53 protein-coding genes and 1 pseudogene (2 of these 54 only partly in view) are annotated in these 57,671 nt (G+C 41.0%); 20 read left to right on the plus strand and 34 right to left on the minus strand.

Annotated features, from left to right (window positions below; translation table 11 throughout):
* Window positions 1–699 carry the 3' portion of an RNA polymerase sigma factor RpoD gene (gene rpoD, locus P3L56_RS16970; protein ID WP_225833198.1) on the plus strand. The gene continues 1,230 nt to the left of window position 1, outside the view, so the window shows 699 of its 1,929 coding nt (coding positions 1,231–1,929); the start codon falls outside the window, past its left edge; the stop codon is at window positions 697–699.
* 60 nt (window positions 700–759) lie between these two features.
* Here rpoD and P3L56_RS16975 read toward each other — a convergent pair whose 3' ends face one another.
* The 3 genes from P3L56_RS16975 to P3L56_RS16985 form a co-directional block, all read right to left on the minus strand.
* Window positions 760–2,220, minus strand: a complete 1,461-nt coding sequence (locus P3L56_RS16975; RefSeq protein ID WP_210831326.1) for an MFS transporter — start codon at window positions 2,218–2,220, stop codon at window positions 760–762.
* Between the two features lie 154 nt (window positions 2,221–2,374).
* Window positions 2,375–2,767 carry a hypothetical protein gene (locus P3L56_RS16980; protein ID WP_048606243.1) on the minus strand — a complete coding sequence of 131 codons (393 nt, stop codon included), beginning with the start codon at window positions 2,765–2,767 and terminating at the stop codon, window positions 2,375–2,377.
* A complete protein-coding gene (locus tag P3L56_RS16985) occupies window positions 2,768–4,099 on the minus strand; it encodes an MFS transporter (RefSeq protein ID WP_166685104.1) in 1,332 nt (443 codons plus the stop codon).
* A 99-nt stretch (window positions 4,100–4,198) separates the two neighbouring features.
* Between P3L56_RS16985 and P3L56_RS16990 the strand changes: the two genes are divergently transcribed.
* The gene (locus P3L56_RS16990) at window positions 4,199–5,098 is read left to right on the plus strand and encodes a LysR family transcriptional regulator (RefSeq protein WP_048606242.1); all 900 of its coding nucleotides are present in this window, start codon (window positions 4,199–4,201) and stop codon (window positions 5,096–5,098) included.
* 116 nt (window positions 5,099–5,214) lie between these two features.
* Here the strand turns inward: P3L56_RS16990 and P3L56_RS16995 are convergent, their stop codons facing one another.
* From P3L56_RS16995 to P3L56_RS17030, 8 genes are all read right to left on the minus strand, one after another.
* Window positions 5,215–5,514 carry an HdeA/HdeB family chaperone gene (locus tag P3L56_RS16995; protein WP_042846068.1) on the minus strand — a complete coding sequence of 100 codons (300 nt, stop codon included), beginning with the start codon at window positions 5,512–5,514 and terminating at the stop codon, window positions 5,215–5,217.
* 419 nt (window positions 5,515–5,933) lie between these two features.
* Window positions 5,934–7,034: an ABC transporter substrate-binding protein gene (locus P3L56_RS17000; protein ID WP_042846076.1), complete on the minus strand. Its 1,101-nt coding sequence runs from the start codon at window positions 7,032–7,034 to the stop codon at window positions 5,934–5,936.
* Window positions 7,035–7,109: 75 nt separating this feature from the next.
* The gene (locus P3L56_RS17005) at window positions 7,110–9,311 is read right to left on the minus strand and encodes a TonB-dependent siderophore receptor (protein WP_210831324.1); all 2,202 of its coding nucleotides are present in this window, start codon (window positions 9,309–9,311) and stop codon (window positions 7,110–7,112) included.
* A gap of 228 nt (window positions 9,312–9,539) precedes the next feature.
* The gene (locus P3L56_RS17010) at window positions 9,540–10,310 is read right to left on the minus strand and encodes a class I SAM-dependent methyltransferase (RefSeq protein ID WP_166685107.1); all 771 of its coding nucleotides are present in this window, start codon (window positions 10,308–10,310) and stop codon (window positions 9,540–9,542) included.
* A gap of 13 nt (window positions 10,311–10,323) precedes the next feature.
* Complete coding sequence (locus tag P3L56_RS17015) at window positions 10,324–10,674, minus strand: cupin domain-containing protein (protein WP_198860905.1); 351 nt, start codon at window positions 10,672–10,674, stop codon at window positions 10,324–10,326.
* A gap of 47 nt (window positions 10,675–10,721) precedes the next feature.
* Window positions 10,722–11,462 (minus strand): ABC transporter ATP-binding protein, encoded by a 741-nt coding sequence (locus tag P3L56_RS17020; RefSeq protein WP_042846084.1) that lies wholly within the window; start codon window positions 11,460–11,462, stop codon window positions 10,722–10,724.
* On the minus strand, window positions 11,459–12,478 hold the full coding sequence (locus tag P3L56_RS17025) for a FecCD family ABC transporter permease (RefSeq protein ID WP_105880882.1): 1,020 nt from the start codon (window positions 12,476–12,478) through the stop codon (window positions 11,459–11,461). The genes P3L56_RS17020 and P3L56_RS17025 overlap by 4 nt, the downstream gene beginning before the upstream one ends.
* On the minus strand, window positions 12,471–13,559 hold the full coding sequence (locus P3L56_RS17030; protein WP_187549829.1) for an ABC transporter substrate-binding protein: 1,089 nt from the start codon (window positions 13,557–13,559) through the stop codon (window positions 12,471–12,473). The genes P3L56_RS17025 and P3L56_RS17030 overlap by 8 nt, the downstream gene beginning before the upstream one ends.
* A gap of 95 nt (window positions 13,560–13,654) precedes the next feature.
* Between P3L56_RS17030 and P3L56_RS17035 the strand changes: the two genes are divergently transcribed.
* Window positions 13,655–14,371: a Crp/Fnr family transcriptional regulator gene (locus P3L56_RS17035; protein WP_071548590.1), complete on the plus strand. Its 717-nt coding sequence runs from the start codon at window positions 13,655–13,657 to the stop codon at window positions 14,369–14,371.
* Window positions 14,372–14,410: 39 nt separating this feature from the next.
* On the opposite strand, the gene P3L56_RS17040 is transcribed toward P3L56_RS17035, so the two are convergent.
* Window positions 14,411–16,471 (minus strand): TonB-dependent receptor family protein, encoded by a 2,061-nt coding sequence (locus tag P3L56_RS17040; RefSeq protein WP_272686147.1) that lies wholly within the window; start codon window positions 16,469–16,471, stop codon window positions 14,411–14,413.
* Window positions 16,472–16,710: 239 nt separating this feature from the next.
* On the opposite strand from P3L56_RS17040, the gene P3L56_RS17045 reads away from it, so the two are divergent.
* Entirely contained in the window at window positions 16,711–18,273 is a 1,563-nt protein-coding gene (locus tag P3L56_RS17045) for a S8 family serine peptidase (protein ID WP_198860906.1), read from the plus strand.
* Window positions 18,274–18,277: 4 nt separating this feature from the next.
* Here the strand turns inward: P3L56_RS17045 and P3L56_RS17050 are convergent, their stop codons facing one another.
* The 6 genes from P3L56_RS17050 to P3L56_RS17075 all read right to left on the minus strand — a co-directional run bounded on the left by P3L56_RS17050 (window position 18,278) and on the right by P3L56_RS17075 (window position 24,129).
* Entirely contained in the window at window positions 18,278–18,898 is a 621-nt protein-coding gene (locus tag P3L56_RS17050) for an ATP-binding cassette domain-containing protein (protein ID WP_048606227.1), read from the minus strand.
* A complete protein-coding gene (locus tag P3L56_RS17055) occupies window positions 18,895–19,671 on the minus strand; it encodes an ATP-binding cassette domain-containing protein (protein WP_042846095.1) in 777 nt (258 codons plus the stop codon). Before P3L56_RS17055 ends, P3L56_RS17050 begins: the two co-directional genes overlap by 4 nt.
* Window positions 19,665–20,477 (minus strand): ABC transporter permease, encoded by an 813-nt coding sequence (locus tag P3L56_RS17060; RefSeq protein ID WP_042846098.1) that lies wholly within the window; start codon window positions 20,475–20,477, stop codon window positions 19,665–19,667. The genes P3L56_RS17055 and P3L56_RS17060 overlap by 7 nt, the downstream gene beginning before the upstream one ends.
* On the minus strand, window positions 20,474–21,457 hold the full coding sequence (locus P3L56_RS17065; RefSeq protein ID WP_410480075.1) for an ABC transporter permease: 984 nt from the start codon (window positions 21,455–21,457) through the stop codon (window positions 20,474–20,476). The genes P3L56_RS17060 and P3L56_RS17065 overlap by 4 nt, the downstream gene beginning before the upstream one ends.
* Window positions 21,442–23,019: an ABC transporter substrate-binding protein gene (locus P3L56_RS17070; protein ID WP_210831598.1), complete on the minus strand. Its 1,578-nt coding sequence runs from the start codon at window positions 23,017–23,019 to the stop codon at window positions 21,442–21,444. The genes P3L56_RS17065 and P3L56_RS17070 overlap by 16 nt, the downstream gene beginning before the upstream one ends.
* Window positions 23,020–23,238: 219 nt before the next feature.
* Entirely contained in the window at window positions 23,239–24,129 is an 891-nt protein-coding gene (locus P3L56_RS17075; protein WP_042846103.1) for a helix-turn-helix transcriptional regulator, read from the minus strand.
* Window positions 24,130–24,693: 564 nt separating this feature from the next.
* Here P3L56_RS17075 and P3L56_RS17080 point away from each other — a divergent pair.
* Genes P3L56_RS17080 through ureG form a run of 7 tightly spaced genes read left to right on the plus strand, consistent with a single transcriptional unit; the run spans window position 24,694 to window position 29,715 of the window.
* Entirely contained in the window at window positions 24,694–25,530 is an 837-nt protein-coding gene (locus P3L56_RS17080; RefSeq protein WP_042846104.1) for an urease accessory protein UreD, read from the plus strand.
* A 21-nt stretch (window positions 25,531–25,551) separates the two neighbouring features.
* On the plus strand, window positions 25,552–25,854 hold the full coding sequence (locus P3L56_RS17085; RefSeq protein WP_042846107.1) for an urease subunit gamma: 303 nt from the start codon (window positions 25,552–25,554) through the stop codon (window positions 25,852–25,854).
* Between the two features lie 8 nt (window positions 25,855–25,862).
* Entirely contained in the window at window positions 25,863–26,186 is a 324-nt protein-coding gene (locus tag P3L56_RS17090) for an urease subunit beta (RefSeq protein ID WP_042846109.1), read from the plus strand.
* Between the two features lie 2 nt (window positions 26,187–26,188).
* Window positions 26,189–27,892: an urease subunit alpha gene (gene ureC, locus P3L56_RS17095; protein WP_048606220.1), complete on the plus strand. Its 1,704-nt coding sequence runs from the start codon at window positions 26,189–26,191 to the stop codon at window positions 27,890–27,892.
* A gap of 22 nt (window positions 27,893–27,914) precedes the next feature.
* Window positions 27,915–28,400, plus strand: coding sequence for an urease accessory protein UreE (gene ureE, locus P3L56_RS17100; RefSeq protein ID WP_042846112.1), 486 nt, complete (start codon window positions 27,915–27,917; stop codon window positions 28,398–28,400).
* A 21-nt stretch (window positions 28,401–28,421) separates the two neighbouring features.
* Complete coding sequence (locus tag P3L56_RS17105) at window positions 28,422–29,087, plus strand: urease accessory protein UreF (RefSeq protein ID WP_042846114.1); 666 nt, start codon at window positions 28,422–28,424, stop codon at window positions 29,085–29,087.
* 10 nt (window positions 29,088–29,097) lie between these two features.
* Window positions 29,098–29,715 (plus strand): urease accessory protein UreG, encoded by a 618-nt coding sequence (gene ureG, locus P3L56_RS17110; RefSeq protein ID WP_042846115.1) that lies wholly within the window; start codon window positions 29,098–29,100, stop codon window positions 29,713–29,715.
* A 43-nt stretch (window positions 29,716–29,758) separates the two neighbouring features.
* On the opposite strand, the gene hypE is transcribed toward ureG, so the two are convergent.
* From hypE to hypF, 12 genes are all read right to left on the minus strand, one after another.
* Window positions 29,759–30,784, minus strand: a complete 1,026-nt coding sequence (gene hypE / locus P3L56_RS17115; protein ID WP_210831597.1) for a hydrogenase expression/formation protein HypE — start codon at window positions 30,782–30,784, stop codon at window positions 29,759–29,761.
* Complete coding sequence (gene hypD, locus P3L56_RS17120; RefSeq protein ID WP_166685114.1) at window positions 30,785–31,897, minus strand: hydrogenase formation protein HypD; 1,113 nt, start codon at window positions 31,895–31,897, stop codon at window positions 30,785–30,787.
* A complete protein-coding gene (gene hybG, locus P3L56_RS17125; protein WP_042846117.1) occupies window positions 31,881–32,177 on the minus strand; it encodes a hydrogenase maturation factor HybG in 297 nt (98 codons plus the stop codon). The genes hypD and hybG overlap by 17 nt, the downstream gene beginning before the upstream one ends.
* On the minus strand, window positions 32,168–33,220 hold the full coding sequence (hypB, locus tag P3L56_RS17130; protein WP_042846118.1) for a hydrogenase nickel incorporation protein HypB: 1,053 nt from the start codon (window positions 33,218–33,220) through the stop codon (window positions 32,168–32,170). Before hypB ends, hybG begins: the two co-directional genes overlap by 10 nt.
* A 90-nt stretch (window positions 33,221–33,310) precedes the next feature.
* Window positions 33,311–33,652 carry a hydrogenase maturation nickel metallochaperone HypA gene (gene hypA, locus P3L56_RS17135; protein WP_042846119.1) on the minus strand — a complete coding sequence of 114 codons (342 nt, stop codon included), beginning with the start codon at window positions 33,650–33,652 and terminating at the stop codon, window positions 33,311–33,313.
* The gene (gene hybE / locus P3L56_RS17140; RefSeq protein ID WP_048606210.1) at window positions 33,652–34,137 is read right to left on the minus strand and encodes a hydrogenase-2 assembly chaperone; all 486 of its coding nucleotides are present in this window, start codon (window positions 34,135–34,137) and stop codon (window positions 33,652–33,654) included. The genes hypA and hybE overlap by 1 nt, the downstream gene beginning before the upstream one ends.
* A complete protein-coding gene (locus P3L56_RS17145) occupies window positions 34,130–34,624 on the minus strand; it encodes a HyaD/HybD family hydrogenase maturation endopeptidase (protein WP_042846121.1) in 495 nt (164 codons plus the stop codon). Before P3L56_RS17145 ends, hybE begins: the two co-directional genes overlap by 8 nt.
* Complete coding sequence (gene hybC, locus P3L56_RS17150; RefSeq protein WP_042846122.1) at window positions 34,624–36,327, minus strand: hydrogenase 2 large subunit; 1,704 nt, start codon at window positions 36,325–36,327, stop codon at window positions 34,624–34,626. Before hybC ends, P3L56_RS17145 begins: the two co-directional genes overlap by 1 nt.
* A complete protein-coding gene (gene hybB, locus P3L56_RS17155; RefSeq protein WP_166685116.1) occupies window positions 36,324–37,511 on the minus strand; it encodes a Ni/Fe-hydrogenase cytochrome b subunit in 1,188 nt (395 codons plus the stop codon). The genes hybC and hybB overlap by 4 nt, the downstream gene beginning before the upstream one ends.
* Window positions 37,495–38,481, minus strand: a complete 987-nt coding sequence (hybA, locus tag P3L56_RS17160; RefSeq protein WP_048606208.1) for a hydrogenase 2 operon protein HybA — start codon at window positions 38,479–38,481, stop codon at window positions 37,495–37,497. The genes hybB and hybA overlap by 17 nt, the downstream gene beginning before the upstream one ends.
* Window positions 38,482–38,483: 2 nt before the next feature.
* Window positions 38,484–39,602 (minus strand): hydrogenase 2 small subunit, encoded by a 1,119-nt coding sequence (gene hybO / locus P3L56_RS17165; protein WP_210831596.1) that lies wholly within the window; start codon window positions 39,600–39,602, stop codon window positions 38,484–38,486.
* 605 nt (window positions 39,603–40,207) lie between these two features.
* Window positions 40,208–42,484 (minus strand): carbamoyltransferase HypF, encoded by a 2,277-nt coding sequence (gene hypF / locus P3L56_RS17170; protein WP_198860910.1) that lies wholly within the window; start codon window positions 42,482–42,484, stop codon window positions 40,208–40,210.
* Between the two features lie 425 nt (window positions 42,485–42,909).
* Here hypF and P3L56_RS17175 point away from each other — a divergent pair, with 425 nt between their 5' ends.
* Window positions 42,910–43,926 (plus strand): linear amide C-N hydrolase, encoded by a 1,017-nt coding sequence (locus P3L56_RS17175; RefSeq protein WP_042846142.1) that lies wholly within the window; start codon window positions 42,910–42,912, stop codon window positions 43,924–43,926.
* Between the two features lie 55 nt (window positions 43,927–43,981).
* Here the strand turns inward: P3L56_RS17175 and P3L56_RS17180 are convergent, their stop codons facing one another.
* Genes P3L56_RS17180 through P3L56_RS17195 form a run of 4 tightly spaced genes read right to left on the minus strand, consistent with a single transcriptional unit; the run spans window position 43,982 to window position 48,664 of the window.
* Window positions 43,982–45,463: a TolC family protein gene (locus tag P3L56_RS17180; protein WP_042846143.1), complete on the minus strand. Its 1,482-nt coding sequence runs from the start codon at window positions 45,461–45,463 to the stop codon at window positions 43,982–43,984.
* A 2-nt stretch (window positions 45,464–45,465) separates the two neighbouring features.
* Complete coding sequence (locus P3L56_RS17185) at window positions 45,466–47,334, minus strand: FUSC family protein (RefSeq protein WP_166685118.1); 1,869 nt, start codon at window positions 47,332–47,334, stop codon at window positions 45,466–45,468.
* A complete protein-coding gene (gene mdtN / locus P3L56_RS17190; protein ID WP_042846146.1) occupies window positions 47,321–48,361 on the minus strand; it encodes a multidrug transporter subunit MdtN in 1,041 nt (346 codons plus the stop codon). Before mdtN ends, P3L56_RS17185 begins: the two co-directional genes overlap by 14 nt.
* A 3-nt stretch (window positions 48,362–48,364) precedes the next feature.
* Complete coding sequence (locus P3L56_RS17195) at window positions 48,365–48,664, minus strand: YtcA family lipoprotein (protein ID WP_208291984.1); 300 nt, start codon at window positions 48,662–48,664, stop codon at window positions 48,365–48,367.
* Between the two features lie 529 nt (window positions 48,665–49,193).
* On the opposite strand from P3L56_RS17195, the pseudogene P3L56_RS17200 reads away from it, so the two are divergent.
* The 8 genes and pseudogenes from P3L56_RS17200 to P3L56_RS17235 all read left to right on the plus strand — a co-directional run.
* Window positions 49,194–49,337, plus strand: a pseudogene (locus tag P3L56_RS17200) (transposase); the annotation flags it as partial.
* A 762-nt stretch (window positions 49,338–50,099) separates the two neighbouring features.
* Window positions 50,100–52,826 carry a DUF2345 domain-containing protein gene (locus P3L56_RS17205; protein ID WP_210831721.1) on the plus strand — a complete coding sequence of 909 codons (2,727 nt, stop codon included), beginning with the start codon at window positions 50,100–50,102 and terminating at the stop codon, window positions 52,824–52,826.
* 2 nt (window positions 52,827–52,828) lie between these two features.
* Window positions 52,829–53,383, plus strand: coding sequence for a phospholipase D-like domain-containing protein (locus tag P3L56_RS17210; RefSeq protein WP_272686148.1), 555 nt, complete (start codon window positions 52,829–52,831; stop codon window positions 53,381–53,383).
* A gap of 170 nt (window positions 53,384–53,553) precedes the next feature.
* Window positions 53,554–54,627, plus strand: coding sequence for a phospholipase D-like domain-containing protein (locus P3L56_RS17215; RefSeq protein ID WP_272686149.1), 1,074 nt, complete (start codon window positions 53,554–53,556; stop codon window positions 54,625–54,627).
* Window positions 54,628–54,629: 2 nt separating this feature from the next.
* Window positions 54,630–55,571 (plus strand): DUF6396 domain-containing protein, encoded by a 942-nt coding sequence (locus P3L56_RS17220; RefSeq protein WP_042846153.1) that lies wholly within the window; start codon window positions 54,630–54,632, stop codon window positions 55,569–55,571.
* Between the two features lie 5 nt (window positions 55,572–55,576).
* Complete coding sequence (locus P3L56_RS17225; protein WP_247605624.1) at window positions 55,577–56,578, plus strand: DUF6396 domain-containing protein; 1,002 nt, start codon at window positions 55,577–55,579, stop codon at window positions 56,576–56,578.
* A gap of 74 nt (window positions 56,579–56,652) precedes the next feature.
* Window positions 56,653–57,573, plus strand: a complete 921-nt coding sequence (locus tag P3L56_RS17230; protein ID WP_210831724.1) for a DUF6396 domain-containing protein — start codon at window positions 56,653–56,655, stop codon at window positions 57,571–57,573.
* Between the two features lie 12 nt (window positions 57,574–57,585).
* Window positions 57,586–57,671, plus strand: partial view of a PAAR domain-containing protein gene (locus P3L56_RS17235; RefSeq protein ID WP_131680186.1) — the 5' portion only. 178 nt of this gene lie beyond the right edge of the window; 86 of the gene's 264 nt are visible here — the first part of the coding sequence; the start codon lies at window positions 57,586–57,588; its stop codon lies beyond the right edge, outside the window.

Below are 57,671 nucleotides of genomic sequence, written 5' to 3' on the forward strand. Positions count from 1 at the left end.
GCGAACTTGCGTTTGGTTATTTCTATCGCGAAGAAATATACCAACCGTGGCTTGCAGTTCCTTGACCTCATTCAAGAAGGTAACATCGGTCTGATGAAAGCCGTTGATAAGTTTGAATATCGCCGTGGTTATAAGTTCTCAACTTATGCAACTTGGTGGATACGTCAGGCTATCACGCGTTCAATCGCTGACCAAGCACGTACTATCCGTATCCCGGTTCATATGATTGAAACTATCAATAAACTGAACCGTATCTCTCGTCAAATGCTGCAAGAAATGGGCCGTGAGCCATCGCCAGAAGAACTGGCAGAACGCATGCTAATGCCGGAAGATAAAATTCGTAAAGTCCTGAAGATTGCTAAAGAGCCAATCTCAATGGAAACGCCTATCGGTGATGATGAAGATTCACATTTAGGTGATTTTATTGAAGATACCACTTTAGAACTGCCTTTAGACTCTGCGACATCGGAAAGCTTACGCTCTGCAACTCATGAAGTATTAGCAGGTTTAACTGCTCGTGAAGCGAAAGTTCTACGTATGCGTTTTGGTATCGATATGAATACCGATCACACCCTTGAGGAAGTCGGTAAACAGTTTGACGTTACCCGTGAGCGTATTCGTCAGATTGAAGCAAAAGCATTACGTAAATTACGTCATCCAAGCCGCTCAGAAGTGCTACGCAGCTTCCTTGATGAATAATTTATTATTTAACACCTGCTTCGGCAGGTGTTTTTTTATGCATACTAATTCACCATAAAACTATTTAGCCCACCTCACTTTTACCATTAGGCATAATGTTGCCAGAATAGCCATTGCTCCGCCTAACATCGCCAAATTAAAACCGGACACAAAGGCTGACCGAGTAATTTGCTCAATAAACAAAGATGGAACGCGAGAGGAAGTTTGAATCAACTGTTCGATTTCCTGTACCGATAGGATACCAACTAGCCTGTCATCATGGCGTAATTTACCAATGGCATGCTGGGTCATTAATGTCCCTAACAAAGCAATTCCTAACGTCATACCAGTTTGCCGCAATGCATTCATAACCGCGGATGCAATTCCCGAATAGGCTTTTTCAACACTAGCCATCACTAATGCACCAATTGCAGGCGTCGACATTCCCATCCCTGCACCTAATATAAATAATATCACCGCAATCGGAGGATAGGCTGTTTCAGAATTAACACGCGTGAATAATAAGGAAGCGAAAGCAATAAAAATAAAGCCTAGGATCATCAGATTTCTGACGCTCATATAGCGCGAGAGTTTACTAAATGAGAATGAAAAAATAGCCATAGCAATAAACTCTGGCGCCATTCTTATCCCCGCATCAAACGCTCCCCACCCCTGTCCTTTTTGTAAAAATAGGGCGATAAAAAATACATTGCTATAAGTCGCAAAACCGAGCGCAAAAGACGCCATATTATATTGAAAGAAAAAAGGGTTCTGTTTGAATAGAAAAATCGGCAATAATGGCCTCTCTATGCGACGTTCAACATAGATAAACCCGATACTCGCTATTACTGAGATAATTAATCCGCTAAGTGTTATATAATTTCCCCAGCCTTGCTCACCAGCTTCTATCAAAGCAAAAGTTAATCCACCTAAAGCCACAATGCTCAAACTTTGCCCTATTGGGTCTAATGCAGCTTTGTCAGGGTCAGCACTTTCTTGAATACCTAACCAGCCTAATAATAATGTCAGCAACCCGATTGGAATATTGATCCAAAAGATCGTTGTCCAATTGAAGCTATCAACTAAAAAACCACCTAAAATTGGGCCAATGATCAGAGACAGTGCACTCACTGCTGACCAAATGCCAATAATTCTTATCCGTTCAATATCATTGGTAAATGCTTGGGAAATTATAGAAAGAGCCCCGGGAATTAACGCAGCGGCTGCTATCCCTTGTATTGCCCTACCTGTAATCAATATTTCAGGGGATGTTGACAATGCACAGATAGCCGAGCCTAAAGTAAAAATGACAATGCCTATTAACCATACTTTCTTTCGCCCATAACGATCACTTATTGGCCCTACAGAAAGAAGTAATGCCGATAAACATAGTGCATAAGCATCAATAACCCATTGTAGCATCGACATGCTCACGTTTAATTCACGCCCAATAGCTGGTAATGCAATATTCACGATACTGATATCTAGCGTTGCCATAAAGGTGCCTAAACAAACTGCTAAGATCAAAAAAAGCCGTCTCATTTTATTTTCCTCGTCCCGATCATGGCAACATGATAATACCTGACCGACCGACGGTCAATCAAAGTGAGAACAAATATCATTTGAATGTTTTTATCTTTTTTACTTATAAAAAAACGACCTTAAGGTCGTTTGATGTGAACATGAGTTTTAATCTTTATGCTACTGGTGTTTCATGAAGATAAACCCAATAGCATTTCTCTGCTTCAACTCTAATACATGCAGTTGAAATTCTTAATGTTTCAACCCCATCATTAAGCTGTTTTTCTTGATATTGCACCCAGCAATACTGGTTATCTTCGTGTAACGGAAGCATATTAAGGCACCTTGTACTAAATGAAGTTTTGTTGCCTATATTACTGCTAAATAATGTGTTCACTTTATCAAGCCCAATACTTTGTCCTTGAATTGTGACCATTTTAAAGTTGTCATCAAAACTGGCTAATAGAGGGGCTAAACTTTTATCGTCATCACGGCCAGTAAATACATTTTCAATTAAAGTATGCAGGTCAACCACGCTTTGCAGCGCTTTTTTCATTGTTTCGCTCATTTATTTTTCCTTTATGACTGAAATTAACGAGAATAGCCCAAGTATTGAAGCAATTAAAAATGTATATTGGTAACGTAGTAAATCACTAGAAAAAGTAGTTAAACTAAATATAGAAATTAATACCACCGCCCCAACACTAAACGCCACTTGGCGATTAATATTCCATAACACACTGCCTTGTAGTAAATCTTTATCTTTAAAGTCCATCAATGAGCTAATTTGTGCGGTATTCGTGCATAAACCTCCACCTGTTCCCATTAATAGATAAGCAATAACAAGTAAGCTTAATTGATCTAAATTCGATACCCAGTAGAGAAAAAATATTCCCAAATTGTGTAGTAAAATTCCAATAACAAATAACTGCTTTTTCCCGATACGCTGATACAGTTTCCCGCCACTAGTCATTGAAACTAAAGCGCCTACAGCATACAGCACCATAAATAGCCCTGTCTGCCCCGCACTAAACCCAAGGTTCACTTGTAAGTTAAATATATTCAGTAAATTTACGCCTGTAAAAACCCCCGGTACTGCATAATAAACAATAAAAGCAGTACGTAGGTTCGCATTCTTTAATAACTGAAAATTTAGAATAGGTTCACGGCATTTCTTTGCGTATTGTAGGTAAAAAATAAATACTAATACTGAAACCGTAAAGCTCAATATGGCTAATGAAATACTGTGATAATCGTTGTAGAACGAAAATGACAATAATAAACATAATAAACTGATACTCACCATTAATAGACCTAAAATATCAGGTTTTTCTCTGGTTTTCTTACTCTCATTTTTTACCCATATCCAAGCAAGAAATGCAGTTAATAATGAAAAAGGAAGATTCGAATAAAAAATCCAATTCCACGATAAAGAATCAATAATTAAGCCACCTATTGCAGGTGAAAATGCAGGTGCTATTAACGCAACCGTCATTATCAAGGTAGAGATCCGTTGGCGATCATTATTTGGAAATAATGCAAAAACTAATGCCTGACCGACCGGTATTAATAATCCCCCTGCCATTCCTTGCGTAAAACGCCAAAAAATTAATTGATAAATTGATCCACTCGCCCCACTTAACCACACAGCTAAAGAAAAAAGCAGCATTGAATAACACAATAATTTTCGGTGACCTAGCCTACCCGCAAGCCACAAACTCATTGGCATCACCAAAACGAGTCCTAAAATATAAGCATTTGCTACCCAAGCCACCTGAGATTGGCTGGCTGAAAATGAAAATGCGATATCAGGTAAGGCAATAGCCGACATAAAAATGTTAATACAATCAATAAAGAAACCAAGTAAAAAGACTGTCGCTATTTTGTATCGATAAGTCATACACTTCCTCCGGTGGCAAAGAATAGAGTTAGGGTCTTTCTTTGTCGATGCAAAGGAAGTAAAATCATTGTTTAATAAAAACAAACAATCGACTCTATTATGCAAAAAAATTTCAAGCAGATTATTAGCTTTCTACAAGTGGTTGATTCCGGTTCATTCACTAAAGCCGCAGATATTTTAGGGCTAAGCCGTTCTATGGTTAGTGTCGATATCAAGCAATTAGAAGCTCAGCTTAATGTCAGCTTGTTAACACGAAATACACGAAATATTGCATTAACAGAGGTGGGAAAACATTTTTATGACGACTTTAAACGTATTCAAAGCCAAATAGATGAAGCTTTCGAAAGAAGCCAAAATTTAGGCACTAATATTGCGGGTCTACTGCGTTTTTCATCAACGAGTGAATTTGGCCAACGTTTTATTTTACCGCTACTCCCTGAGTTTTGCCGTCTTTATCCTAAACTAAGGTTACAATATTCATTTAACTCATCCTTAGACGACCTCATCACAGAAAAACTCGATTTATCCATTCGATTAGGTAATTTAAAAAACTCATCCCTTAAAATGAAAAAATTAGGTGAATATGAGATTTTCTTAGTCGCCACCTCTGAATTTCTAAAAAAATATCCGATCAAACAACTTACGGATTTAGCCAATGTTCCATGGATTAACCATGCATTATTAAACTGGCAAGATCCTCAATATTTTTTACAGAATTCAAAAAATGAAAAATATTACTTACCTTTAATTAAAAATCAGTATGAGTCTAATTCTGCAGCTGTTATTCACCATATGGTGTTAGCTTCTTTAGGTATCGCAATATGCCCTGCTTGGATGGTTGATGATGACTTACAGCATGGTCGTTTAGTCCATGTATTACCCGAATACCGCTTACCGAAACAAAATATTCAATTACTTTATCCAAATACTTTTGTTTTACCTGCTAAGACACGGGCATTTATCGATTTTTTAGCCGATAAATTAGCCGTAAATAAATAAAAGTATAAAGATCGATTCGATATTTCGAAAATATAGTTTCTAATCTACCACAGTATCAAAACTCATTTTTCTGGTTGGTAATAACTATTATGCCCTCCATGGCATAATAGTTTGCTTTATTTCTTAGATGCTAAATAATCTTGCAGAGTACCTTCCGGTTTTTTCTTACAAAACTCAACAATTTGAGGGACTTCAGCAACACTTTGCTCTGTTAACGCAACATAATCTCCACCTTTAAATTGCGTTTCTTGGTTTGTTACCCATAACGCAACAGGAGCCCAGCTTTGAGGGTCTAAATTAATAAATTGCTGACAAGTCATATTTTCAGGTGTAACTGTATTGTTGTCTGCTGCCATTGAGTTAAATGAAATTGTAGACACTGCAAATAATACGCTAGATATAATAACCTTTCTCATTTTGAACTCCTTTAAAAAATTTAAAACACAGAATTATGTGGCAAGGTATTATTAGCATATTATTTATGAAAATTACATATTCTAATTTTGATAGTTAAAATAATACTGGATTAAAAATTCAAACAATAAATAATAAAAACAAATAATCACGAAGGTAAATCTTAATTAGAGCATCTGTATAAGATTTATTTTTTATAAAAAAGCCACTTATAAAAAGTGGCTATAATATTACATTATGCTGTTTTTACCTCCATTTCCGCGGGGTCTTTAATAGGTTCGTTTACAAAGAAGAAATAAACTAATGAAGGAGCCCGATATAACAAGGCTTAGAGGTATGTCACTTGATTTTATAATCATAAAAAATGACCAAACTTTTTGTTAGCTATCCTTGCTAACAAAAAGTCAGATGTGATGATAAGTTATAATGTAACCCAGAAAACGCCTTCCGAGCGCAATTGAGTAAACTGCTTTTGAAAATCCGTTAAGTTCTGCTCTGGGTTTAACTTAGTAAATATCTCAGGGTGCATAAATTTTGCCATTGCTTCAATAGCAAATATATTCATCGGGTTATTGTAAAAGTTGTGGTAAATCGCCATCACCCGTTTTTCTTTTACCGATGTTAATGAGGAGATGCCTTGCCTATCGACTAATACCACCAATTGCTTTTGTGCATCAGATTTATTTGCACGGTATCCTAAGCTGACTGCAATTGAACGGCGGTTAAAATTATGCCAATCCGCCCCTGTTAAGAGATAAAAATCAGGGTTTAATGTAATAATATTCTCAATGGAACTTTCTGCCCCTTTAGCTGGAAAGCTATCAGCAACGAGGTTATTTCCCCCCGCTAACGACGCCAAAACGCCATAGCCTGAACGACCATATAGCTGACAGCAGTTATCTGCAAATAGCCCTGCATTCGCTTCAATTAACACGGAAGGAAACGGCTGAACCAACTGAGACTCTATCGCCTTTAATTTTTCTTGGTACAACGTTGCAAACTGCTCTGCTCTTTCTTGCGTACCTAACAATTGCCCTAATAATAAGATACTTTTCGGGGTGTTTTTCGCAATATCCATTCGAAAATCAATAAAAATAACCTTAATACCCGCGGCTTCTAATTGTGGTAAGAATTGGCTATCACGCATCGACCCATAATTAGCCTTATGCATAATCACGACTTCAGGCGCGAGTTCTATTAATTTCTCAATTTGGATGCCCGCTTCTCGTGTTTTTTTCAATGTTGGGATATTTTCGAGCTCAGGAACCGCCGCAAAATAAGCTTGTTTTAAGTCTGGCGCATATTGTGTTAATGAATCACTCCACCCCGAAATACGTGAAATGCCCTCCTTACCACCAGCAATATCAATTGGCAAAATATCGCGACCATCAACTAGAAATAATTTTTCAACCGGAAGATTTACCATCACCTCTCGGCCTTGTAGATCGGTGATCAGCGTTGGCGTTTTAGCCTGTACCCAAACGCTAAATAAGCACAATAACCCTGCCAGAAATAATTTCATAGGATATCTCTTTACCTTAAATCTGCATCATTCTATAAGCATAAAGCCACTCTAAAGTGGCTTTATGTCAATCATTTAAAATGTCACGCTATAATTAAGCGCAAAGGTTCTACCGCGACCTTTATAATCATAAAGGTTCGGAGCTCCGTATTTAGGGCTATACAATCCTTGAGCACGCTGCCCCCAAATTGTAGAGTAATTTTTGTCGAGTAAGTTCTCTACAGCAAAGCTGACCTTACCGACTGGCAACATATAACTTCCTAATAAATCAACGGTATTATAACCATCTAATTTTTTGCCTGCTGCATCCGTTAAGTTAAATGTCTGCTGGCTTTGTAAACGTAATGCCCAGTCATTTGGCTCCCAGCCAACGTAAGCGTTAACCTTAGATGGGCTAGCAAAATCAACACTCCATTTTTCCCAACTACCATTAACTTTCGATTCTGATTTTTGTAGATTGAAGTTGCTTCCTACACTCCAGTCTGAATCATCAAAGAAGTAATCAACGGCACCTTCTACCCCATAAATACGACGTTTATCGGTCTTCATATAGATGGTCATATCATCTTTATTGATACCATAGCTTCTATCAGATAGGGAATAATAGGTGGCTATTTGCGTGCGTAAGTTTTCACCGGTATAGCGCCAACCTAACTCAAAGGAGTTAACCTTGATACCTTTAACTTTGGTATCATTAATATTCACACTATTCTTTAAATTCCAATGGCCATTTGCATCTGGAGTAGATGAATAGGTACCTGTACCATAATATTTAGCAATATCAGGAATTTCAAAACCTTGTGAGAAGTTAAACCATGTTTGTTGCTCTTCCGTTAGGTTAACTAAAACCCCCGCATTAAACAGTAAGTTGTTATAATCCGTTTTCCCGCCCGGAACCGTATCTGCGGATTTACCGTTACCATTCGCAATAGCTTCTTGCTGTGAATAACCAATAAAATCATCCACTTTATTTTCAGTATATTGGTAACGCACGCCACCGCTTAATGTAAACATTGGCGAAATGTCATAGCTGCTTTGTAAAAATGTCGCCATGTTCGTGGTGGTATAACTCGGATATCGGCCAATTTGGAAAGCTTTGGTTAAATCCATTCCCCCCGATTCTTTGGCTTTGTCTAAATCAAAGAACATTTGATTGGCACGGAATTGCTCATGTTCTGCATCCACACCATAAGTTAACGTTAGCTCATCCATTGGTTGGCTATTAAATGTCAGCTTAGTTCCATAGAAATTGGTTTGCTGGTTGGATGAACTAATGCTTGTCACCTCTTTCCCTTTGAGGGTTGGGAATGGATAAAACTTTTGTGATTCATCACGATAATAAACTTGCGCTACAAAATCTTGCCCGAATACATCTGCATTTGAATATTGCAAATTAAGTAAGTTACGCTCAGTACCCGGTAAACGGTCAGAATTTAATTTACCGCTATTGTAGGCATCACTTTGCCCTTTTACCGCAGAAAAATCTTTCCCTAAATATAGGCCATGTTTACCATCCGACTCACTTTTATAATGTTGATATACAGCTTGAATCTGCTGTTTTTCATCCACATTAATCGTACCTGATGCCATGATATCTAGACGGTCAGAAAATTGCAGACCTGTTTGCGTATTATCGATATTGATCGCATTCCCTTTTCCATCATACCAACCACCATAACGTTGATAAGCTACAGCAACACGTCCATGAGCGTTTTCATTACCACCGCTGACAGCCGCTGCAACATTTTCATCATGATCTTTGCCATTGTTAAAGCCTGTTTTTCCACCTAACTGAAGAGAAACTTGTTTTTCTTCTTGGCCTTTTTTCGTGACAATATTAATCAAACCACCGCTGCTACCACCGCCGTACATCGCGGTAGCGCCAGAGATCACTTCAATATGATTGATATTAAAAGGGTCGATAGAGTCTAGTTGGCGGCTATCACTACGAGAAGAGTTTAAACGCACGCCATCTACCATGACAATCATCGAACGACCACGCATGTTCATACCATAATTCGTACGACCTTGGCCACTAACACTCATCCCAGGGATTAACTGAGCTAAAATATCTTTTAACTCCTTCCCGCCCTCCGCTTGTTGCTCAATTTCAGCATTATCAATCACCCAAGTGGTTTGTGCCATTTCAGAAACAGCCTTATAACCACGAGTTGCAGATACCGTAATTTGTTCTTCTTTTTTATCGGCGGCGAATACTGAGGGGGAAACGAAAGGGAGTAAACATGGTGAAAGAATGAAAAGGTGTTTTATTTTCATTAAATTAGGCCTTTAAATGTGGTCATAAAAGTCAGCATGATCAATTTACAAACAATTCACAAAGCATGATTAAATCATTGCTTATTATTTTGTATAAAAACTATCATCAATTATAACTGATAATAAAGATGTATATAAGTATTATTATCATTACTAATACTTAATAAGAGAGAGAATGATGACGGAAGGGGTTAATCACGCATCCTTGCGCTTAACGGCTCCTTTTAATTATTTCATGCTAACCACGGCAACATAGTTTAACTTTCCACGGTTTCGACGAAAATGGCGGAACATCTGCAAAAATTGTGGGCGGTTTTCTTTTTTTAACGCATTTCTAATAATTTTCATCGCCCCTAATAGCCCTTCATCATAGATTAGCCCCTTCGGAGACAATAATGTCATTGGCCCCGTTATCGACGTCACATTTTGAAAGCCTGTTTGTTTGAATAAGTTAACCCACTGAGTTTGTGGCAAAGGTTGCGCTTTAACATGAATAACTTGCTGCATTTGAGCTGCTACTTGCTGGACATCCTGTTCATTTTTCAAAGCAATATCATGGGTTAATAAACGGCCCCCCGGCTTTAATACACGATAGTATTCTTGTAATAGCTTTGTTTTTGCTTTATCACCATACATCGTTAGCATTGCCTCATTAATCACCACATCGAAGCTGTTATCTGCAAATGGTAATTTTGAGGCATCTGCCATTTGAATGGTAATCAAATCAGTTAAACCATGATCCGCAACATTTTTTTTAGCTTGTGCCAAAGCTTGTTTGTCCATATCAATACCAGTGATGTGGCAACGAAATTGTGAAGCAATTTCAATAGCAGTTGTCCCCATATTACAGGCAATTTCAAGGACGTGGCTTTCTGCATGTAAGCCAGACTGACTAAGTAGCCATTCAGTTGCTATTTTCCCGCCGGGCCGCAAGCGTTTTTTCCCTAGGCGAGCTAAAAATTTATGTCCAGCCTCATGAGCTGTAAATGATTTATCCATAATCGCCTCTAAGTTAATGTGTACAATCAGTATTAGGTTCGCGTAGCATTACCAGCAACATTTTTGCAGGCTCAGGTGCATCAACTGCATGGGGAATATTTGCTGGCATTCTGACAATTTCCCCCGGCTTTGCGGTGACAGGGTTCCCTTCTATGGTTAATAATAAACTTCCTTCCACAACCATGACGATGGCATCAAAGGGAGCGCTATGTTCTGAAAGTGCTTGGCCTTTATCAAAAGCAAACAAGGTCATATTGCCCCCAGTATTTTTAGCCAGAACACGACTGGCAATCCCCTGTTCTGTATAATTAATTAATGTGCTGATGGTAAGCGCTTCTGATGGAGTTATTGTGTTATCACTCATTGTTTTATATTCCTCAATTTAATAATTTTATTTATCTTCGAAAATAATCACCTAAATAACGGAATGACCCCATGTGTCTGTCGACCTTGGTCATTAATAGCCGTTATAGCCACCGGTAATTGGTAAAGCTTTGCGAGGTTTTCTTCCGTTAGAATGGTTTGAGAACCGCCAAATAAAAAACTGCCATTGTTAAACAGTAGTAAGGAATGGTCGGCAATATGCAGGGCATGCTGAGGGTAATGGCTGGTAAATAAGATGGTCATTCCTCGGTGCGCGGCTAAATCACGCAATACGCTAAGCACATTGTCTTGATTTGCTAGGTCTAAAGCCGATGTAGGCTCATCAAGAATGAGAATTTCTGGCTCACTAGCTAACGCTCTAGCAATCATCACCATTTGTTTCTCGCCCCCACTAAGGCGGTTAAACGGTTGATCAGCAAAGTGATTCAATTCTAAATAGGTTAAACATTGCTCAACTATCTGATGGTCTTTTTTGCTGGGCGAGGAATACCAAGGTAAGTGGCGAATGCGCCCAAGACTCACCATAGTCCGCACTGAATAATGAAACAATGAACTACTAAGTTGTGGCACATAAGCAACAGGAGCATTTATCCGTACTTTCCCTGTCGCACCTTGTTGTAAACTGAGTAATAACCTCAATAACGTGGTTTTCCCGCGGCCATTTGGCCCCAAAATTGCACCAATACTGCCTTTTGGCTGTTTAAAGCTTAAATCAGTAAATAGTTGGCGTTGACCTATCGTGAAATTGAGCTGTTCAACATCGATCATAAGTCAGCCACCCTTTTATTTAGCGTGTGAATAAGTAAGGCAAAAATAGGGGCTCCAATTAATGCAGTGATCACACTGAGCGGGATCTCCGCATTGGTAATACTTCGAGCGAAGGTATCAACACCAACCATATATACCCCACCAATCACTGCACTCGCCGGAAGTAAGATACGATGATCATGCCCCACCACAATCCGAGCAATATGCGGAACAATTAGGCCTACCCAACCAATCGTTCCAGATACCGCAACGGTTGCACTGGTGATCAAGGCTACACAAAGTAAAACCGCCCAGCGTGTACGGTTAATTTTCATCCCCAAAGCCTGTGCATTTTCCTCACCAAGAGACAACACATTGATGCGAAAACGAAGAGCAAAAATGACCAGAACAGCAACTAGAACTACTGGAAAGATGATGGATAGTTTTAAATAGGACGCGCTAGCAAAGCTGCCCATTAGCCAAAAAACAATTGTTTGTAAGGTATTATTTGGGTCGGCAAAATACGTAATTAATGAGATCAAAGCAGCAAAAAAAGCGTTAATAATCACACCAGCTAAAATCAACATTAATAACTGGCTACCTTGGCGATTCAACCCTAACAAGAAAACCAATACAATCGCCAATACCCCCCCCACAAAAGCAAAGGAAATAGTTATAAATAATGAAGAAAACAGCAAGATAGCTAAGGCACCACCTAACGCCGCACCCGATGACACCCCGATAATTTGCGGGCCAACTAATGGGTTGCGGAAAATACCTTGTAGCGCAGCCCCTGCCACAGCAAGACCTGCTCCTGCGACCCCCGCAATCAAAACCCGAGGTAAACGGACATTTAATACTACATTCTGTTCCGTGCGACTGTATGCTAAACCAGTGTCATTGCCTAAAATGGTGTCATAAAAAATATGAAAAACAGCAGAAAACGAAACAGGATAACGCCCACAACTCAGCGCCAATAAAAAAGTGAGTAATAAACAAATAACTAAGCCACCCCACAGAATTTGCGAATTACGCATCAGGTTTCCCCATCAAAGAAAGGTAGTGCAGGCTTTTTTTGTTCATTCCCATTTGCAAAATACCATCGATTTGTTGCTCTGAAACGTTATAACCGTAAAGTTGCTGATAACGTTGACGAATTTCCTCTCGTATTGGTACTTTTACGGTTTCTGGATGGAAGATCATTGCTAGCCACTGCCAATACAAAGGCGTTTCTTGATTAGGCGCATCCCAAATGAACCCACCAATCGGTAATTTATAGACTCGTTGGTTTTTCACCGCAGTCACTTCGCTTAGCATCGGATTTTGATACACATCCTCAGGGGATAAACCCTCTTCAAAATTGCCCAATAAAATGATATCTGGGTTCCAAACTAAGATTTGCTCTATATTTAAGGTTCTTGGCCCAGTGAGGTCGCGGTTTAAACTCACACCACCTGCTAAAGCAAAATCTGCATTATTATGTGAAGTTGAGCCAAAGGTTTGAATACTCTGCTTAAAATGAGATAGATATAAAACGCGAGGCTGTTCGGGTTCTGGAATTTTGGCGGTGGTTGAGGAAAGCAATGCGATGACGTGTTGGCGCCACTCGATCATCTTTTGCGCTTTTTCATTATGGCCTAACGTTTGCCCCATTAGGCGGACCCATTCTTGGGTATAACTTTCTTGCCCATAATCAAGTGTAGCAACCGTCAACCCTGCATTTCGCATTGGTGAAATAATGTCATCCCCTCGATGCCCCCATTGCCATACTAAATCTGGTTCAACATTCAACAATGCCTCAATATTTGGTGTAAAACTATTCCCCACCACATTAGAGTTCACCTGTAAGACCGGTGAAAACATTTGACCCAGCATGCCCTCTCGTGCGGCGACCTTCGCAAACGGGTGCATCCCCACCAGCTTCTCACTACTTTCGTCCATCCCCACTAGCATCGAAGCGGCAGGGATCGGGATCACCACAATACGTTTTGCAGGGGCAGATAAATGAACTTTATCACCTGACATATCGGTAAAATCAATTGATTGGGAAGTGGCTGGGCTTAGCATCCCCCAAAAAGTTACGAAGACTGTCACTATTCTAAAAGCATTATTTATCATAAGGTTATTCAATTCCCCGCCAATATCTTAATTGATAATGTGTATGATTATCATTTATACTCTGACTATTCTAAGGCGGCAAAAGAGGAAGACCTATGACATTTGTCAAAAATATTTTCCCCCATACACAATCTTTAGATTCGCTAAAAATATGTTCTTTATTTCAATCAGTTGAAGATGAAAAATTATCTTTATTGCTGGAAAATTGTGGCTATATACGGTTTAAAAGTAGTGAAATAATTAACCACGAAGGGGAACCATTCAAACATTGCCCTTTGATGATCAGTGGCCAAATAGAGGTATATCGGCACACCTATTTAGGCGAAGAGAAAGTTTTTGGTTTGTTTGATGTCGGGGAAATCGTCGCAATTGCTGCCGTGTTTATGCCTCACAACCGTTACCCTATGAGCTTACGAGCCAAAACTGATGGGGAAGCTTTATTACTAGATAAACGTGATATTCTGCGCCTTTGCCATGCATGCCCACACATCATGGAAAAGTTACTCATGCGTTTTAGCAGTAAGCTTTATGAAAATATCAATCATATTGATTGGCTGACTTCCAGCTCAGCAGAGCAAAGGCTTGCCGCTTATCTTATTGATTTAAAACACAAACAATTAAGCCTAAATATTGTTCTGCCATTATCTCGAGGGCAATTAGCAGCAAAATTAGGAATACGTTATGAAACACTGAGCCGTTTAGTCTCTGGCTGGCGTCAAAAAGGGTTTATTGGTATCGAAAAAGATACGGTGCACATTTATAACGAAAATTACCTGACACAGTTATCTATTTCTGCGCAGCGCCCATTTTAAGGAAAACGCATTAACTTGCGCTAATGCGTTTATTAATTATCAGAAATTAAAGGTCACTCCACCATTCACATTAAAGCCCATTCCGGGGAATAATGTGCTGTCTCTCGCTGTTACCGTTTGGTTAGCAACTGATGTTGTTGCATAGCGTTCATCCGTCAAATTATCCATTGATAAGTAAAGGAACCATTGTTCGGTTGGTTTATAGCTCCCTTTGAGCCCCAATATCGCATAGTGCTTGCGTTTTTGAATATCAAGATTGTTTTGATGATCAACTGCCATATCCGTAGGCGCCCAATGGATATTCGGGCCTACGCTCCAATCGCCTATCTCATACAAAACCTCGGCAGCAATGATATTACGGGGAATACCTGCGATATAATTGCCATTATATTCTCCCCCCATAAAACGAAAATCATTGTAAGTCCAAGAAACCCGGTAATTAAAATCGCCAGGGCCTGCTCCAATGCGCCCAGCCAAGCCGGCTTCTAAACCTTGATGACGTGTTTTAGCTGCATAGTTGAATACCCCCACAACCGTCCCTTCACTGTCATAGGTTGTTATATATTCATCCTTAATTTGGCTACGATATAGCGCAAGGTTCCACTTCAAGGCTTCTGTTATATCGCCCTCACCACCAATCTCATAAGTAACCGCTTTTTGTGGCGAAAGTTTGGTTAGCTTTCCATTAGCCGAGTTGATAATCTCCCAGAACGTCGCAGGCTCTTCGCTAGCACTAATATTCGCAAAATAGCGCTGACTTTCCGTTGGACGCCAAACAATACCGGCCTTTGGTGTCCAAAATGTCCAGTTTTGATCAAGTGAAAGATGGCTTTGCCGCTTTTCAACATCACGACGTGCATGTGTCCCTTTCATATCTAAATTCACTGTCACGGCTGGTGTAATATGGATATCGACACCAACACTGCCATAGATATTTTGCGCACGTCCGTCATATTTACCTATTTTTTTCTTATCCGCTGGCGTACCTTTTCGATTTTGCATCAGTTCTGTTTGCAGCGTCATTTGATCCCACGCTAATGCCGTGCGATAGGTAACAGGCTCAGTTTCAATATTATACGTTAGCTGTAAACCTTCACTGTGACTACGGCTAAAACGGTAATATGCAGGCGTAGTGAAGTTATCATGAGTACGAATATGCCATAGACCAGCCCCTATGGCTTGGTTACCTACCTGCCAATCGGAACGGTTAGCAACCCGAAATTGTTCAACATTACGATGCGGATCACGTAGCCATACCATCGGGTAGACCTCGGTAGGGTTATCGTTTAGTACTTCTTCAGAAACAGGCCCAGCAACATCAAAACGTAAGTCCGTCCAATTTAACCACGTTCTATTCTCAAAATTATCAGTAATATAGCCAAAATTACTACGTAATGTTTTTCGTTGAGAGGAGGAATGTTTACGATAACCATCAAAATGGTCATAGGTAAAATTAACACGCCCATCAAATAACCCATTATCAGATACACCACCAAAAGCCGTTTGTAGCGCTTCACGCCCATGAGAGCCGTACTCATAGCGTAAACGACCTTGTTCATTTCTTCCGGTATAAGACAGAACATCTAGTTCCCCCCCAAGGCTATTACTTTGAGGGTTAAGGCTATTTGCTCCTCGACGTACACTGACCATGCGTGCATCCCGCATTTCTAATGTACTAATATGGAAACTACCATCTGCATCAGTTGCTGGTAAGCCGTCTTGTAATAATAAAACACCGCGAGCAAGAGGAGCACTCTGTACCCCAGACCCCCGGATATTTAGTCTTGGCTGATCAATCCCACCGAAAAAATTTTGAATAACTAACCCTGGCTGGTAATCAAGCGCATCCTGTAATGTGGCAAGGCGGGAGTCTTTCTCTATCATCACGAGGTTTGTTCCCCCAGCAACTTTTTCAAGTTTCTCTTTCTCTTGCTGTTCGCTTGGGGTTAAGCGGCTGTGCTGCGTAGAAGAATTGACAATTATTACCTCTGGTTTTGTCGGTTGCTGAGCAGCCACCACTTTAGTAGTCGCTAACGTGCTGATACTGAAGGTTAAAGCAATATAGTACGTTAATTTATGCTGTTTTAATGGATAAGGCATATATTCACCCCATAAATAGTAATGGTTATCATTTTCATTTGTGAGGGTAAAATAATTGAAGGAGGAAGATATCCCTATGACATTTGTCAAAAATAAAAATAAATAAAGCATAATTAATATTGTGAATTTTTTTTCATTAATAACTAGTAAATTATTAATATTGCAACAAGTAAAAAACAAACCTTAAATAGAATACCAATTCAATGAACAACCAATAACTATTAATATAAAGAGATACGATGAGTATAAAAATTTATAAATATATAGACTTTAATTTAAGTGGGATTTTAGTTAATTTTAATAATACAGAAGAAACTAATGTTGAGGTTGGTTTATTTTTAAATAACAATAAAATAGACTCTATAATTACCAAAGAAAATCACCACCTATTTAATATAGATAAATCAGGAGATTACCATGCTGAGATTACATATGAAACGCTAAGTGAAAGTAAGCAAAAACTTAATTCAAAAGCGATCACTTTCAATATAAACAGTATTCAAACTCAGGTTAAGGAATATAACAGCCCAGTAAAAACAAAAACAATTAATCAAAAAGTAGCGGGGGTAAATAATTATAAGTTAGATATCAAAGTACTAAAAGGCAAGTATACTTTACTTGAAACTAAATTGTTAATAGACTTAATACCTATTAATATTGCCCCAGTTAATTCAACTAATAGCCAGCCCATCAGCCAATATGATTATGTAACTTATGACAAGGAAACTGATTTTGAGAGCCTATTACAACTTGCTAATCTAATTGAAACTTTTGAATATGTTGAATATTGTTGTGTTACCCCAAATACGGCGTTATATACACCTCCGCAGTTACCATTTAATCAGAATCCCCCAGAAAATACCGAGCAGGTAGATAATGTTGATGACATAACACCAAATTTTAATCACTTACAAACTTATTTAGATGCCCCAAAAGGCATGAATATTCGCAACGCATGGAATAAACATGTCAATGGTTCAAAAGCGGTAGTTCGACATTTAGATTTTGGCGTATATAAAAACCATGAAGATCTAAAAGATTCAAAAATAACAGTAGTCTATAGCCGCCCTGAAACTGAAGACTGCAACCATGGAACTGCATCAACAGGTTGTATTGTCGCCACCAATAATGCATTCGGTGTGACGGGGATCGCCTATGATTGCCAATACTACTTTTACGATACTGGAGACCTCGATATATTAACTAAACACGTCGCCCCCGGAGACATTGTTAGCCTAGATATACAATTTAAAATTAATGAGAAATTGCTTCCGGCAACAGCCATTCGAAGTTGGTGGGAACGCATTAAAATCATGGTTGATAAAGGAGCAGTTGTAATCCTTGCTGCTGGTAACGGTGGTTTAGACTTAAATTTACCGGGCGTGATGGCTGACTATGGGGATAGCGGCAGCATGTTAGTGGGCGCTTGTAATCATCTTTCGGGGACACGCGCTTATTTCTCAAACTACAACCAAAAAACCTCATTGATAAATTCATGGGGAGACTGGAGTGTCACCACCACGGGGTATAGCTCATTGCAGAAATTACCCGGTAATAATCGTAATTATTCAAAAGATTACTCAGGGACCTCAAGTGCAACACCTTTGTGTTCTGGTGCCCTTGCATTAATCCAAGACTACGCCAAACAAAATGAAATCGTTTTATCTGCGTGGGGAATGCGAGAAATTATCAAAAAGTCGACATATACCGAGGGGGTTGATTATGGGATCGGTTATCGCCCTAATGTAGATGATTTATTAGCAGAAATTGATAAGCTTAGCCAAATCACTGGGGCCAATTAACCCATCATTTTGATAATTGACCTAATGTGATGACACGGCAGCAAACTTTCTCTAATAGCGCTCTGTTATGGCTAAAAATAATCATAGCTAATGGGCGCTCTTGCGATAATGTGATTAAACGCTGCCAAATCTGTTTTTGTAAATTGGCATCTAATTGAGCCGTTATTTCATCTGCGATTAAAATTTTAGTTCGAGGGTCTAAAGCACGTAATAGTGCAATCCGAGCAAGCTCCCCACCAGAAAGCTCGTTTGGCCGCCTGTCTAGCCATTCGGGCTTTATTGAAAATTGTGCCAACCAATCAGCTTCTGGTCGCCATGCATCATATAAACTGGCACCGACAGTACGGTAAGGATTAAAACTTTTTTCAGGGTGTTGAGGAACTAGCTGGATTGGGCAATACCCCTGGTTATTTAATGGCTTGCCTTCAAATAGAATATGCCCTTGGGTTGGCTTTTGCCACTTCGCTAATACCCGCCCTAATGTCGTTTTTCCAAAACCACTTGGCGCTGAAATCCCAAGGCGTTCATGATGGCCAAGTGAAAAGCTAAAGTTATCCCATAATACTTGGTTACCTTGCTCAATACATAAGTTTTTAACATCTAAAACGCTTTCAATTACACTCATTTCATTGCCATAAATTGGTGTTCAGGTAGTGCATTCCATAGTGATTGCAACCACTTGCCCCCACCACCTTGCTTTAATTTTTGGCTACTCAATACTTCTTCCATCTCCCCATTGCGCAATAGTGCAATGCGGTCTGCAAAACGTACTGCCATGGAGAGATCATGAGTGACCCATAAAACACCTCGCCCATCGTGACAAAGCGTTTGTATATTTTCAAGAAGTTGAACAGCATGTTCATCATCCAGCCACGATGAAATTTCATCAGCTAAAATATATTCCGCACAAGATAGCGTGGCGCTGCTCGCTAACACTCGCTTTGCCATTCCGCCTGATAATTGGCTTGGATAATGGCCGACTAACGAGCTTTGTAAGTTATATTTCTGTAGATGGCGAGCCACATCATGCATTTTAATATGCTGCCCACTGAGTATAGCTGCACGCTCTAACTGAGGGCCAATTCTGATCAACGGGTTAAGGGCACTCACCCCCTGAGGTATATAACATAAGGAACTCCCACGATGTTGTGGCTTATTTTTTTCTGTTAGCCGTTTGCCATTAAGATTAATATCGCCACGACAACGCATATTTTCAGGGAGTAACCCTAAAACACTTTGCAATAACAGGCTTTTCCCTTCCCCACTCCCACCAACCAGTGCTACCATTTCACCCGGTTGAATATCTAATGAAATGCCTTTTAATAAAGGTGACCAGCGCTTACGCCCTAACCAACGGAATTGAGCCACATCAATCGTTAAATTGTCTAAACTCAACATGCAACCCCCTTTAACCATAACTGCTGCACGGCTTTAGCGAACTGGTCAAATAACAGTACCAACCCCATTAAAGCAACACCAGGGAATACCACCAACCACCATGCTCCAGTGCTCAAATAACGCAGTGCATCAGAAAGTAAAATGCCAAGAGAAGGCTCGTGGGGGGATAAACCAAACCCTAAAAAGCTCAATGCCGCACTGTGCAACACCGCATGAGGAAACATCAGTAGAGTCCCAACTATCCACTGAGGTAAAATCATAGGTAAATAGTGATAACGCCAGCGGTAAATAGCGCTGTTACCAATACGTTGAGAGAGCATAATGTAGTCTGATTGGCTTACACGCTGCAATTCAGCACGTAAAATTAGCGTCAGTTTTGGCCAATGTGTCAGAGCCACCGCCCAAATCACCCCCATTTTACCGCCACCTAATGTAAAACAAATTAATACCAATAGGAGTAAATGAGGCAAAGCAAGTAAGGCATCAATTATGCCTCGGACAGCGTAATCCATTGTTTTATTTAAAGAGGATAAACCTGCCATCACCACAGCAATTAACCCACTTGAAAAAGCGGCAATCAAACCAATTTGCAAGCTTGTAGCAACACCTTGAAAAGTTCTCTCGAATAAATCACGCCCTAAATTATCCGTTCCAAAGACATGTTGCCAAGAAGGTGCTTGCCGCCTATCGAGTAAGCTCATTTCAACATCATTGATGGAAAACCCAAAAGCGTAAATAGCCAAAATAGACAATAAAAGCAAAGAAATGACCAACTTAAACAAAGCACGATTTGGGTTATATGTCATGAGGTTCTCATCACTCCCTTATTCACCTTTTTTAGCAGTACATCAGCAATCGTATTACTAAAGAAAATCAGTGCTGCACATAACATAACTATCCCCATCAGCAAGGGGATATCCCCCCGTAACCCAGCGTCGATGGTTGCCTGACCAAGCCCTGGATAAGCAAAGACTTTTTCTGCTAATAGTGCTCCGCTAAGTAACTCCCCTACGGAAGCGAACTGTAAACAAATTGCTGGGGTAATCGCATGTTTTAACACATGAAAGCCGATCATTGACCAACCTTTATCACCCTGTGCCTGTGCATAATGAATAAACTCACTATTCAATACTTCAACAACTTTCGCACGCGTATGTAGAGCTATGTTACCAATGCCTAGCATACCCAAAGCAATAACAGGTAAAACTAGGTGATGAAGCTTCTGTGTAAAAGTGGCGGTTTGTTCATCCAACCCTATCGGCCATGCACAACAAATTGGCGCCCATTGTAGTGAAACCGCAAATAAAGAAAGTAATAAAAGACCAACCCAAAAAACAGGTAGTGACGCAAGCAAGTAACATAAGGTTGAAATCAGCTTATCAAGCCAACGGTTTAAATAACGCCCTGCAATAACCCCTAAAGCAAAACCCACAACCCCAGAAAAAAGCCAAGCACAAATTAGAAGGGCAAGGGAAGGCACAAGGCGGTCTGATATCACTTGGACAACAGGGGTATTATAAAGCATGGAATACCCCATATCTCCTTGTAACATTTGCGAAAACCAGCGCCAAAATTGCAGCCATAATGGTTGATCTAGCCCCCAACGAGCTGCAATTAACGCATATTGTTCAGGGGGGACATGCATCAAATCATTGCCAATATAGGCTTTTATTGGGTCAATAGGCGAGTAACTCAGTAGGATAAAAATCCCCGCTGCAGTGACGGTTAACAAACAAATAAACCGCAATAAAAGCCCAAGTGTGGTTCGCATTACTGGCAAGTCCATGCCCATTCATCAACGTTATTTAATACTGACCAAGAACCGTGAATTTCGGGTGCACTCGCGCCTAAATCCACACAATTATTCAGCAAGTAAATATGTTGTAGATTCATTAACCAAGCCCAAGCTGCGTCCCCTTTAACCCCCACGCCTGTCGTGCCATTCCAGTCAACTTTTTGCCAAAGAGGGATAGCGGCTGTTTGGTCAGGTTGACGAAGCGCGTCTTCAATCAGCTCATCAACTGCGCTGTTTTTATAATAACCTGGGTTATAAAACCCAACACCCGCCGCTTTACTACTGTAATTATGCACCAATTCCATAGGGTCTAAACTCCCCCACCCAAATAAAGTCGGGTTAGCGTGCATATAACGTTCAACAGTTTCCCAGCTACCTGATTTTAAATCCATTTCAATACCGAGTGGTTTCAAACTTGAACGAATAGCCTGCGCTAAATCACGGCGTGTGGTATCGCCACTGGCATACCATAAAGTCAATTTCGCAACCTTACCGTCTTTTTCTCTTAAGCCATCTTTATTTAGTGACCAACCTGCGGCTTCTAGAATCGACTTAGCCTTTGCTAAATCACCGTCTTTAAATGCTGAGTCTGGGTTATTCCAAGGTAAACCCGCAACACCGGTATAAGCCGGCACAGCAAACCCTTCAAGTACAGACTCTGCTAATAATTTACGATCAAGGGCATAGTTTATAGCCCTACGAATTGCGATATCTGACGTAATATCGTTACCTATAGGGTTACCTTGGGCATCTTTTTCACCTGCTGGTGGAATTGGGAAGGAAATCCCCCTATTTTCCACACTATAGCGCTCAATCAGTTTCATGTTTTTAACGTTATTCGCATTCGTAGCAACCGCAGCAGGAATACGGACAATGTCTAATTGATTACTTTGTGCAGCAGCAAACGCAGCATCTTCATCAAGGAACACAAATACCATTTTGCCAAAATCATTTTTTGGCCCCGCATAGTATGGGTTTCGTTCAACAATCAACTGCTGACCCGGTTGGAACGCAACCAAGCGATAAGGACCTGCCCCAATTGGGTTATGAGCATAGGTTTTCGCATCATATTTATCGGCACAAACAATCCCTAATGAACCGAGGACGTTAATAAAAGTGCTTTGGGGAGAAGATAAGGTAATTTTGACGGTTAATGGGTCAATTTCTTCTGATTGAGCAAAATTCCCCATATCCACCTTACCCCCACTTGCCGCCGCATTATTATAGGTAAATACCACATCTTTAGCTGTTAACGGTGAGCCATCAGAAAATTTTAAATCTTTTTTTAGTTTTAGCGTCCATTGTTTACCATCAGCATTATGTTGATAGCTTTCAAGCATATAGCTATGCCATGAAAGGTCTGCTTTTTGTTTTAATAACGGGCTATGCAGTAAGAGGTAGCTACCGTGACTCCACCCCAACATTGGGTCAAAACCTTCTGTGGGTTCAGCACCGATTGCTAAACGTAAGGTTTGCGAGTGAATAGGTTCTGCGGCTTGGACTTGCAGGCTTAGCCCCATAAGGCACATTGCTGCAATGATATTTTTAATCATACATCCCTCTATAGACTGGTTTTATTTTTTATTTCATACAATTAATGAGCTTTATTTCATTAATTATTGCTATTGGTGAGATATTCACTGTGTGTAGTGAGTCATATTAAATTTAAAGCCATTATTTTCTACGTTCTATATCAAGAGAACTTCGAATTTAATGAAAAACTTATTAAAACGGTAACACACCTTGGCTATGCCGAATAAATTCGGTAATGGCTATTCTTCAATTTCTTTATCAAATTCAATAGGATTTGAACTCGACAATAAGGTAGTAATAAAAGCTGGGTCATTAGATTGCCTTGATTGCAAACGAAATTGAGAAGGCGTCATATTATATTTTCTCTTAAATACATCACAAAAATAGGCATTACTACCAAACCCGCAACGATGGCTAATTTGATATACAGAGTAATTCGAAAACGTTAAATAATTAAGAGCCATCCCCATTCGAACATCTAATAATAATTGGCGAAATGACACACCTTCACGGTTTAAATGACGGCGTAAAGTTGAAGGGGTTGTAAATAACGCCTTTGCAACATCATCCAAACTCCATTTCTTCTGGGGTTCTTGGGTGATCAAATGGGTAATTGCTTGGTTTTTCGGTTCATCATAATTGAAACGAAAAATAGTAAGGATATCAACACCCTCTTGATATATCGCCATTAAAATAAAATATAGGCTTTGCTTCATCAACAGCGCTTCTTGAGATTCACTTTGTTTTTTCAATGGTAAGCATTGTTTTAATAAACTAAAGTTATCTCTGACAGTTTCAGGGGGTGAAACATGGTAAATTGGCTGATGGCTCGTCAAAGGTGCACTAGACTTCATCAAGGTGATCAGTAATAAAAAAACGGCTTGTAACTCAAACTCTGTCATCGATAGAGTATGGATTTCAATCGGTTGATTCACAGTGTTACAAACAATATTACAAGAAACTTGGCTGTATTTAGGCATAATTAATGTGATATCCGATGAAATATCAATAGATTGCCCATTGATCACCACATTCCCTTTCGCGCCACACAGCATGGCAATCATCGCGCTTTCAATATAAAACGCTTTTAGCACCATTTGGCTCTCTGAAAGAAAATATTTGTATTCCATAATCTCAACACACTGCAGTCAACATGTGAAAAATATCCCTAGAAAAAGGGGCGATTGAATAAGTCAGAACATAACATTTTTGATGAACAGTAAAACGCCATAAATTGATTGTACACATACCCTACCTGCTTGCGGCTCAGAATATAGTCCTGTTGCTGAAAAATCGCAATATAGATATACGTTCATTTTTTACTGTTATTTTTATGCTTGTTACTTTTTCTAAATAAATTGCTATTTAATTGAAAGGTAATTTTCACTATAAGGTGTAAAATCGCGCGGCAGATGAATCTACTCCGGTTTAAAGAATCACTTTTCTGGCGTTTATTCACACCCTACCCTACTTGCATTAGCTTATATTCTTAATGATCCAAGTTGTAGCCAGATGACAAGCGAACAGGCTTTTCGTCGCATACTTAAGTATGTGACAAGGGCAAAAGTACCTCGTTAACGACGCTCAGGCTTGCAGTATCACGAGTATATACTTCATATACACCAATCCTTGAGATTAGGGGTATAGCTAAACATGTTCGCGTATTTTTAGTTGGCTGATTTGCAGGAGAAAGTATGTCTGATTTTTCAGGATCAGGCTGGTTAGCTGAAATTTTTTTACGATATGAATTAAAACGTGGAATAACCCGTTTAACGGATAAACAACATATCGGCCCTTTAATGGTACAGCGGCCATTCTATCCCGAGCAAGGGATTGCACACACGTATTTACTTCATCCCCCAGGAGGTGTCGTCGGGGGGGATAAACTACTTATCAATATTGATGTTCAACCCAATGCTCATGCACTACTTACAACACCTGGAGCGACAAAATTTTACCGTAGTGCTGGTGGCGTTGCGCGTCAAGTACAGACGCTAACTGTCGCCAACGATGGTTTTCTTGAATGGTTACCGCAGGAAAATATTTTTTTCCCGAAAGCCCAAGCTCGACTAGAAACCCATATTCACCTTGGTTTACAGGCAAGGTTTATTGGTTGGGAAATGCAATGCCTAGGGCGACCAGTATTAAATGAGTGGTTTGAAGATGGCGATATCAGAGGGCGACTAAATTTCTATATTGATAACAAACTAACGCTAACTGAATCCTTATGGATCAATGGCCTACAAAACCAATTAGCGATAATGCATGAATATCCAATGCTCGGTTCATTATATATATACCCCGCAACGGATGAATTGAAAGAAGTTATTCATCAAAGTTTAAACCCGCTTTTCGTTTCAAAGAATAAACCTATCGAATATGGCTTAACGGATGTTGATGGCATTTTAGTATTGCGGTTATTAGGTTCTCAAACTGAACCTATGATGGCTTGCTTTGTGCAAATTTGGCAAGCAACAAGGCAGCACTGGCTAGGTTATTGCCCTGAACCACCACGAATTTGGGCAACTTAAACGTTATTTTTAGGAGCAAAAATGGAACTAACACCAAGAGAGAAAGATAAATTATTGCTTTTTACCGCCGGGCTTGTTGCGCAAAAGCGCTTAGATCGTGGATTAAAACTCAACTATCCAGAAGCGGTTGCGTTGATCAGTTGTGAGATTATGGAAGGCGCTCGCGATGGTAAAACCGTCGCACAATTAATGAGTGAAGGCCGTACCATCTTAACCGCCGATCAAGTCATGGAAGGTGTCCCCGAAATGATCAAAGACGTCCAAGTGGAATGCACATTCCCTGACGGCACTAAACTTGTTTCCATTCATGACCCAATTGTATAGGTAGCAATATGATCCCCGGTGAAATTAAAGTTAACTCAGCTTTAGGTGACATCGTACTCAACGCAGGTCGAGAAACCCAAACCGTCCAAGTCGCTAACCATGGTGATCGCCCTATTCAGATTGGCTCTCATTACCATTTTTATGAAGTGAACGACGCCCTTAAATTTGAGCGGGAAGCGACGTTAGGCTTTCGTTTAAATATCCCTGCGGGTATGGCCGTTCGTTTTGAACCAGGCCAAAGCCGTACGGTTGAGTTAGTCGCATTTAGTGGCAAAAGAGAAATTTATGGCTTCCATGGCAAAGTCATGGGCAAGTTAAAGAGTGAGAATTAATAATGAAAACTATCTCACGGCAAGCTTACGCTGATATGTTTGGTCCAACAACAGGTGACCGCTTACGCTTAGCAGATACCGAGTTATTTTTAGAGATCGAAAAAGATTTCACCACTTACGGTGAGGAAGTTAAATTTGGCGGTGGTAAAGTCATCCGTGACGGCATGGGGCAAAGCCAAGTCACGAGTGACCAATGTGTTGATGTCCTAATCACCAACGCCATTATTTTAGACCATTGGGGGATCGTCAAAGCAGATATCGGTATTAAAAATGGCCGTATTGCCGGTATTGGTAAAGCAGGTAACCCTGACGTTCAACCCAACGTAGATATTGTTATTGGCCCGGGAACAGAAGTGGTTGCCGGTGAAGGTAAAATTATTACCGCAGGCGGTGTCGATACCCATATTCACTTCATTTGCCCACAGCAAGCAGAAGAAGGTTTGGTATCTGGAGTTACTACATTTATAGGCGGTGGAACGGGCCCTGTAGCTGGTACCAATGCGACGACAGTAACGCCCGGTATCTGGAACATGTACCGCATGTTAGAAGCAGTAGACGAGTTACCCATCAATGTGGGCCTGTTTGGTAAAGGCTGCGTAAGCAAACCTGAAGCTATCCGCGAACAAATCGAAGCAGGTGCAATTGGCCTTAAAATCCATGAGGACTGGGGCGCAACCCCAATGGCAATTGATAACTGCCTAAATGTCGCAGATGAAATGGATGTGCAAGTCGCTATCCACTCAGATACCTTAAATGAAGGTGGGTTTTATGAGGAAACCGTCAAAGCCATTGCTGGACGAGTGATCCACGTATTCCATACTGAAGGTGCTGGGGGTGGTCATGCCCCTGATGTGATCAAATCTGTGGGTGAGCCCAATATTCTACCCGCTTCAACCAACCCAACTATGCCGTATACCATCAACACGGTGGACGAACATTTGGATATGTTGATGGTTTGCCATCATCTCGACCCTTCTATTCCTGAAGATGTCGCTTTTGCCGAGTCGCGAATTCGGCGTGAAACCATTGCAGCAGAAGATATTTTGCATGACATGGGAGCAATTTCTGTCATGTCCTCTGATTCGCAAGCAATGGGGCGTGTTGGCGAGGTTATCATTCGCACTTGGCAATGCGCTCATAAAATGAAATTGCAGCGTGGCACCCTAGAAGGGGATACACCGGAAAGTGACAATAACCGAATTAAACGCTATGTCGCTAAATACACAATTAACCCCGCTATCGCCCATGGCATTGCCCATGAAGTCGGGTCGATTGAAAAAGGTAAACTCGCGGATATCGTGTTGTGGGACCCTGCCTTTTTTGCCATTAAACCGGCCTTGATTATGAAGGGTGGCATGGTGGCTTATGCCCCTATGGGGGATATTAATGCGGCTATTCCAACGCCTCAACCTGTCCATTACCGCCCAATGTTTGGCGCATTAGGTAAAGCCAAATACCACACTTCGATGATTTTTATGTCGAAAGCCGGTATCGATGCAGGCGTGCCTGAGAAACTAGGCTTACAAAGTCAAATTGGCCGAGTTGAGGGCTGCCGTAACATCACCAAAGCATCCATGATCCACAATAACTATGTGCCTCATATTGAGCTCGACCCACAAACTTACATTGTCAAAGCTGATGGTATTCCATTGGTTTGTGAGCCAGCCACTGAACTCCCCATGGCACAACGTTACTTTTTATTCTGATCCCTAATTGAAGAGCCAGTGCATGAAAAAATTTATTAAAGTTATAGATAACCATGAGGCACCTGATATGCATTTATCATTGTGTTTAACCATGGATGAGCGCACTAAGAGCCGTTTAAAAGTCACCTTAAGTGATGGACAAGAAGCGGGGTTATTCCTTCCCCGTGGAACAATACTTAAGGAAGGTGATGTATTAGCCACGGAAACTGGGGAATTCGTCACTATCGAAGCCGCAAAAGAGCAAGTTTCGACGGTTTACAGTGATGACCCACTGCTGTTGGCGCGTGTTTGCTATCACTTAGGCAACCGCCACGTTCCTCTGCAAATTGAAGCGGGTTGGTGCCGTTATTTTCACGACCATGTGTTAGATGATATGGCCCGTGGATTAGGTGCAACGGTCAGTGTGGGGCTGGAAAAATACCAACCTGAGCCGGGGGCTTATGGTGGGTCATCCGGTGGGCATCATCATCACCATCAACATGACCACGATGAACATCACCACCATTAATAACACTGGAGAAGTTTATCCATGTTAGCAGATTTGCGCTTATATCAACTTGTCAGTCCCTCTTTACCTGTTGGGTCATTCACTTATTCCCAAGGCTTGGAATGGGCGATTGAAAACGGCTGGGTCACCACGCCGGATACTCTTGCAAGCTGGTTAACAGCACAAATGACCCACGCAATTGCGACATTAGAACTTCCTGTTTTGCGGCAAATTCATACACATTTGCTATGTTCCGATATAGAAAAAGTCACCTATTGGTGTGATTTTATGATCGCCAGCCGTGAAACGAAGGAGCTACGCTTAGAGGAGCGCCAGCGAGGTATTGCTTTCGCCCGCTTGCTACCTCAGCTAGGGATTGAGCTTGATACAACCACACAGACCTGCGTTAAGCAAACACAGTTAATGGCGTTTGCTCTTGCGGCAGTCAGTTGGAATATTGATATTGAAAAGCTGTGCAGTGCCTATGCATGGGGTTGGCTGGAAAACACCGTCATGTCTGGTGTTAAGCTAATCCCTCTTGGGCAAAGTGCTGGACAGAACATCCTATTTACCCTGACAGAACGCATCCCAACCATTGTCGCGCAATCAGCCACTTGGCCTTTAGAAGATATCGGCAGTTTTACTCCTGCCCAAATTATTGCCAGTAGTCGGCATGAAACCCAATACACACGACTTTTTCGTTCATGAGAAATATACAATGCAAGAATATAACCAACCCCTACGAATTGGTGTCGGTGGGCCAGTAGGCTCAGGAAAAACGGCATTACTCGAAGTTTTATGTAAAGCGATGCGCGATACCTACCAAATTGCGGTCGTCACCAATGATATTTATACCCAAGAAGATGCAAAAATACTCACGCGTGCCGAAGCCTTAGACGCTGACCGCATTATCGGCGTAGAAACAGGCGGTTGCCCTCACACTGCCATTCGTGAAGATGCCTCCATGAACCTTGCGGCAGTTGAGGAACTGGCAATGCGCCACAAAAACCTCGATGTCGTATTTGTGGAAAGCGGTGGCGACAATCTAAGTGCAACTTTTAGCCCTGAGCTCGCCGATTTAACGATCTATGTTATTGATGTCGCTGAAGGGGAAAAAATCCCACGTAAGGGCGGCCCGGGTATTACCCATTCTGATTTATTGGTGATCAATAAAATAGACCTCGCTCCGTATGTTGGGGCATCATTAGAGGTTATGGAAGCAGATACCGCAAGAATGCGCCCAATCAAACCTTATGTTTTCACCAACTTGAAGAAAAAAGTAGGCTTAGAGACCATTATCGAGTTTATTATCGATAAAGGTATGCTAAGGCGTTAGTCTGTTAGTTTGCCCTATAGTTTTTTGCCTATAGGGCATCTGATTAACAAATACGTGGTAATGGCTCACTGTGTGGTAAATCTAATAGCCTTGAGGCACCAAAAACCCCGACTAATTTCACTTGTTTTTGCTCTGTGACACAACCAATGGTAGCAGCATTTTCGCCTAATGGATGGCTGCGCAACGCGCCGAGTACTGCGCTTTCTGCGTCAGGTTTAACCACAATCACCAATTTACCTTCATTAGCGAAGTTAAGTGGCTCTAAACCTAATAGCTCACAAACCCCTCTAACAGCAGAAGAAACGGGTAAATCCCCTTCATTCACCGCTACTCCGCACCCACTGGCCTGTGAAAATTCATGCAAAATAGCAGTAACCCCGCCACGGGTGGCATCCCGTAATGCACGAACCCCCTCAATATTGCGCAGTGGTTCAATCAATGGCGTTAATACCGCGCAATCACTATTTAGCTCAGCTTCCAAACCAAGCTGTTCTCGTAAGTTTAAGATGGTTGCGCCGTGATCGCCCAAAGTGCCACTCACTATTACCTTGTCACCCGCTTGAATTTGCTGGGCCCCCCAACGGATCTCACTTGGGATCACCCCAATACCAGCAGTGTTAATAAAGACTTTATCGGCAGCTCCACGCTGCACCACTTTAGTATCTCCGGTCACAATCTCTACGCCTGCGGCGGCAGCTGTCGCTGCCATGGATTCAACAATAGTTTGTAATTCAGAGAGAAGGAAACCTTCTTCCAATATAAAACCGCAAGAAAGATATTTAGGAATAGCGCCACTCACCGCTACGTCATTAACCGTACCACACACGGCAAGCTTACCAATATTGCCACCAGGGAAAAAAATAGGATCAATCACATAGCTGTCAGTACTAAAAGCTAAACGGTCACCTAAAGCCGTTAACTCCGCCAATGATAACCGCGCTTGGTCCTCCCTTTCATTAAGTGCTTGATTGGCAAATGCCTGCAAAAACAACTGTTCTATCAGTTGCTGCATAGCCTGCCCGCCGCTCCCATGTGCCATCGTCACCACATTGTTAGCATCACGACTCATTTATGCCTCCCGACGATATTGATAATAAGCCGCACAAGCGCCTTCTGAAGAAACCATTAATGCACCAAATGCTGTTTGAGGCGTGCAACGTTTGCCAAATAGAGCACATTCATTCGGTTTACAACGCCCCGTTAAGACATCACCACAACGAGCTTGCGGGTCATCAGCCACTTGATGAGGCTGTATTTGGAAACGTAATTCTGCATCAAAACTTTGATAAGCTTTCGAGAGCTGAACACCTGAACCCGCAATCTCCCCAAGTCCACGCCATTCGCTCGTTGTTTTTAATTCAAAAACATCACCCAATGCTTTTAATGCCAACATATTGCCATGATCAGATACAATACGCTTATATTGGTTTTCTACTTCACAGCGGCCATCTGCAAGTTGGTCAACAAGCATCGCTATGGATTGCAGAATATCAAGTGGTTCAAACCCCGTTACCACCAGCGGTTTATGAAAGTCATCCGTAATAAATTGATAAGGCTGAGAGCCAATCACCATGCTGACATGCCCCGGTGCTAAAAAGCCATCAATACGTACATCAGGTTGTTCTAACAGGCTTTTAAGCGTTGGGATAATAGTAATATGTTGGCAAAATACCGTAAAATTATTGAGCTGACGGCGTTTTGCTTGCTGCAAGGTGATCGCCGTACTCGGCATGGTGGTTTCAAAGCCTAAGCCAAAGAAAACCACTTGGCGTTCAGGCTGCTGTTCAGCTAACGCTAGCGTATCAAGAGGAGAATAAACAATACGTACATCAGCCCCACGTCTTTTGGCATCTAATAATGAGCCTTTTTGACCAGGCACTCGCATGGCATCCCCATAAGTACAAAAAATTACTTCTGGGCGCTCCGCAATTTCAATACAGCCATCGATACGCCCCATCGGTAATACGCAGACAGGGCAGCCCGGCCCATGCACAAATTCAATTTCATCAGGTAAAAGTTGGTCAATACCAAATTTGAAAATAGCATGGGTATGGCCGCCGCACACTTCCATGAGTTGTAATGGGCGGAACTTCGCTTGTGGAATGTCACTCACTCGTTTACGGATATGGCTTAATAATGCCTGCGCTAACGTTGGGTCTCGAAACTCATCGACGTACTGCATCAGAGTCTCCTACTGTTAACCCACTAAAATCGCTCACTTCATGATCTAATTGGCTCATTGCCGTTAAGGCATCTAACGTCGATTGTGCTTCTTCTTCATTAATGATACTCATGGCAAAGCCGACGTGTACTAATACCCATTGGCCTAATAAATCTGAAGTTTCCCCTTCACAAATTAAACCAATATTAACGTCCCGCTTTACACCACACACATCCACTTGCGCCAGTTGGTGAATATCTTCACCCACTGCGACAATTTTTCCCGGAATGCCTAAGCACATAACTGAGTCTCCAGCCACGCTAGCCATGCGTCCATACCATCTCCTTGCGTCGCAGAGACTTGGATCACTTGGATGTTTGGATTCACTTGTTTGGCATTGGCAATACAAGCGTCCACATCAAAATGTAAATAAGGTAGTAAGTCGATTTTATTCAGTAACATAATGTCTGCAGCCGCAAACATATGTGGGTATTTTAAGGGTTTATCTTCCCCTTCCGTTACCGAAAGCACTGCGACTTTATGACGTTCCCCTAAATCAAAACTTGCAGGGCATACTAAATTCCCCACATTTTCAATAAATAACAAACTATTATCTTCTAGACCTAAACGTGCGGCCGCATCATGCACCATTTGTGCATCTAAATGGCAACCTTTACCTGTATTCACTTGAATAGCAGGTACTCCCGTTTCACGGATACGCTGCGCATCATTGGTGGTTTGCTGATCCCCCTCGATGACTGCGCAATTTACTTTGCCCCGCATTTTTAATAGGGTTTCAGTTAATAACGTTGTTTTACCCGAACCGGGGCTGGAAACTAAATTTAACGCTAAAATATTTTTTTGGTTAAACCCATCACGGTTATGCTCTGCAAGATGATTGTTTTTATCTAATACATCCATTTCGATTTGCAGCATGCGTTTTTGACTAATCCCCGGTGCATGAGTCCCTGCCTCCCCGTGGCCATAATCCAGATCGTGATGCTCCCCCGCAGGTTTAAAGCTTGATTCTAGAGTTTGATAAACATGTTTGTGCTTATGCTTATGTTTATGTTTTTTTGATTTCGCCTCGACGGGAGCCGGTTCATATTGGTGATAGTGATTATGCACATCACCTTGATGATAATAATGATGATGGATAATAACCGTTTGCCCTTGGTTATCGTCTTGGTGCGAAAGCCCATGATCATGATGATCGTGTCCATGATGGTGATCATTGTCGTGATGATGATCATGAGGGTGGTCATGGTGATGATTATGGTCGTGATGAGGGTCATCGCCCTCGATCTTGCGCTCCCCTGAAGCACACCCACAAGTACTACACATAAGTTTCACTCCCAACAATGAGATTGTTAAATTAGGTTAATACATAATCCATTGAGACTGGTTGATGCACCTCAAACCCAACCTGAAAAACTATTCAACTTCGAGCTCTTTGATGCGTAAACTGTCGCCATTCTCAACCTTTAAATTAAAACTCTGACATTGCGGGCAGCCTGATTGGTGGCTTTCGACTTCCACCATTTTACTGCAATCCCAACACCAAGCCTGCGCAGGAGTATGGATAACATGAAGTTGACACCCCTCCGCCACCGTACCGCGGCAAGCAATATCAAAACAAAAGCGAAAAGCCCCCTCTTCAATACAAGAGAGCGCTCCAATTTCTAACCAAACCCCTGAAACTCGTGTTACCGCATTTAGCTTGGCTTGCTGCTCAATAATGTCTACTGTGCTTTGGCACAGAGCAACCTCATGCATTATGCCCCCTTCAAATGACGAGCAAATAAAGCGCGACGTGCAGGTGATTGCGGAATATTTGGGTCGCTAACAGGCAATGACAGCAAAATCCGGCGACAATCATCCACAAGGTGAATACCTTGCTCAATGCTCAAGCCTTTATCTAATGGTGACATTAAAGAGCAAGCCAAATATTGCGTTAACCCCTCAAGTTCCCCTACGGTGTAAGTCATTTCACCGTAAGGCAGAATTAACCCTAATTTGTCCCCCACACTACGCCGCTGCCAATATTGTTCAGGGCCGGGCAAAATAACAGCGCTTAACATCCATGGAGTGATAACAACGCCTACCCATTGATGTTCAAACAAGACAAAATCACTGGCGTAAACCGGCATAGTCGGATGTAAAAAAGATAAATCATGCATCGATTGCTCTACAACACGCTGAAATGCGGCCTCAACAAGAGGCCGGGGATTGGCTTCATAGCCTTTAATATCATCAGACATGTAAACTCTCTTCTTTGGCAATCACCTCTAGGCCTTCGCTGCGCAGCACTTCAACCACTTTTCTCAACGCGGGCTCAAGGGCAGCTTGCCCCGTTAACGTTAAGCCAATATGCGGTTCAAGGGATTCAGGTACCACACCGACTAAGGTTAGACGTTGGGGGAATTCATCCGTTAAATGCAAAGCCGATAGCACATCTGATAGGCCAAGTTGATGAGGGGAAATTTTTCGGGTAAATAATGCGGGCACTTCGTCATCGCGTAGTACTAAAATTGAGCCAGCTTGCTGGCTCGATAACACCACATCCGCAATAATCAAATGGTCACGGTCGGCCATTGGGCCGATCAATTCCATACCAGCAGTACCACCATCTAGCACTTCTACACATTCGGGCAAGTGATAACGTTCTTCTAACGCTTCCACTATACGCACACCTATCCCTTCGTCACTCAATAAGATATTGCCAACACCCAAGACTAAAATACGCATTACAGCACCTTAACCTTAGTGACTTCACCACCTTCAGTGTCCACAATATGTACAGCACAAGACATACAAGGGTCAAAGGAGTGAATGGTCCTGACTACTTCTAAAGGTTTTGTTGGGTCAGCAACGGGTGTTCCCACAAGGGCTTGTTCGTACGGACCCGGTTCATCGTTAAAGTTACGTGGGCCTGAGTTCCATGTCGATGGCACAACGGCTTGGTAATTTTCAATTTTACCGTCTTTGATAACCACCCAGTGGGAAAGTAGCCCACGAGGTACTTCCCCAAAGCCAACCCCTTTGATGGTGGCATTTTCTGGGAAGTTCGGTTTAACAAAGGTGGTAAAGTCCCCTTTGCCGATGTTATCCACCAGCGCTTGCCACTGAATCGACAACGTTTCATTCAATACACAGCAACGCACGCTACGACCAATAATACGACCTAATGTGGAATGCAGTTGGTCGATGCTAATACTGTTACCTGACAGAGTTTGGTACAGGTTCACTACATCGTTAAAATGTTTTTCCGTTGGCTCATGTTTTGCTGCCAGTTTGCACAGTAAGTCTGCCAACGGTCCCACTTCAACAGTTTTATCGTAGAAAGTCGGTGCTTTTACCCATGAATATTTACCGTCATCATCCCAACCAGTGTAGTCAGGGTTAGTGGTTCCTTCCCATGGCGCTTGTGGTTCGTTTTCTTTGTACCATGCATGTTTGCTACTTTCTTTAATACCATTGATCAAATACTCATCTGTATGGCTGGTAATTGGGCGATAAGTACTAAAGTCACTATTTTCTAAGTAACCACCGGGCAATAAGAAGCTACCATTTTTACCATCCATTGGCATTTCAGGCATACACATATAATTTTGAGCACCTTGACCAACTTCTAACCACTCAGGATAACCCGCAGCAATAACAGCCGCATCGATTTTGTACACTTGCTCAATAAAATCCCCCAAACGATCGATAAAAGATTTCACATACATCAAGCGTTCAAGGTTAAGTACACCAACCCCATCAAGGTTGATTGGGTTTGCCACACCACCAACAGCAAGGTTTTGAATATGCGGTGTTTTCCCCCCTAACAATGCCACAATACGGTTTGCATCCCTTTGGCACTCAAGGGCTTGTAAATAGTGAGCCACCGCAATTAAGTTTACCTCTGGCGACAATTTCATCGCTGGGTGCCCCCAATAACCATTAGCAAAAATGCCTAATTGACCACTTGCGACTAATTTTTTAATTTTATCTTGCACGCGTGTAAATTCTGCGGCGCTATTGAGCGGCCAAGTTGAAATACCGCTTAAGATTTCAGCGGCTTTATTTGGGTCGGCATTTAATGCGGAGGTGATATCCACCCAATCTAATGCAGATAACTGATAAAAATGGACAATATGGTCTTGAATAGTATGCGCGGCTAAAATCATATTACGGATGTACTGCGCATTAACAGGTACATCAATATTCAAAGCGCTTTCAATCGTGCGGACAGATACAATACCATGGACAGTCGTACAAACCCCGCAAATACGCTGCATGATCATCCATGCATCACGAGGGTCTTTCCCTTTGACGATTTCCTCCATACCGCGCCACATAGTGCCTGAAGCCCAAGCCTTAGTGACCTTTCCATCTTCAATTTCACAATCAATGCGTAAGTGACCTTCGATACGAGTGACTGGATCTATTGTTATACGTTGGCTCATGCTTTACCTCGGGCCTGTGAATGGCTCATCGTTGTTTTTTTCAATGCTGGGATAACAGGTAGTAAGCGGACCAATAAGATATAAGCGCATACCTCAATTGCCACAAAACCTATTGAAATTAAAAGTTCTTCTGTTGTTGGGAAGTAGTCGTAACCGCCCCCCGGATTGAACGCGACAAGGGAGTAGCTCATCCGCCACATTGCCGCCCCGATTAACATGCTCAACCCACTGATATATAACCAACGCGAGTCATTTCTCAGCGATGGAATACGGAAAATAACCAGAGGGATCACCATTAACACGGTTTCTATCCAGAACATCATGGCGTAAAAATCGCCATTAAAAATGTGATGTAATTTTTCGCGGTAAATCAACTCACCAAATCGGCAGGCTAAGAACAATATCAAGAGCACTTGCAGAATTTGCGTTAATCGCACAAATAATGGTCGTTCGTCAGCCCCCTGTCCCTTTAAGGCAGCTTGCAGCAATGAACCTTCAAAAATAACAATCGAGAAACCCATAATGAACGCGGTCAACAGTGAGAGCAGCGGCAGCATTTCATAACTTTGCCAAATAGGATGAACTTTATATCCCGCAGAAATCATCAATGACCCCATTGAGGATTGGTGCATCATGGGTAACAAGGCTCCTAATGCAATAATGAAAAACATGGCTTTATTCAAGCGTTTTAACGAGACCTTCCAACCAAAACGCTCACACAATGCTGGGGCAAACTCTAAGGCCATGACCCCGATATAAATCGTCATGCATACTGCCGTTTCAAACAGCACCGAATTGGTATTGAAGAAGCCGGGAATATAGAAATAAGGTAAGTTCCAGTAGCGCCCCACATCGATAGTTATCGATAAACCACCAAGCGAATAACCGAACAAACTAGCGAGTAATGCAGGACGTACCAACGGATGATATTCTCCGCGATTAAATACGTACACTGCCCAAGCCAGTGCCCAACCGCCACAAGCAAACCCTGTACCAATCAGCAGATCAAAAGCAATCCAAATTCCCCATGGATAGCCGCCATTTAAGTCAGAAACGGAACCGAGTCCAAAAACCAGACGTTTTATAATCAGAATGACACAAATTAGAACCAACGGCCCAAAGACCATTATTGGCCAACTGACTAAACGCCCACCGAGCGGCTGTTCTTTATGATGCGTCGTCATTTGAGTCATCTCCTTCGTGTTTGTCATTCTTGGTATTGCGGTATACCAAGAAGCTCAGCCCTGCTAGTGCGGCTAATGGCAACACCATGCCTTTATAAAGGGTATGCTGCACATATTCAGAGCGAGCGCCGGTAGAAAGCTGGTCTAGTTCAGGTAACCCAAGATTCTGATAAGGCACCCCTGAAAGCACTATCACCTGCGTACCGCCACCTTCAAGCTCGCCATATATGTGCGACTCATATTTAGGTACTTTAATGACATTCGGGTCATTACTATGCAAAGTTTGGCGAGGGTAACCGTATTCATCCCCTGCTTTGAGTGTTAAACGTTTTTTTGCTTCTGCCAGCAGTTCTTCACGCGTACCGAAAATCACTGCTCCTGTAGGGCAAACCTCTACACACCCCGGTAACCCCCCTTTATCTAAGCGCTCTACACCTTTTTGGTTACATAGCTCACATTTATGAATTGCACCAAATTTGTCATCGTAAGCATATTTAGGAATATTGAATGGACATGCCACCATGCAATAACGGCAACCGGTACACACACTAGCGTCGTAATGGACAATGCCTGTTTTCGGATCTTTCTTTAATGCTTGAACAGGACAAACCGACACACAGTTAGGGTCAACGCAATGCATGCATTGTTTTTTGATGTAAGCGTAGCCGTCTTTTTCCTGATCTTTATTAACCCCAGTCCCGCTACTCCAGACCTGAATAATATTATTGGTATAAGGGGTCAGTTTGTCGTTATTTGACCACGTTTGCTCCCCAACAGGGTTGCGCTCAGGGTGGTTAATATCTTGGCACTTAGTGACACAAGCCTGACAACCAATGCATAGCGTCGAGTCATACAGCATGCCAAGAGAATTCGGAATTGGCGGCCGGTTCTCTGCCCCAGCTAAACTAGGCGAGCTACCAGCTAATAGTGCTCCCCCAGCGGAGAGTTTAAGAAAATTTCGTCTATTCACGGTTATTCTCCCCGTGAGTCAGTATCTTGTTGGCGTTTTTGACGACCTAATTCACGCACAGCCATCACACTCACACCAGCCACTAGCCCTACAACGCCACCAATTAACCCCACTGCGGTTGATGATATATGCCCACCTTCACGGTTATTCACACCAGGCTTGTCCGCACGCGGTGTTGGGTTTTCAACACTCGCAAGTTGGTGGATAGCTTTATGAAAACCCACATTTTCCTCATTACAACCATAGCAAGGATGACCAATTGCCACTGGCCACACGCCACCGACATCACAAAATTGTAATGTGGAGCAATTACCGTAAGTTTCGGGCCCTTTACAACCTAAATGGTATAAACACCAACCTTCACGGTGACCATCATCCCCGAACTCTTTTGCGAAGCGTCCCGCATCAAAGTGAGGACGACGTTCACAGTGTTCATGAATTAATCGACCGTACGCGAACATTGGGCGATTTTTACTGTCTAGTTTTGGAGGTCTGTTAAAGGTAATTAAATGAGCAACTGTCGCAAGGAAGTTATGTGGGTTTGGTGGGCAACCAGGGATATTAATAACCGTTTTATCTTTAATTACTTGATTGAGGCCAACTGCACCTGTTGGGTTATCCCCAGCAGCCGCAACACCGCCCCATGATGCACAAGAACCAATAGCAATTACCGCCGCCGCATGTTCAGCCACTTCACGGATATGCTCAACAATCGGTTTTCCTGCAACCATGCAGTAAATACCACCATCTTTCAATGGGATGGAACCATCAACGACTAATACATACTTGCCTTTATACTTCTCTATCGCAGCATGCTTGTTCTGTTCGACCTGTTCTCCAAAAGCGGCGGACAATACCTCATGGTATTCCAGTGAAATCGTATCAAGAATTAAGTTTTCCAAGGTGGGGTGAGTAGAACACAGCAAAGACTCTGTGCAGCCCGTACACTCTTGAGCCCCAATCCAAATAACGGGGGGACGTGATGGGTCACTAATAGATTCAGCAATTTGAGCGGCCGCATTCGCGCTTAGCCCCATTGTTGCTGCCAATGCTGTACATAACTTCATAAAATCACGGCGGTTTATACCATGAGAAGAAATAATAGAGTTATCTCCTATCATTCTTTTTTCCTATTATTATGGGTGGCTTAGAACCTATTCATTAGGCAAATTTTGTTTATTATCTTGAGGTTATAAATACCACCACGCCTATGCCCTAATGTGCATACGCCTTTGGCTAGTATTGTTACCGTAAGATTGAAAATAAAACCATGCCTAATGAAATAAGTTCTTATTTAAGTAACCTGATGCATAAATATAAAACAAGATCCTATTCCTACTTGCTTTTTATCGCTTGATCTTTATCAAGAGGTAATAAGAAAATTTATCTTTTTTATATATTTGTTAGAAAAATCGATTCAGTTCGTGAGGATTAAAAAATATAACCATAGAAACAAATAGTCTGTTTAATTCAATATTGCGCTACATATCACATTAATTTAAATATAAAATTTATTTATTTTCATAAGGATAATGAAAACCATTATTTTAAATTAAATTAATTAACCGAAATTTGCGTATTAATAAAAAGCCTATTTTTAATACAGAGAAATAAAGTAAATAAGAATCAATATCAAAAAATAATAAAGATAATAATAGAATATGGGTGTATAAGAAGATATTACCATCCACTTATATAATTTCATTATCATCGTATCTATATTCAATTAAACTTTTAATCTTGCTGCTGCAATAGCTACTTGCCCTAATGATAACCCCCCATCCCCCATGGGTAATTGTTTAGCATACAGTACATCAAATTCGTTCAAATTACTGACCAGCAACCGCCTTAATAACTGATTATGAATAACCCCTCCAGACAGCACTATCCGGTGAATACCATATTGGTGAGCTGACTTTCTAGCAAGTTCGGCAAAACCTTGTGCTAGAGCAACATGAAATGCATGGGCACGCTGCACTTTAGGGGCTTGATAAGCAACCCATTGTTGCCAAAACGTTTTTAAATCCAATTGCTGGCCAATTAAAGGCATACTGACTGGGTGCGTCATAACATCACATTGCGAAGCTAATGCTTCGAGCTGACACGCAGCTTCCCCTTCCCAACTGGTCGCCGCCGTACAAATCCCTAACGCAGCGGCAACTGCATCAAACAACCGACCTACCGATGAAGCTACGGGGCTGTTAACTCCTCGTTGAATCGCTTTTTGCAAACCCTGCCAAGGAAATTCCTTTAACTGCAATGCCATTTCCTGTTGCTGCCACTGTGGAACAAACTGTAACCAATGGGCCAATAAATTGCGCCAAGGCTGCCGCGATGCTAATTCACCTCCGGGTAGCGCTACTGGCGGTAGCCCCCCTAAATGCTGGCTAGTGTTGTAATCGACTAATAAACATTCCCCTCCCCATAGTCGATTATCATCGCCATAACCTAAGCCATCTAGGGCTAAGCCAATCACTTTACTACCATCTAACGGCAAGCCATGTTCTACCATTACAGCAGCGATATGAGCATGGTGATGCTGTACCTTAATGAAGGGAATTTGTCGTTGTTGCGCCAATGTTTCTCCGTAACGGTAACTCACATAGTTTGGGTGCATATCCCCCACAATGACACTCGGTATAAAGCGATAAATTGACTCAAATAAAGTAATCGTATCTTGATATTGTTGGCAAATATCCATGTCATCAAGATCGCCAAAATGCTGGCTCATCACTGCACTATTGCCCCGCAACAAGCAAAAAGTATTTTTTAGATCCGCACCTAAACCGAGTATTGAGGGCGCATTTTCAAACCCTTTAGGTAAGGCCAATGCATCAGGGACATAACCCCTTGCACGCCTTAACATTTCAGCCTGCCCATCGTGGTAACGGACTAAGGAGTCATCAGCTCGCTGCACAATGTCTCGGTTATGTGTCAACCAAAAGTCAGCGACATTCGCTAAATCAGTAAATGCGTCAGCCTCAGTTAATACGGGGGGTTTTCCAGAGGCATTACCAGAAGTCATAATTAATGGCCGTTTCACTTTTGCCATCAATAGGTGCTGTAAAGGGTTGGAAGGTAACATCACACCTAACTCTGTCAGTTCAGGAGCAACCGCTGCACTCAGTGAGTTATTCGCCCATTTATGAATTAAGACAATAGGTGCCGCAGGACTTTTTAATAATGCCTTTAACCCATTGTTAACCTTTATATTTTCATCCTCTAGCCAACCTATGGACGGAACCATCACTGCAAACGGTTTTGTAGGCCGCCGCTTACGTTGGCGTAATTGTTTCACCGCGTCATCGTTCGTCGCATCACAAGCTAGATGAAAGCCGCCTAACCCCTTTATTGCAATAATTTTGCCAAGCAATATTTGCTCCGTTGCCAATAACAGAGCATCCTCTTTTTGCGCTAAAGTTTGCCCTAAACCATCGCAAAGCTTAATTTCTGGACCACACTGCGCACAAGCATTGGGTTGAGCATGAAAGCGCCTATCGGCTGGTGATTGATATTCAGATAAACAATGTGCGCATAATGGGAAGTTAGCCATTGCCGTGTTTGGTCGGTCGTACGGCATATGGCGGATAATGGTAAACCTTGGACCACAATGGGTGCAGTTAGTAAATGGGTAATGAAAACGCCTATCTGAGGGAGTAAAAAGTTCTTGCAAGCACGCATCACAAGTTGCCGCATCGGGGATCACTTGTGTATCCATTCGGCCTTCGCCACTACGGCGAATAGTAAAGCTCTCAGGTAATATCTGCCATTGAAATGAACTTGATTGTACGCTTTCAATGTGTGCTAAAGGCGGGCAGTGTTGATGTAGTAATTGTATGAACTCGCTTAAATTAGTGCCTGCACATAAACGAACTAGCACCCCTTCACCGTCATTACAAACATCACCATAAAGATGGCATTGATGAGCAAGTTGCCAAATATATGGCCGAAACCCTACCCCCTGAACCTTACCTTTTATACGAAGCTGTATTCCGTTTTCCACTTACACACCCTCTTTATTACTAAGGGTATATTTTCACGCTAATAGTTAAAGAAAACTTCACTTAAGATCAAAAAAGTATGAGAAATGATGCAATGATGCAATGATGTATCAAACTTTAATTCAGCAACTTAACCACTGATAAATCCATCTTTCATTCGATTAAAGTGACCCGAAAGGTTATTCTGCTAATACCCGTATTTGATGGCATCTAATCCCCCCAATTAACCTCAGTGATTAAGCGAAAATAATAGCACCACAAAGAATTAATTACATAAAAAATCAGAATTACCAACCGATATTTATTAGATAAAACAACATTAAATTATATTCGTTATTGTTTATTCAGTGAAGCTAATATAAGTTTATAGTATGCGTCATTATTATTTACTAATTTACTGACATGTTATCAATAAGAGACTAATAAAATGTGCACAAGCTTATCAATAGTAGATAGTCAAAATCATATTTACCAAGGACGAACACTAGAATTAACTGAAAACTTACCTTCTTGGATAACATATTACCCAGTAAATACCTTCTTTCAGAAAAAATCACCTGATGGTCAAAATGGTATTAGTTATACATCTAAATTCGACATTCTTGCTATAACAACTGAAATTTATTTTGATGGTGATAACCATAATATGTTTCAAGGTTTAAATAGTGAGGGGTTAACTTTTAGTGCCAATATGATCACAGAAGCAGAACTCTCACCGATTGAACCTGAAAATTATTCCAAGTCATTACCTGTCACCTCGATAGGTGAATGGGCTTTATCTAGTTTTAGCAATGTTAACGAAGTGAAAAAAGCTATTGAAAGTGGCTTCTTTTGGTCCCCAATCCTCGTCAACTTTAGGAATTTAAAATCACCATTCCATTATGCTTTTTATGATAAACAAGGTGGCAGTATCGTCGTTGAAGCTGTTAACGGCAAATTACAAGTCTTTGATAACCCAACTCGTGTAATGACTAATGGGCCTGATTTTCAATGGCATTTAAAAAACCTCAATAATTATAGCCAATTATCTAACCTTGATAAGTCAACCAATCTATTAGGTAATATCCGAGTGACTCAGCCAGATAGCGGAATTGCAACTGCAAACCTCCCTTCTTCAGATACCTCGGTTGGGCGTTTTGTTCGTGCCGTTTTTTATAGTACTTACGCACCGCAAGCTGATAATGCAAAAGAGGCAATAAATACCCTTGCCCATATAATGAATAACTTTGATCGCACTAAAAATATCACTGTTGATAATATCGGAGAAGGTGAAGGGAAAGGTGATATTTTACTGTCTGAATATACTGTCTGGACTTGCTTATCTGATTTATCTAATGGAACTATCTATATTAGAGGGTATGGTGAAATGAATTATACTCAATATTCGATTGACCAATTTAGCCATGAAGGTAAAGCTATTTTTAAACAACTCGATATTTATTAATTTAATCACCAATTGTAGAAGATAGTAATCCCTATCTTCTACAATTTAAAACTATTTATTTAGCTTTAGCCTGTTCATAACGAGGTAATGCTTTTTCTATTTCCCCTAATGAAAAAGCTAAATCAACAGCAGCAATAACTGAGCCAGTATAAGCATCAATACGGGCAAGTTCTGCTGTAAATAATGCTATTTCTGCCGCATTAATTTCAGTCACCGTGCCTAGCCCATTATGATAAAAATCAACGCTTGCGGTATAACTTAACTGAGTTGTTTCAACTAAATTTTTTGCCGCTTTATGCGCTTCCAATGCTGATTTTAACGCGTTCTCAGTTAAGCTCATTTCTCGGATCGCTAACTCTTGGCTTTTTCGTAAATTTTCTTGAGCAATCAGAATATCTGATTGTGCATTCTTCATACGGGCTTGCCTGATCCCCCCTTCATAAAGCGGAATACTCACCCCAAGTAAAATATTTGAAGAGGAAGTACTTTGATTGATACCGGGTAACCCCTGTACATCTAAGCTACTATTTCCCCCAGCAACAGCGCCGGCCAAATAGACTTTAGGAAAATAATCAGACTCAACGGATTGAGTCGTTTTCATCGCTGCTTGCATAAGCTCATAATTAGAAAGTACATCAGGGCGTTGAGCTAATGCATTCCTGATCCTTTCATGGGTCAATGGCGCGATATCATCAGGGAGAACATCTTTGTCACTATATTGGATGTTGATAGACTGAAGTGGAGACATACCAATGGATGATAGCAATAATTGGTACTGGTCTTTTTCTTTCCCTGCGGCTAATACGCTTTGGAATTCTAATTGAGCAACCTGTTGCTTAGCTAATGCAACATCAAGCACGGTCGCAAGACCTCGCGCCTTTTTCTGTTCCACCGCATAAAGGACATTTTTACTGCGCGCTAAGGATTCAGCAGTAATTTTGTTTTTTTTCTGTGCGGCTCCGTAAGTATAGTAAGCCGTAGTAACATCATGAATGACCTTTTGATGAAGTAAATTAAAGTTCAAATCGGAAGCTAGAGCCGCATGTTTTGCTGCATTCGCGAGAGATTCACGCTTACCGAAATCAAACAACAACCACTGAAACGTCACCGCTGGGATAAAAACATGGTTAGAAACATCGATTTTATCAACAAGATCATTATGCGGAAGCTTTACAGTCCCTCGTTGATAACCACTTAATGCTGTTGCTGTAATAACAGGCAAATAGGTGCTTTCAACCATTCCAACATCAACCGCCGCCTTTTTGGCTAATTCCCAAGCAATACGTGTTTCAGGGTTATTTTTTTGCGCAACATCGATAAGATCAGCCAAGTCATACTGCTCTTTAAGTGTTTCATTATGTTCGGCATACAAATTCTCTTCAGGAGAAGAAAGGTATTTTTCGGATTCATATCGTAGCGGCTGCTGGGCTTTTTCCATAAATGAGCGGCTGGTATCGACACATCCGACAAGAAATACGCTCAGAAAAGTAGTGAGCAAATACTGTTTGTTTTTACTTTTTGTTAATTGTGCCGTCATTATTACTTCTCACTAATGAGTTCTTGCATGACTTGCTCTTTTTCTTGAGCTGATAATATTATCGGTAGCGAATTTAATACATCACGTTTAAAGTCACTAATTGATTTAGCGCATGCATGGGGATCTAAATTATCTTTATGATTAAAATAGATAAATTTAGAAGCATAATTTTGATAACTGTCCACTGAGGCTTCAGCTAACAGCTGTTTAAAGAAGCGAGTTAAAGCATCACCTTTATCTTTAGAGTGAGTTTCAAAGATTAACAAGTCTATATCATCTTTTGCTTTTATTACGCCTTCATTAATTGTTGAGACTAAACTGAGCGCTTGCACATTATTCTCATAATTGCCTAATTTAAGTGCCGCATAACTATCTAAGATATTCTTAATTTGCTTATTAATCGTGGTCATGATGGATACGGGCCACACTTTAGTGAACATAATATACATCACTATATTGCCTAATAAGATGCCTAAAATCCTATCGGAAGCGACATCCATATCAAAACTAGGTTTAAACCCATGTAATACCGTTAGCAAAAATGCAAGTCCAACTTGGACTCCTGCATAGGAAATACGCTCATTACCGGCAGCCACCCATGCTGCGGGTAAAATACAGAAGAAAATCAATACCATTAAGCTAAAAATATCGGATAAATGAGGAATAATATAAAGTAACGAAATAATCCCAATCAGTGCACCAATTAAACACCCCGTGATACGCAGTGTCAGTTTATGCACAGTTTCACCAACTGATGTTAATGCGACAACATAGCAAGTGATCATCGCCGTATGGATGCCTTGCCATTCAAAAAAGTCATAAAGAACGTAACATATCAGTGCTGCGCAAGTGGTTTTTATTGCAAAATATTTATGATTAGGATTAGTAAAAGCATCCTCAACAAAAAACGGCATTTTCGTTTTTGGGTCACTGAATGTTTTATTCTTAAATAAAATATTTAGGAAATCATCCAATAACTGTTGATTGCTCTTATTAGTTGGTTTGCTATCTTTAAGGTTTTCTAACTGTTCAAGTTGATTTGTAGATAAACACTGTGCAATAAATTGGCATTTTTCTGATAGCTCAATACGCACTGCTGATGATGTATCATCCGGTAAATTCAAAGACATGATCAGTATTTCATAGGAATTATCAATCATGCTATCTAGCCATTGTATTTCTTTTTTCCCTTTTAGGAAAAAAAGCTTAATAAACATTAAATAACGTTTGCATTCAGACTGAGTAGCTAAAGCTTCAGTTATTTTAATTGGCTGGAGCTTATCCCCTAAAAAAAATTGATGCGCACTTAAAAAGCGCTCTGACAATTTATTGAGTAATAATTTTCTTGGGCTAATACCAAAAAAATAATTAAAGATAATAACCAGTAACATAGGTGATACTGCCATTAAGAGAGCATACAGCAGCCCCCTAGTTGCAGCATCGCCAAAAGGAATATCATCGATTAATGTCATTAAAAATGCGATCACAAGCGCGATTAAATTACCAATATCGCCCAAACTACTGGCAGAAGATAAATACATAAATAAGCCAGAAAATAACGCCATAAAGAAAAAGCGTAACATCACATTTTGAATGGTTAAGTTAAATAATATAAAAATCACACAAACAGCAATACTGCATAAGACTATGACACCGATACACAATAGTATGTTTTCAACTGCGTCAGACTTAACAAGGTAAATAATCAGGTAACAACTGATCGCCGACTCTGGTATTTCGTATAACATGGCAATACCTGCCATTAATGCGCAGAGTAGAGAAATACGCCACGCCGTCGAAAACCGAAACTCGAATGGCAACAAATCCTGCTTTATTTGTTGAAAAACTAGTGAAGTTTTAGCAGTCATCATCTTTAGATACTATATTAACAGTAGCTGTGGCACCTATTCGCATTAATTCCTTAGGTGGATTATTTAAAATCACCCTGACAGGAAAACGTTGTTCGACTCGTACCCAATTTAGTGATTTAGGCACATAAGGCAAATCCCTAGGAATATTGAGCAAATCAGTAGACATAACCCCCCAACCTGTACCTTGCACTTTACCTTTAATTGGCTGCTTATTATTGATCATAGAGTAAACTACTGCACAGCTCCCCATCTGAATATTGCCTAACTCCGTTTCTTTAAAGTAAGCAGATGCAAACCATGTATCAGTATCTATTAATGTAAATATAGACTGGCCTGATAACACAAACTCACCAGCAGACATGGTTAACCCGACGATATAACCATTACTCGGTGCTTTGATTTCCGTATTACTTAATTCCCACTCCGCCATAGCCAATGACATTTTTAATGACTGAACGAGAGCCTCTTCGGATTTGGTATTATTAATTAATGCTTCAGAAGCTACATTTTGTTTTTGGGCTTGTTTTAAGCTGACTTCTGCATCACGTTTTAAAGTACGTGCATCATCAACCTGTTGAGCAGTCACGAAACCTTTAGCTAATAAAGGCTCTAAACGTTTTAATGACTGTGTAGCAAGAGCAAGATTAACTTGTGCACGTTTGATTTGTTCTTCTGCTACTTCAGAATTTGAAGTTTCAGCAACGATGATCCTCTTTTTATTACTGAGGGCTGCTTCTGCAACAAGTAATTCAGCTCGAGCTTGATCCACTCGCAACTGGTACATGGTAGGGTCGATCGTAAATAATAGGTCACCTTCCTTGACCTCCATGTTTTCTTTAACATGAAATTGGCTGATCCGCCCAGGTACCACAGAAGATATATTGATTTTATTTGCCTCAATCACCGCATCTTCACTTAATGGGTTCAAAACTGATGATTGCAGGCTTTTCCATAGCAAAAGCAATAGAGCCACAAACACACCGATTGTGATAATGATTGCGAGCTTTTTTTTATTTTCTGTATTCATAATTTAATGAGAGAAATAAAGTAAAGATATTGTAATGGCAATCGATAGCAAGACACCAAAGTAAAACAGCAAGGGCAACGGTAACTTATCATCGATTTCTAAGCGGACCAGAAGAACACGTAATAACACTGCGCCTATTAGTCCAATTAAGACACACAACATCCAATAAGGAAAATAAGCACCTAGCATGGGAAATAGTGGGGAGTTTCCCTGTGTACAGCCTACTAATAAAAAAGCTAGCAAGCTAATGCTAAAATGATGACAATATTTTTTAAGCAAGTTCACATCAATATTACCTATCATTATATGATTATTAATTGATTACTTATTACTATAGCGTTTTTTTTATGATTATAAAATAAATAAATTTCAACTAGATAAACATTGGTTTTATTTTTTATTAACTGAGTTTCACCGACTCCCCACCCGTCAAAAAAAAGCTCAATAACAACCCAATGCATTGATTAATAAGCATATACATTAATCAAATCAGTATAAGACCATACTGGTTATAATGTTGAACAAGTACAATATTATGCAAAGTTCAATATCAAATTAACCGCTTAAACTGATTAACTAAGCCTATTAAACGGAAATATGAACTAATTTAACTATCTCGATATCATTTAACACTAGAAATTTAAAACAATTTTACTCTTGGCCTATTTCAGGTAACAATTAGACTGTCTTATTATGACAATCAAAAATAACCGCTCCAAAAATTAACTTTAAAACTTTATTAAAACGAAAGTCGACCACATCAATTTATATATCATCGGTATATATTCCCCCTAAAAGTTTAATTCATATAGTCGAATTAGATAGTTATATTAATACCATCGAATCATTAAACAGCGTTATCCGTCATGCTATAAAGAAACGTAAGGTCTTCCCCAGCGATGACTCTGTGCCGAAAGTGATTTATTTAGCAATTGAATCTACCTCTAAAAAATGGAGTATGCCAATTAAAAGCTGAAAATAGGTAATGAGGCGTTTTATTAGTTGTAAAAATTAACTGGCTAAAACTAAAAAGGCAAAATAAAGCAATATGGGTCTCACGTTGCCTGCCTTGGTACTTCTACAGCATAACAAGCCTTAAATAATAAAAATCCAACTCAGAATGCTTCCATCACACAAGCAAGGCTTTCAATCATCAGCACCATGTTGGTTGATTTGATAATCACTACGTTTCACAAATACTCGCTCAACCATAGTAAATGTTATACTTAATAGCCATGATGATGGATCGCCCTGCCATGAGAAGGCCCCACGATTAATCAAAGAGTAATGATGAAACGTATTAAGATCATTATTAAATGTTTCCACGCAATATCTATAAAATTTTTCCGACAGGGCTCTCACGGTTAAAAGGACACCAGCTTACCTTAGAATTTCTTCTGGACTCGGTTATCGGAACAATATGTCTTTTCTAAACGACTCTGAACACCTAGCGCTAATACCCCAAGTATAAGCCATAGCCAAAAGTAAAGCATTAAGACAAACGGTTAGTTAAACCCGCCACATGCATATAATTTAACTGCCAAAAAAACTTATTATGTGTGTAAAACCATTCAGATAAATCTATTTTATGCTAAATGCGTCAAAATTTTTAAATAATAAATTTGTTTTTATTTATAACAATCGGTTAGCTTAAGGTAAATAAATTGGCATTAGCGTGGATAACCTTACTCTAGCATTTCATTTTCGGTTGCCACAAAGCATCTGAAAGGAATACGTCATGAGCTTGTTCGACATTGTCATTAAGCCGTTTCAATCCCATAATCGCTACCAGCTTGCTGTACAAGGTTGCCAGACCCACTTAGACGTTGAGCACTTCACGGGACGTGAAGCCATTAGTGAAACTTATCGTTATCAGATTACCTTTACCTCCCCAAACAAAAACCTGCAAGCGCAACAATTTCTACGCCGCAGTGCTGATTTTACCTTTTCATCGCCTACCCTGCCATTGGCTATGCTGAACACATTGAATGAGCCGCAAAAACGTGTTCATGGCGTGATCACCCACTTCAAGCGGCTGTCTGGCTCCGCTGATGAAACACAATACCAAATTGTGATAGAACCGTTTGTCTCCTTATTACGCCACCAAATGCGCACTCACCGCTTCTTCTTAAATAAATCCGTGCCAGACGTCATTGACCTCATCTTACGTGAGCATGACATGAAAGGCTGGGAATTTGAGTTTCATTTGCAGCGTCAATACCCAAAGCGGGAGCAAATTAACCAAATCAATGAGAGTGATTGGCAGTTTATTGAACGCCTGCTAAGTGAAGTGGGGATTTTCTATTCGTTCAGTTTGCAACCGGATACCAAAACCGAAGTTATTCATTTTGGGGATAGCCAACGAGCCTATGTGTATGACCTCAAGCTACCTCTCAATAGCCCATCAGGGATGAATGACGAGGGTGTAGAAAGTGTCTGGGGGTTATCACTACGTCATCAAGTGGTTGAGCGCAGTGTCACCACCAAAGATTACAATCACCGCCAAGCGATGCAAACTCTGCAATCGATTGAAACGGATATGACTCGAGGTGAGGGAGAGGACATCCACTACGGCGATGTCTACCATTATAAACCTCGTCACCTTGAGCGCGGTGAGAAGTACCAACCTGAAACGGAAACCGCTCACTTTTGGTCACGCCTTGACCATGAACGCTTTTTGGTTCGTCAAACTCAACTGTACGGTAAAAGTAATTCACCGATGCTAACGCCGCTATTGGTGCTCAAAATTACCGATAACCAACTGCCTTCAACATTACCGTCTGACTTTCAATCTGAAATCCTCCTGAGCCGCCTGCGATTTTCAGGTAGCCGCAGCAGTGCCTTAGTCGTGCAATTTGAAGCAACGTCGTACACCGAAGCTCTGTGCTGGCGTCCGACCTTGAAGCCTCGTCCTGTGATTGCAGGGACATTGATGGCACGCGTCACCAGTGCTAAACCTCACGATATCTACGCCCACCAGAATGAGCATGGCTTTTATTGGGTTAAATTCGATGCGGATCGTGATGAAAAACCGACGGGGTATGAAAGTATGCCTGTGCGGTTAGCGAAACCGTACGCGGGCGATACCTACGGGATGCACTTTCCGTTAATCCAAGGGACAGAAGTTGCCATTGCCTTCCATGAGGGTGACCCAGACCGACCGTACATTGCCCATACCTTGCATGACTCGCATCGTCCCGACCACATCACCGACAAAAATAATACCCGCAATGTCATTCGTACTCCGGCAAATAATAAGCTACGCATGGAAGACAAACGCGGGGAAGAACACATCAAATTCAGCACCGAATACGGGGGGAAATCGCAACTCAATTTAGGGCATCTGGTTAATCAAGGGCGTGAAAAGCGCGGTGATGGCTTTGAGCTGCGAACCGACTGCTGGGGCGCTATTCGAGCAGGCAAAGGGCTGTTTATCAGCACAGATTTACGCACGAAAGCCTCGTCTGAACAACTGGATATGCGCGAAGCCAAGCAACAGCTTGATGATGCGCTGAATTTAGTCAGTTCGCTACGCGAAGCGGCAGAGGTGGCAAAAGCCGAACTAGCAGATTTAAAAGCGCAACAAACGTTACTGACTCAATCTATTGATAAATTGCAGCAAGCGGCGTTATTACTCAGCGCCCCTGCAGGTATTGCTCTCACCTCCCCGAAAACGGTGCAGGCTCACAGCGGTGAAAACATTACCCTGACGGCCAATAAACAGGCTGATATCTCGGTAGGTAAAAAAATCACCTTAGCGGCAGGTCAAGCGATTAGTTTGTTTGCCCATACTTTGGGTATAAAAGCCTTCGCGGCTAAAGGCAAGGTGGAAATCCAAGCGCAAAGCGATGAAATGCACCTCACCTCACTCAAAGACATGACCATCACCAGCACGGGCGGTAAAACTGTCGTCGCCGCTAAAGATGAGTTATTGCTGACCTGCGGTGGTGCTTATATTCGCTTGAAAGGCGGGCAGATTGAGTACGGCAGCCCCAGCAACCAAACCGTCAAAGCAACTAACTGGGTGGTTGAAGGAGCGGCTTCAATGGATGTCACTCATCCACAGTTTCCGCAATCAATGCCAAAACAAACCTTGCGCTTTCAACTGAGCTCCTCTCCGCAGAGTCCGATGAAGGCGCGTGCGTTTGAGCCGTATACTTTATATGGTAATGGAGCGCTATTAGCGAAAGGATTCACCGATGAAAATGGAAATATTCAGATTGAACATGATACGTCCATAGAAAAATATCGAGTAGAGTTATTGGACGGTGAAAAATTCACCATCAATCTTTTAAAAGCAGACTCAGAAAACACTCAAGAAGATGAGGCTTCAAGGGAAGGATTTCGTGCTCTCAAACCAATGCCGGGCATGGAAGGCAAAAAACTTTCAGGTATGACACATAGAGATATTTTCAAAAAATTATTGATGAGTGAATCACTGAAAGATAACCAAGAGGAAAAATAGTCATGAGCGATGCAACGGAACAAACCATCAATCTCGTGTTAGGGGAAAATGATAGTGCAATACTGACACCTCAATGGTTTATCAGTGGTAAATATGCACCTGTTGCTGCAGGTTTTGCCCCTTTAATTAATGGTGAACGTGCTTTTGCCACAATAGCTAAAGCGATTGAACAGGCACAAAAAAGTATTGATATTATTACATGGGGATTTCAATCATCCATGTATTTTACTCGGGGGAGTAAAGACGAAGCCAAAAGAGTGGGAGATCTACTTGTTGAAGCGGCAGATCGCGGTGTTAAGGTGCGTATATTAGTCTGGTATACATTAGGGGGGATAGCCAAGATCCTAACTTTCCGGGATGGAAAGCTACTCCTAAAAACTTTGGTTATGGTAATTTTGCTGTTTATACACCAGCTACGCCTGCTGTTTACAGTGCTTCCGGTAACCAGTTACCATACCAAACACCTGAAGATTATGAATATGACTGTCAGTGGCATTGGGAGATTTCAATCAAGAAAAGAGGAAAAGGGAATATCCTTGTCAGACATCGAGAATTAAATTGGACCAATGATATTCAAGAAGCGACTGAACGACAAACAAGCCATCACGTAAAAGAATATGGCGATATTGGTTATATTCAAGGGCGGCTACTTGCTTTATACCCAACTCACCATCAAAAAGTGATTCTGGTTGATTATGAAGTGCCAGATGATGCTGTCGGATTTGTCATGGGGCACAATTCCCTCTCCACCTATTGGGATAAGGATTCTCATTCTGAACACCAGTTTTCAGCAGCTATTGGTCGAGATGCTGATACCGCATGGCAAGATAACTCATCATGTGTTTGTGGTGCCGTTTTGGCGCATATCAATCACAATTTTGTCGAAGCATGGGAAAAAAATGTTGGGGAAGATGCTGAACTGAGCCTACGGTCATCTTTTACCGAGGAAGACCATCAATTCACCCAACAGCGAATGGATAAAATTAATAACAGATTGATTCATTCAGTTACTGTAGGTGGAATGATCCCACTAAAAAAAGTGATGGCTCAAATTTGTCGTACTCAACCTCAGTATAATGAATTTGATGTTTTACGCTTATATAAGCATACGTTAGTAAGGGCAAGGAAATATATTTACATTGAAAACCAATATTTTCGTTATCCTCCTTTTGTAAAGCTATTACAAGAAGCGGTCAATGAGCGAGTTAAAAAAGGCTATGATATAGAACAAAACCCACTCTATCTCTTTGTTGTCACTAATAGCTCTAATGATGCAGCGATACATTCCGGAAGTTATCAAACGTATAAAATGATTGAAGCGTTACAACGACCAGACATGGTGCCTAATTATCATCGTAAAGAGTATAAATTGGGTGATGAGGAACCAATAGCCGCAGGTTCGATTCCCGGAATAAAATCGCATATTTGCACATTGGTTTCACCTGATTCAACAACACCGCATTGGAAATCTGTTTATGTTCATAGCAAAGTGCTAATGATTGATGACACTTTTATGACATTAGGCTCTAGTAATGTGAATTTACGCAGTATGTTATTTGACAGCGAATTTAATATCGCCATTCAAGATACTGATGTGACAAATATTATACCGCCTATCCGACAGCATTTATGGAAAATGCATACAAAACGGGCTAGTGATGATTTTAAAAAAGAATTTAAACATTGGAAAGAAATCATTAAAAGAAATAAAGAGCTTAGAAATAGTGAAATACCAACCACACCTTCTGCATCGTTAATTGAGTTTTTTGATGGAAATAAAAAATGGGATAACAAGGACTAGTTATGGAATTTAAAAAAATACTTTTAAGTTTAATGGTGATTTTTTTTCCATTGTTGGCAGGATGTGAACAAAAGGAAGTAAATAAAATGAATGATACCTTAAAAAATTTTCAATTTACCTGTGTACAAGAAAAAGACAGTTTTCCACCATTAGATCCCGAAGCTGATGCTTGGTTTAAAGAAGCACGTCGCTTAGAAATTAAAAAAGGTCCTAAAGATTTTGGTCATATTGCTACATTGTATCGTCAAGCGGCTGAAAAAAAACATTACAAAGCTATAGGTAACTTACAGAATATGATAGCAACAGGTCAAGCTGAACCTATGATAGGTAAAAAACGCTCTGAAGAGGTGATTGATTTAGTTGAGCAACTGATACAAATGGATATTCCCTTTGGTTATTACATTATGGGGACTTATCTCCAAAGAGGTTTCGGAGTAAAACAAGACTCAGATGCAGCGATGCGTTATTTTTTAAAAGCCGCAATAATGGGGAATCCAGAAGGACAACTTGCCATTTCGGAGCAATTCCTTAATGCAAGAACTCCGTTGTATCGTTTGGACTTAGGCAGAAAACTACTCGATTGTGCGGCTAAACAAGGTAATACAGACGCAGCTTATTCTCTTGCGATGAATTATGAAGTTCGTGATAAAAATTATAGTCAGGCACTGAAATACTATCAATTAGCTATCCGATATGGTAGCGATCAATCAGCTTATAAGTTATCTGAAAGTTTTAACACATCAGACCCTAAGAATGAAATATACTATATGGAACAACATGTTGATCCTGAAAGGGTTCGTCGTTATAAATTGATAGAAAAAGAGCTTTCACTTAATCCTAGAGCCAAATTCCCCGATATTGATAAAATCGTTCCTCTTCCACCTGCTGAACTCCCTGAATGGGATGGCACGTTTGAATATAAAAAACAGGCAGAGGGGCAATAACCAAGATGAATCTCTCTTTTTTATTTCATCATCAATCTGTTGCTCGTCGCATATTTAAATGCAGTGCATTGATTTGTAGCATGTTGGTGCTGAGCGCTTGCAACCCGATGGATAAAAAGGAAAAGTTGCCGATTCAAAAAACTGAACCCGATTTAACCTTCACCTGCGTGTATGAAAAAGACACGCTACCACCCGTTGATCCGGAATCGGATGTTTGGTTTAAACAAGCGCGTGAGCTTGAAAAAATCAATAAACACCAACGGGATTATAAGCAAATTGGTGAGCTATACCGTAAAGCCGCAGAACGTAATCACCCCAAGGCCATGTTAAATCTCAGTAACTTAATCAGTTATGGAAAAGTCCCCCCGGTTGAAGGTAAAGGCCCAGCACAAGAAGTGTGGGATATTATCCGAAAAATGGCTAAATTAAACATCAGTTATGGTTATTACCAAATGGGACATTATCTCGATACGGGTTATGGCGTAGCTGCTGATCGTACAAAAGCGTTAGCCTATTTTCGTCAAGCGGCAGATTTAGGTAATCCTGAGGCTCAATATGTGATTGGAGATATACTTGTTTCTCAACGCTTATCGGACAGAGATAACCCTGCCTATCAACCCGAAATAGGAAAAAGTATGTTGGATTGCGCAGCTAAACAAGGCAATGGGGAAGCTGCGCGTCGATTTGCTACATACTCTTTTAATGTGGAAAATAATGTTGATACTACCTTAATATACTATCAACTAGCAGTTAAAAATGGTTTGCGTAGTGCTGCATCTAGGTTAAATCAAGTTTTTGCCCCAAATACAACTCCAAAAAATTATTACTACCTAGGTGTAAAACCAGATCCTGAACGTTCTGCTCGTTATGAAGCTATTGCTGATGAAATTAGAAATAACCCCGAGGCACGCTTTCCTGATATCGATAAAATTGTTCCTCTTCCGCCAGCTGAACTCCCTGAGTGGGATGGCACCTTTGAATATAAAAAACAGGCAGAGGGGCAGTAATCATGACCTTTTCCTTTTTATCCTCTAACCATCTAGCCAGTCAATATGCTGTTGTCGTATTAGGCTTGCTATTGATGGGGTGTAAACCCATCGATAAAAAGGACGTCACTGTGACTCAAAAAACAGAACCTGATTTAACCTTCACCTGCGTGTATGAAAAAGACACTCTTCCTCCCGTTGACCCTGAAGCGGATGTTTGGTTTAAACAAGCCCGTGAACTTGAAAAAGTCAATAAACATCAACGAGATTATAAGCAAATTGGTGTTCTATACCGTAAAGCCGCGGAGCGTAATCACCCCAAGGCCATGTTGAATCTCAGTAATTTAATCAGTTATGGCAAAGTGCCCCCGATTGGCGGGAAAGGCCCAGCGCAAGAAGTGTGGGATATTATCCAAAAAATGGCTAAATTGAATATCAGCTATGGTTATTACCAAATGGGACATTATCTCGATACGGGTTATGGTGTACCTGCTGATCGTACAAAAGCGTTAGCCTATTTTCGTCAAGCGGCAGATTTAGGTAATCCTGGGGCTCAATTTGTCATTGGTAATATCTTCCTTTCAAAAAGGCTAGAGAATATGCAAGACAATCCAGCCTTTTACCCTGAAATTGGTAAAAAAATGCTAGATTGTGCCGTACAGCAACAACATGGAAAAGCTGCATATTATTTAGCAACATATTATTTAGATGTAGATAAGGAATTAGACAATGGGATGAAATATCATCAATTAGCTGTAAAAAATGGTTATCGAGCATCAGCTTCAGCATTAGCTGAAGGTTTTAAGCCTAATGTAAAGGAAAACTCGATGTATTATATTCCTATTAAACCAGATCTCGATCGCTCCGCCCGTTATGAATCAATCGTCAAAGAAATTGACGCTTCTGACGAAACAGCTAAATTCCCCGATATCGATAAAATCGTTCCCCTCCCTCCCGCCGAATTACCGGAATGGGATGGCACCTTTGAATATAAAAAACAACAGGATAACCAATAAAAGGATCTTAACATGCGCACACTTGTTCGATTAGGTGACAAAACTACTCATGGCGGTGAAGTGATCTCCGCGTCTGGTTCGGTGATGTACGGCAAACC

The organism is Providencia sp. PROV024, from assembly GCF_032709665.1.
GTDB classification, from domain to species: domain Bacteria; phylum Pseudomonadota; class Gammaproteobacteria; order Enterobacterales; family Enterobacteriaceae; genus Providencia; species Providencia huashanensis.

Bases quoted from the DNA above. Each gene is read 5' to 3' on its own strand.
- P3L56_RS17105 (WP_042846114.1), top strand. From the start codon at position 28,422: ATGTTAGCAGATTTGCGCTTATATCAACTTGTCAGTCCCTCTTTACCT.
- P3L56_RS17010 (WP_166685107.1), bottom strand. From the start codon at position 10,310: ATGGATAAATCATTTACAGCTCATGAGGCTGGACATAAATTTTTAGCT.
- P3L56_RS17040 (WP_272686147.1), bottom strand. From the start codon at position 16,471: ATGCCTTATCCATTAAAACAGCATAAATTAACGTACTATATTGCTTTA.
- P3L56_RS17210 (WP_272686148.1), top strand. From the start codon at position 52,829: ATGAGCGATGCAACGGAACAAACCATCAATCTCGTGTTAGGGGAAAAT.
- P3L56_RS17055 (WP_042846095.1), bottom strand. From the start codon at position 19,671: ATGTTGAGTTTAGACAATTTAACGATTGATGTGGCTCAATTCCGTTGG.
- P3L56_RS17065 (WP_410480075.1), bottom strand. From the start codon at position 21,457: ATGGACTTGCCAGTAATGCGAACCACACTTGGGCTTTTATTGCGGTTT.
- P3L56_RS17220 (WP_042846153.1), top strand. From the start codon at position 54,630: ATGGAATTTAAAAAAATACTTTTAAGTTTAATGGTGATTTTTTTTCCA.
- P3L56_RS17030 (WP_187549829.1), bottom strand. From the start codon at position 13,559: ATGATAAATAATGCTTTTAGAATAGTGACAGTCTTCGTAACTTTTTGG.
- ureE (WP_042846112.1), top strand. From the start codon at position 27,915: ATGAAAAAATTTATTAAAGTTATAGATAACCATGAGGCACCTGATATG.
- P3L56_RS17090 (WP_042846109.1), top strand. From the start codon at position 25,863: ATGATCCCCGGTGAAATTAAAGTTAACTCAGCTTTAGGTGACATCGTA.
- P3L56_RS17205 (WP_210831721.1), top strand. From the start codon at position 50,100: ATGAGCTTGTTCGACATTGTCATTAAGCCGTTTCAATCCCATAATCGC.
- ureC (WP_048606220.1), top strand. From the start codon at position 26,189: ATGAAAACTATCTCACGGCAAGCTTACGCTGATATGTTTGGTCCAACA.
- hypD (WP_166685114.1), bottom strand. From the start codon at position 31,897: ATGCAGTACGTCGATGAGTTTCGAGACCCAACGTTAGCGCAGGCATTA.
- P3L56_RS17215 (WP_272686149.1), top strand. From the start codon at position 53,554: ATGGGGCACAATTCCCTCTCCACCTATTGGGATAAGGATTCTCATTCT.
- P3L56_RS17025 (WP_105880882.1), bottom strand. From the start codon at position 12,478: ATGCGTAATTCGCAAATTCTGTGGGGTGGCTTAGTTATTTGTTTATTA.
- P3L56_RS17070 (WP_210831598.1), bottom strand. From the start codon at position 23,019: ATGATTAAAAATATCATTGCAGCAATGTGCCTTATGGGGCTAAGCCTG.
- P3L56_RS17045 (WP_198860906.1), top strand. From the start codon at position 16,711: ATGAGTATAAAAATTTATAAATATATAGACTTTAATTTAAGTGGGATT.
- P3L56_RS17035 (WP_071548590.1), top strand. From the start codon at position 13,655: ATGACATTTGTCAAAAATATTTTCCCCCATACACAATCTTTAGATTCG.
- P3L56_RS16990 (WP_048606242.1), top strand. From the start codon at position 4,199: ATGCAAAAAAATTTCAAGCAGATTATTAGCTTTCTACAAGTGGTTGAT.
- P3L56_RS17175 (WP_042846142.1), top strand. From the start codon at position 42,910: ATGTGCACAAGCTTATCAATAGTAGATAGTCAAAATCATATTTACCAA.
- hybO (WP_210831596.1), bottom strand. From the start codon at position 39,602: ATGATAGGAGATAACTCTATTATTTCTTCTCATGGTATAAACCGCCGT.
- P3L56_RS16980 (WP_048606243.1), bottom strand. From the start codon at position 2,767: ATGAGCGAAACAATGAAAAAAGCGCTGCAAAGCGTGGTTGACCTGCAT.
- P3L56_RS17225 (WP_247605624.1), top strand. From the start codon at position 55,577: ATGAATCTCTCTTTTTTATTTCATCATCAATCTGTTGCTCGTCGCATA.
- P3L56_RS17050 (WP_048606227.1), bottom strand. From the start codon at position 18,898: ATGAGTGTAATTGAAAGCGTTTTAGATGTTAAAAACTTATGTATTGAG.
- P3L56_RS17015 (WP_198860905.1), bottom strand. From the start codon at position 10,674: ATGAGTGATAACACAATAACTCCATCAGAAGCGCTTACCATCAGCACA.
- hypB (WP_042846118.1), bottom strand. From the start codon at position 33,220: ATGTGTAGTACTTGTGGGTGTGCTTCAGGGGAGCGCAAGATCGAGGGC.
- hybB (WP_166685116.1), bottom strand. From the start codon at position 37,511: ATGACGACGCATCATAAAGAACAGCCGCTCGGTGGGCGTTTAGTCAGT.
- P3L56_RS17075 (WP_042846103.1), bottom strand. From the start codon at position 24,129: ATGGAATACAAATATTTTCTTTCAGAGAGCCAAATGGTGCTAAAAGCG.
- P3L56_RS17195 (WP_208291984.1), bottom strand. From the start codon at position 48,664: ATGATAGGTAATATTGATGTGAACTTGCTTAAAAAATATTGTCATCAT.
- P3L56_RS17230 (WP_210831724.1), top strand. From the start codon at position 56,653: ATGGGGTGTAAACCCATCGATAAAAAGGACGTCACTGTGACTCAAAAA.
- P3L56_RS16985 (WP_166685104.1), bottom strand. From the start codon at position 4,099: ATGACTTATCGATACAAAATAGCGACAGTCTTTTTACTTGGTTTCTTT.
- P3L56_RS17180 (WP_042846143.1), bottom strand. From the start codon at position 45,463: ATGACGGCACAATTAACAAAAAGTAAAAACAAACAGTATTTGCTCACT.
- mdtN (WP_042846146.1), bottom strand. From the start codon at position 48,361: ATGAATACAGAAAATAAAAAAAAGCTCGCAATCATTATCACAATCGGT.
- P3L56_RS17005 (WP_210831324.1), bottom strand. From the start codon at position 9,311: ATGAAAATAAAACACCTTTTCATTCTTTCACCATGTTTACTCCCTTTC.
- hybE (WP_048606210.1), bottom strand. From the start codon at position 34,137: ATGTCTGATGATATTAAAGGCTATGAAGCCAATCCCCGGCCTCTTGTT.
- P3L56_RS17145 (WP_042846121.1), bottom strand. From the start codon at position 34,624: ATGCGTATTTTAGTCTTGGGTGTTGGCAATATCTTATTGAGTGACGAA.
- P3L56_RS17020 (WP_042846084.1), bottom strand. From the start codon at position 11,462: ATGATCGATGTTGAACAGCTCAATTTCACGATAGGTCAACGCCAACTA.
- P3L56_RS17080 (WP_042846104.1), top strand. From the start codon at position 24,694: ATGTCTGATTTTTCAGGATCAGGCTGGTTAGCTGAAATTTTTTTACGA.
- P3L56_RS16975 (WP_210831326.1), bottom strand. From the start codon at position 2,220: ATGAGACGGCTTTTTTTGATCTTAGCAGTTTGTTTAGGCACCTTTATG.
- P3L56_RS17185 (WP_166685118.1), bottom strand. From the start codon at position 47,334: ATGATGACTGCTAAAACTTCACTAGTTTTTCAACAAATAAAGCAGGAT.
- hybG (WP_042846117.1), bottom strand. From the start codon at position 32,177: ATGTGCTTAGGCATTCCGGGAAAAATTGTCGCAGTGGGTGAAGATATT.
- P3L56_RS17085 (WP_042846107.1), top strand. From the start codon at position 25,552: ATGGAACTAACACCAAGAGAGAAAGATAAATTATTGCTTTTTACCGCC.
- P3L56_RS17060 (WP_042846098.1), bottom strand. From the start codon at position 20,477: ATGACATATAACCCAAATCGTGCTTTGTTTAAGTTGGTCATTTCTTTG.
- hybC (WP_042846122.1), bottom strand. From the start codon at position 36,327: ATGAGCCAACGTATAACAATAGATCCAGTCACTCGTATCGAAGGTCAC.
- ureG (WP_042846115.1), top strand. From the start codon at position 29,098: ATGCAAGAATATAACCAACCCCTACGAATTGGTGTCGGTGGGCCAGTA.
- P3L56_RS17000 (WP_042846076.1), bottom strand. From the start codon at position 7,034: ATGAAATTATTTCTGGCAGGGTTATTGTGCTTATTTAGCGTTTGGGTA.
- hypE (WP_210831597.1), bottom strand. From the start codon at position 30,784: ATGAGTCGTGATGCTAACAATGTGGTGACGATGGCACATGGGAGCGGC.
- P3L56_RS16995 (WP_042846068.1), bottom strand. From the start codon at position 5,514: ATGAGAAAGGTTATTATATCTAGCGTATTATTTGCAGTGTCTACAATT.
- hypA (WP_042846119.1), bottom strand. From the start codon at position 33,652: ATGCATGAGGTTGCTCTGTGCCAAAGCACAGTAGACATTATTGAGCAG.